General features: G+C 36.8%; 62 protein-coding genes and 1 tRNA gene (1 of these 63 running past the window's edge). 8 read left to right on the top strand and 55 right to left on the bottom strand.

What is annotated here, in order from left to right; translation table 11 throughout:
- From KKD20_00475 to KKD20_00445, 7 genes are all read left to right on the top strand, one after another.
- Positions 1-1,014: the 3' portion of a phosphoribosylamine--glycine ligase gene (locus tag KKD20_00475; GenBank protein ID MBU4331586.1), read on the top strand. 276 nt of this gene lie to the left of the window's left edge; the window shows 1,014 of its 1,290 coding nt (coding positions 277-1,290); its start codon lies off the left edge, out of view; its stop codon occupies positions 1,012-1,014.
- 247 nt (positions 1,015-1,261) lie between these two features.
- Positions 1,262-1,540, top strand: coding sequence for a hypothetical protein (locus KKD20_00470; protein ID MBU4331585.1), 279 nt, complete (start codon positions 1,262-1,264; stop codon positions 1,538-1,540).
- 303 nt (positions 1,541-1,843) lie between these two features.
- Positions 1,844-1,915, top strand: a tRNA-Ser gene (locus KKD20_00465).
- A 323-nt stretch (positions 1,916-2,238) separates the two neighbouring features.
- A complete protein-coding gene (locus KKD20_00460) occupies positions 2,239-3,504 on the top strand; it encodes a peptidoglycan DD-metalloendopeptidase family protein (GenBank protein MBU4331584.1) in 1,266 nt (421 codons plus the stop codon).
- A gap of 113 nt (positions 3,505-3,617) precedes the next feature.
- A complete protein-coding gene (locus tag KKD20_00455; protein ID MBU4331583.1) occupies positions 3,618-4,166 on the top strand; it encodes a hypothetical protein in 549 nt (182 codons plus the stop codon).
- A gap of 56 nt (positions 4,167-4,222) precedes the next feature.
- Positions 4,223-5,248 (top strand): HD domain-containing protein, encoded by a 1,026-nt coding sequence (locus tag KKD20_00450; GenBank protein ID MBU4331582.1) that lies wholly within the window; start codon positions 4,223-4,225, stop codon positions 5,246-5,248.
- Between the two features lie 127 nt (positions 5,249-5,375).
- Positions 5,376-5,765: a hypothetical protein gene (locus KKD20_00445; GenBank protein MBU4331581.1), complete on the top strand. Its 390-nt coding sequence runs from the start codon at positions 5,376-5,378 to the stop codon at positions 5,763-5,765.
- A gap of 130 nt (positions 5,766-5,895) precedes the next feature.
- Here KKD20_00445 and KKD20_00440 read toward each other — a convergent pair whose 3' ends face one another.
- From KKD20_00440 to KKD20_00335, 22 genes are all read right to left on the bottom strand, one after another.
- Complete coding sequence (locus tag KKD20_00440; GenBank protein ID MBU4331580.1) at positions 5,896-6,861, bottom strand: tyrosine-type recombinase/integrase; 966 nt, start codon at positions 6,859-6,861, stop codon at positions 5,896-5,898.
- 345 nt (positions 6,862-7,206) lie between these two features.
- Positions 7,207-8,139, bottom strand: a complete 933-nt coding sequence (locus KKD20_00435) for an FtsQ-type POTRA domain-containing protein (GenBank protein MBU4331579.1) — start codon at positions 8,137-8,139, stop codon at positions 7,207-7,209.
- 578 nt (positions 8,140-8,717) lie between these two features.
- Positions 8,718-9,968 carry a serine--tRNA ligase gene (gene serS, locus KKD20_00430; protein MBU4331578.1) on the bottom strand — a complete coding sequence of 417 codons (1,251 nt, stop codon included), beginning with the start codon at positions 9,966-9,968 and terminating at the stop codon, positions 8,718-8,720.
- Between the two features lie 17 nt (positions 9,969-9,985).
- Positions 9,986-10,642, bottom strand: coding sequence for a nucleotidyl transferase AbiEii/AbiGii toxin family protein (locus KKD20_00425; protein ID MBU4331577.1), 657 nt, complete (start codon positions 10,640-10,642; stop codon positions 9,986-9,988).
- On the bottom strand, positions 10,624-10,827 hold the full coding sequence (locus tag KKD20_00420; GenBank protein MBU4331576.1) for a hypothetical protein: 204 nt from the start codon (positions 10,825-10,827) through the stop codon (positions 10,624-10,626). Before KKD20_00420 ends, KKD20_00425 begins: the two co-directional genes overlap by 19 nt.
- Positions 10,828-11,000: 173 nt before the next feature.
- A complete protein-coding gene (locus KKD20_00415; GenBank protein ID MBU4331575.1) occupies positions 11,001-12,233 on the bottom strand; it encodes an ABC transporter permease in 1,233 nt (410 codons plus the stop codon).
- Positions 12,230-12,925 (bottom strand): ABC transporter ATP-binding protein, encoded by a 696-nt coding sequence (locus KKD20_00410; GenBank protein MBU4331574.1) that lies wholly within the window; start codon positions 12,923-12,925, stop codon positions 12,230-12,232. The genes KKD20_00415 and KKD20_00410 overlap by 4 nt, the downstream gene beginning before the upstream one ends.
- 67 nt (positions 12,926-12,992) lie before the next feature.
- On the bottom strand, positions 12,993-13,352 hold the full coding sequence (locus KKD20_00405; GenBank protein MBU4331573.1) for a hypothetical protein: 360 nt from the start codon (positions 13,350-13,352) through the stop codon (positions 12,993-12,995).
- A gap of 80 nt (positions 13,353-13,432) precedes the next feature.
- A complete protein-coding gene (locus tag KKD20_00400) occupies positions 13,433-15,310 on the bottom strand; it encodes an efflux RND transporter periplasmic adaptor subunit (GenBank protein MBU4331572.1) in 1,878 nt (625 codons plus the stop codon).
- 579 nt (positions 15,311-15,889) lie between these two features.
- On the bottom strand, positions 15,890-16,474 hold the full coding sequence (locus tag KKD20_00395; GenBank protein MBU4331571.1) for an HD domain-containing protein: 585 nt from the start codon (positions 16,472-16,474) through the stop codon (positions 15,890-15,892).
- A complete protein-coding gene (locus KKD20_00390; GenBank protein MBU4331570.1) occupies positions 16,464-16,808 on the bottom strand; it encodes a hypothetical protein in 345 nt (114 codons plus the stop codon). The genes KKD20_00395 and KKD20_00390 overlap by 11 nt, the downstream gene beginning before the upstream one ends.
- Before the next feature lie 9 nt (positions 16,809-16,817).
- A complete protein-coding gene (locus KKD20_00385) occupies positions 16,818-17,072 on the bottom strand; it encodes a ribbon-helix-helix domain-containing protein (protein MBU4331569.1) in 255 nt (84 codons plus the stop codon).
- A gap of 73 nt (positions 17,073-17,145) precedes the next feature.
- Positions 17,146-17,916, bottom strand: coding sequence for a Fic family protein (locus tag KKD20_00380; GenBank protein MBU4331568.1), 771 nt, complete (start codon positions 17,914-17,916; stop codon positions 17,146-17,148).
- Between the two features lie 9 nt (positions 17,917-17,925).
- Positions 17,926-19,395, bottom strand: coding sequence for a lysine--tRNA ligase (gene lysS, locus KKD20_00375; protein MBU4331567.1), 1,470 nt, complete (start codon positions 19,393-19,395; stop codon positions 17,926-17,928).
- Positions 19,396-19,532: 137 nt separating this feature from the next.
- Positions 19,533-19,688 carry a hypothetical protein gene (locus KKD20_00370; protein MBU4331566.1) on the bottom strand — a complete coding sequence of 52 codons (156 nt, stop codon included), beginning with the start codon at positions 19,686-19,688 and terminating at the stop codon, positions 19,533-19,535.
- Between the two features lie 20 nt (positions 19,689-19,708).
- Positions 19,709-20,719, bottom strand: coding sequence for a hypothetical protein (locus tag KKD20_00365; GenBank protein ID MBU4331565.1), 1,011 nt, complete (start codon positions 20,717-20,719; stop codon positions 19,709-19,711).
- 164 nt (positions 20,720-20,883) lie between these two features.
- Positions 20,884-21,360, bottom strand: a complete 477-nt coding sequence (locus KKD20_00360; GenBank protein ID MBU4331564.1) for a hypothetical protein — start codon at positions 21,358-21,360, stop codon at positions 20,884-20,886.
- A 150-nt stretch (positions 21,361-21,510) separates the two neighbouring features.
- Complete coding sequence (gene greA, locus KKD20_00355; protein ID MBU4331563.1) at positions 21,511-21,981, bottom strand: transcription elongation factor GreA; 471 nt, start codon at positions 21,979-21,981, stop codon at positions 21,511-21,513.
- A gap of 285 nt (positions 21,982-22,266) precedes the next feature.
- A complete protein-coding gene (gene mrdA, locus KKD20_00350; protein MBU4331562.1) occupies positions 22,267-24,192 on the bottom strand; it encodes a penicillin-binding protein 2 in 1,926 nt (641 codons plus the stop codon).
- A 161-nt stretch (positions 24,193-24,353) separates the two neighbouring features.
- Positions 24,354-24,869 carry a hypothetical protein gene (locus KKD20_00345; protein ID MBU4331561.1) on the bottom strand — a complete coding sequence of 172 codons (516 nt, stop codon included), beginning with the start codon at positions 24,867-24,869 and terminating at the stop codon, positions 24,354-24,356.
- Positions 24,870-25,012: 143 nt separating this feature from the next.
- On the bottom strand, positions 25,013-25,831 hold the full coding sequence (gene mreC / locus KKD20_00340; GenBank protein MBU4331560.1) for a rod shape-determining protein MreC: 819 nt from the start codon (positions 25,829-25,831) through the stop codon (positions 25,013-25,015).
- A gap of 141 nt (positions 25,832-25,972) precedes the next feature.
- Positions 25,973-27,019 (bottom strand): rod shape-determining protein, encoded by a 1,047-nt coding sequence (locus tag KKD20_00335; protein ID MBU4331559.1) that lies wholly within the window; start codon positions 27,017-27,019, stop codon positions 25,973-25,975.
- 350 nt (positions 27,020-27,369) lie between these two features.
- On the opposite strand from KKD20_00335, the gene KKD20_00330 reads away from it, so the two are divergent.
- Positions 27,370-28,125 carry a hypothetical protein gene (locus KKD20_00330; protein MBU4331558.1) on the top strand — a complete coding sequence of 252 codons (756 nt, stop codon included), beginning with the start codon at positions 27,370-27,372 and terminating at the stop codon, positions 28,123-28,125.
- A 187-nt stretch (positions 28,126-28,312) separates the two neighbouring features.
- On the opposite strand, the gene KKD20_00325 is transcribed toward KKD20_00330, so the two are convergent.
- From KKD20_00325 to KKD20_00165, 33 genes are all read right to left on the bottom strand, one after another.
- The gene (locus KKD20_00325) at positions 28,313-28,480 is read right to left on the bottom strand and encodes a hypothetical protein (GenBank protein MBU4331557.1); all 168 of its coding nucleotides are present in this window, start codon (positions 28,478-28,480) and stop codon (positions 28,313-28,315) included.
- Positions 28,481-28,535: 55 nt separating this feature from the next.
- The gene (proS, locus tag KKD20_00320) at positions 28,536-29,753 is read right to left on the bottom strand and encodes a proline--tRNA ligase (GenBank protein MBU4331556.1); all 1,218 of its coding nucleotides are present in this window, start codon (positions 29,751-29,753) and stop codon (positions 28,536-28,538) included.
- 193 nt (positions 29,754-29,946) lie between these two features.
- Entirely contained in the window at positions 29,947-30,306 is a 360-nt protein-coding gene (locus KKD20_00315; protein ID MBU4331555.1) for a hypothetical protein, read from the bottom strand.
- A gap of 15 nt (positions 30,307-30,321) precedes the next feature.
- Positions 30,322-31,596 (bottom strand): RIP metalloprotease RseP, encoded by a 1,275-nt coding sequence (rseP, locus tag KKD20_00310; protein ID MBU4331554.1) that lies wholly within the window; start codon positions 31,594-31,596, stop codon positions 30,322-30,324.
- A gap of 155 nt (positions 31,597-31,751) precedes the next feature.
- Positions 31,752-32,306, bottom strand: a complete 555-nt coding sequence (gene frr / locus KKD20_00305) for a ribosome recycling factor (protein ID MBU4331553.1) — start codon at positions 32,304-32,306, stop codon at positions 31,752-31,754.
- A 159-nt stretch (positions 32,307-32,465) separates the two neighbouring features.
- Positions 32,466-32,861, bottom strand: coding sequence for a four helix bundle protein (locus KKD20_00300; GenBank protein MBU4331552.1), 396 nt, complete (start codon positions 32,859-32,861; stop codon positions 32,466-32,468).
- 108 nt (positions 32,862-32,969) lie between these two features.
- Positions 32,970-34,019 (bottom strand): hypothetical protein, encoded by a 1,050-nt coding sequence (locus tag KKD20_00295; GenBank protein MBU4331551.1) that lies wholly within the window; start codon positions 34,017-34,019, stop codon positions 32,970-32,972.
- The gene (locus KKD20_00290) at positions 34,016-35,020 is read right to left on the bottom strand and encodes a DNA polymerase III subunit (protein MBU4331550.1); all 1,005 of its coding nucleotides are present in this window, start codon (positions 35,018-35,020) and stop codon (positions 34,016-34,018) included. Before KKD20_00290 ends, KKD20_00295 begins: the two co-directional genes overlap by 4 nt.
- Positions 35,021-35,062: 42 nt before the next feature.
- Positions 35,063-36,070, bottom strand: a complete 1,008-nt coding sequence (locus KKD20_00285; protein MBU4331549.1) for a rod shape-determining protein — start codon at positions 36,068-36,070, stop codon at positions 35,063-35,065.
- A gap of 145 nt (positions 36,071-36,215) precedes the next feature.
- Entirely contained in the window at positions 36,216-37,496 is a 1,281-nt protein-coding gene (tig, locus tag KKD20_00280) for a trigger factor (protein MBU4331548.1), read from the bottom strand.
- A gap of 147 nt (positions 37,497-37,643) precedes the next feature.
- Positions 37,644-38,447 (bottom strand): glycosyltransferase family 2 protein, encoded by an 804-nt coding sequence (locus KKD20_00275; protein MBU4331547.1) that lies wholly within the window; start codon positions 38,445-38,447, stop codon positions 37,644-37,646.
- A gap of 102 nt (positions 38,448-38,549) precedes the next feature.
- Positions 38,550-39,536 carry a glycosyltransferase family 2 protein gene (locus KKD20_00270; protein MBU4331546.1) on the bottom strand — a complete coding sequence of 329 codons (987 nt, stop codon included), beginning with the start codon at positions 39,534-39,536 and terminating at the stop codon, positions 38,550-38,552.
- A gap of 159 nt (positions 39,537-39,695) precedes the next feature.
- On the bottom strand, positions 39,696-40,058 hold the full coding sequence (locus tag KKD20_00265; GenBank protein MBU4331545.1) for a hypothetical protein: 363 nt from the start codon (positions 40,056-40,058) through the stop codon (positions 39,696-39,698).
- Between the two features lie 39 nt (positions 40,059-40,097).
- Positions 40,098-41,684 carry an O-antigen ligase family protein gene (locus KKD20_00260; GenBank protein ID MBU4331544.1) on the bottom strand — a complete coding sequence of 529 codons (1,587 nt, stop codon included), beginning with the start codon at positions 41,682-41,684 and terminating at the stop codon, positions 40,098-40,100.
- Between the two features lie 67 nt (positions 41,685-41,751).
- Complete coding sequence (locus tag KKD20_00255) at positions 41,752-42,699, bottom strand: glycosyltransferase family 2 protein (GenBank protein MBU4331543.1); 948 nt, start codon at positions 42,697-42,699, stop codon at positions 41,752-41,754.
- A gap of 113 nt (positions 42,700-42,812) precedes the next feature.
- Positions 42,813-43,040, bottom strand: a complete 228-nt coding sequence (locus KKD20_00250) for a type II toxin-antitoxin system HicA family toxin (GenBank protein ID MBU4331542.1) — start codon at positions 43,038-43,040, stop codon at positions 42,813-42,815.
- A gap of 1 nt (position 43,041) precedes the next feature.
- Positions 43,042-43,287, bottom strand: a complete 246-nt coding sequence (locus tag KKD20_00245) for a type II toxin-antitoxin system HicB family antitoxin (protein ID MBU4331541.1) — start codon at positions 43,285-43,287, stop codon at positions 43,042-43,044.
- Complete coding sequence (locus KKD20_00240; GenBank protein ID MBU4331540.1) at positions 43,284-44,078, bottom strand: glycosyltransferase family 2 protein; 795 nt, start codon at positions 44,076-44,078, stop codon at positions 43,284-43,286. The genes KKD20_00245 and KKD20_00240 overlap by 4 nt, the downstream gene beginning before the upstream one ends.
- 575 nt (positions 44,079-44,653) lie before the next feature.
- Positions 44,654-44,974 (bottom strand): hypothetical protein, encoded by a 321-nt coding sequence (locus tag KKD20_00235; protein MBU4331539.1) that lies wholly within the window; start codon positions 44,972-44,974, stop codon positions 44,654-44,656.
- A gap of 48 nt (positions 44,975-45,022) precedes the next feature.
- Positions 45,023-46,114 (bottom strand): glycosyltransferase family 4 protein, encoded by a 1,092-nt coding sequence (locus KKD20_00230; GenBank protein ID MBU4331538.1) that lies wholly within the window; start codon positions 46,112-46,114, stop codon positions 45,023-45,025.
- A 45-nt stretch (positions 46,115-46,159) separates the two neighbouring features.
- Positions 46,160-47,605, bottom strand: a complete 1,446-nt coding sequence (locus KKD20_00225; GenBank protein ID MBU4331537.1) for a flippase — start codon at positions 47,603-47,605, stop codon at positions 46,160-46,162.
- Positions 47,606-47,705: 100 nt separating this feature from the next.
- Positions 47,706-48,146, bottom strand: a complete 441-nt coding sequence (rpsI, locus tag KKD20_00220) for a 30S ribosomal protein S9 (protein MBU4331536.1) — start codon at positions 48,144-48,146, stop codon at positions 47,706-47,708.
- Positions 48,147-48,334: 188 nt separating this feature from the next.
- A complete protein-coding gene (gene rplM, locus KKD20_00215) occupies positions 48,335-48,694 on the bottom strand; it encodes a 50S ribosomal protein L13 (GenBank protein ID MBU4331535.1) in 360 nt (119 codons plus the stop codon).
- A gap of 62 nt (positions 48,695-48,756) precedes the next feature.
- Positions 48,757-49,107, bottom strand: coding sequence for a 50S ribosomal protein L17 (rplQ, locus tag KKD20_00210; GenBank protein ID MBU4331534.1), 351 nt, complete (start codon positions 49,105-49,107; stop codon positions 48,757-48,759).
- A gap of 59 nt (positions 49,108-49,166) precedes the next feature.
- Positions 49,167-50,075 carry a DNA-directed RNA polymerase subunit alpha gene (locus KKD20_00205; GenBank protein ID MBU4331533.1) on the bottom strand — a complete coding sequence of 303 codons (909 nt, stop codon included), beginning with the start codon at positions 50,073-50,075 and terminating at the stop codon, positions 49,167-49,169.
- 152 nt (positions 50,076-50,227) lie between these two features.
- Entirely contained in the window at positions 50,228-50,863 is a 636-nt protein-coding gene (gene rpsD, locus KKD20_00200) for a 30S ribosomal protein S4 (GenBank protein MBU4331532.1), read from the bottom strand.
- Between the two features lie 231 nt (positions 50,864-51,094).
- A complete protein-coding gene (rpsK, locus tag KKD20_00195) occupies positions 51,095-51,619 on the bottom strand; it encodes a 30S ribosomal protein S11 (protein ID MBU4331531.1) in 525 nt (174 codons plus the stop codon).
- A 97-nt stretch (positions 51,620-51,716) separates the two neighbouring features.
- Positions 51,717-52,106: a 30S ribosomal protein S13 gene (rpsM, locus tag KKD20_00190; protein ID MBU4331530.1), complete on the bottom strand. Its 390-nt coding sequence runs from the start codon at positions 52,104-52,106 to the stop codon at positions 51,717-51,719.
- Between the two features lie 14 nt (positions 52,107-52,120).
- On the bottom strand, positions 52,121-52,234 hold the full coding sequence (gene rpmJ / locus KKD20_00185; GenBank protein MBU4331529.1) for a 50S ribosomal protein L36: 114 nt from the start codon (positions 52,232-52,234) through the stop codon (positions 52,121-52,123).
- 81 nt (positions 52,235-52,315) lie between these two features.
- Positions 52,316-52,534 carry a translation initiation factor IF-1 gene (gene infA / locus KKD20_00180; protein MBU4331528.1) on the bottom strand — a complete coding sequence of 73 codons (219 nt, stop codon included), beginning with the start codon at positions 52,532-52,534 and terminating at the stop codon, positions 52,316-52,318.
- Positions 52,535-52,773: 239 nt separating this feature from the next.
- Positions 52,774-53,814: an FAD-binding protein gene (locus KKD20_00175; GenBank protein ID MBU4331527.1), complete on the bottom strand. Its 1,041-nt coding sequence runs from the start codon at positions 53,812-53,814 to the stop codon at positions 52,774-52,776.
- Between the two features lie 55 nt (positions 53,815-53,869).
- Positions 53,870-56,548, bottom strand: coding sequence for a nucleotide sugar dehydrogenase (locus KKD20_00170; GenBank protein ID MBU4331526.1), 2,679 nt, complete (start codon positions 56,546-56,548; stop codon positions 53,870-53,872).
- A gap of 165 nt (positions 56,549-56,713) precedes the next feature.
- The gene (locus KKD20_00165) at positions 56,714-57,628 is read right to left on the bottom strand and encodes an NAD-dependent epimerase/dehydratase family protein (GenBank protein ID MBU4331525.1); all 915 of its coding nucleotides are present in this window, start codon (positions 57,626-57,628) and stop codon (positions 56,714-56,716) included.
- Between the last annotated feature and the right edge of the window lie 43 nt (positions 57,629-57,671).

Raw genomic sequence — 57,671 nt, 5'->3', positions numbered from 1 at the left:
CGTCTTGAGGATGAACGCGCCTTTGGTCAAGAAGAGCTAAAAAAACATGGCGTATCAGTAGCTCCTCATTGGAATTTCACTAATTTCGAAGAAGCAATTAAATTTGTTCGAGAAAATCCTACTAAATATGTTATCAAACCGAGCGGCGAGGCCCAAAACTTAAAAGGCCTGCTTTTTATCGGTGAAGAAGACGACGGCCGAGATGTTATCCAAGTTTTAAACGATTACAACAAAGCCTGGGCCAAAAAAATTCCCAATTTTCAGCTCCAAAAAAGATTAGTCGGTGTCGAAATTGCTGTCGGCGCCTTCTTTAACGGCCAAGAATTTATCTATCCAATTAATGTTAACTTTGAGCACAAAAAACTCTTTCCCGGCAACCTTGGTCCTTCTACTGGGGAAATGGGAACTGTTATGTTTTGGTCAACTCCTAACAAAATTTTTAACGCCACCCTAAAAAAATTTGAATCGGTTCTCGCTCAAGAAAAATATATCGGCTATATTGATATTAACTGCATTGTTAATGTTAATGGCATCTACCCATTGGAATGGACCGCCCGATTTGGTTACCCCACTATCAGCATCCAACAAGAAGGAATGGTTACGCCTATCAGCGAATTTCTTTTTGAACTTGCTTCCGGAAACAAACCCGTTTTAAAAGTTAAAAATGGTTTCCAAATCGGTATTCGTATTGTTGTACCACCGTTCCCTTTCCGCGATAAACAAACCTTTCTAGTTAAATCCAAAGATTCGGTCATCTTTTTTAAAAAACCTACCGAAGGAGTTCACATAGAAGATGTTAAAATGATTAATAATGAATGGCTGGTTACTGGAACATCAGGCGTCGTGCTGATAGTCTGCGGCACTGGTCAAACCATGAAACAAACCCAAGAACAAGCTTACAACCGAATTAAAAACATCAATATCCCCCACATGTATTATCGTGACGATATTGGTGAACGTTGGTTTAACGATAGCGATAAACTTCATAACTGGGGATATTTGAGAGAAAGCTAAATAAATCCCTTGATTCCAAGCGAGAAGAACAAAACTTAACCCGCTCCGAAACTTTTTGACCCCTGCGCGTGGCCGTTTCCGGTCAAAAAAACTCCCCGGATGTTTTTGAGATTATTAGGGCTTTAGGGAAAGAGAAAAGTGTTGAAAGGATAAAGTTTGCATATTCATTACTAACTAAATCCTAAAAAAATTTTAATCAATATAACAATTTAGTTTAATCCAAATTGTTATAAAAAGGGAAACTAATATGAGTGAAAAATTTAATCCAAAAACCGAAGAAATAAGTCAAGAAGGTGAAATATCGTTAGAGTTAAAGCAAAAATTAGAAAAATTAAAGGATGAGCTTTCCAAAACCTCGGCAAAAGGTCTACTTAATTTCTTAAAAAGTATCGCAAGAGGAGGTATTTATAGTGTGCCAGAAACTGGAGAACGGGCATATGACGGAAAGCTTAGTGAAAAAAAAGTGCAACAAGATGCAGAAAATTCTGTTATAGAAGCTATCGATGAATTGTTAAAGAGTAGATAGTCATAAAGCCTATATCCATAAATAAATTTTGAACGACCCGCTGACTCCACACCTCGCGGGCTCCATAGTTCTCCCAAAGGGAGACTGTGGAGCCATATTGCGTTAAATTGGCATGTGGATTCTCAATTTTTTAACGCAAATTTAGCAGTTTGCGCTTGTGGATAAATACGCTTGACATTTATATCACTTGTGCTATACTGCAATTAGATATGGCATACCCGCATCACGGATATTGCGCATGTGTCAACAAAAAGAATCCTTGCAAGAGGGTTCTTTTTGCTTTATACTGAAATTGGTGGGCCTGGGCCCGTGATGTAATGGTAACATGCCATACTTGACACATGTGCTATGCCTGTTCAAGTCCGGTCGGGTCCACCTCTGTGAAAATTGACTATAACAGATAATGACAATTTCACGACAAAAATTGCAAATTTATTCTTATTCTATTCTACCCAAATTTTGTGCCTCCAAACAGGGGTAGTACAAAACGACTACTGATAATGAACGAGTATGCTAAATCAATGAAAAATACTATGAATATGGCACAAAACGTCTCATACACAGATAAGTTATCCACATAGCTACCGCAAGTTCTTTCGTTCTACTTATCTATTTTACTAAAACAATAAACTATACTATAATAATATCAGAGAATGTCAAACTTTGGCAGTATTTTGTAATTTGAGTTAAGAAAACCCATGCATTCACAGAAACAAAAAAATAATTATTATTTCACAGTTATAATTCTGGCAGTTTTTTGTACTGTCTTTTTATTTTCGCCAGTTCTAGCCGCTTATGACCAGGACCCGGTTAGTATTTTAGAACAAGAAATCAACAAAAAGAAACAGTACATCAAAGAGCTGGAAACCGAGCGTGAGCTATACCAAGAAAGAATAACCCAGAAACAAAAAGAAGCTTTAAGCCTAAGCAATCAACTTAGTATCTTAGAGAGCCGAATTGAAAAAGCGAAATTAAATATTGAGCTCACCCAGTCTAAGATAGAAGAAGCGGATTTGCAAATTCGTAAGGTAGAAAAAGAGATTACTGATAAGGAAGAAAAAATCGAAACCAATAAAGTTAATCTCGGTGAATTTATTCGTACCATCTACAAATACGATCAAAAAGGGTATATAGAAATTATTTTGACTAATGATAACTTGTCTGATTTTTTTAATCACATTCAATATCTGGAGAGTGTGCAGAATGATGTCCAGATTACTTTGGGTGAAGTCCAAGAATTAAGAGAAAGGCTGGTAGTAGAGAAAAATAATTTAGGCGCTAAGAAGAAAAAGTTAGAAAATTTAAAAGAAGAGCTCTTGTCCGAGAAAAATGCCTTGGCCGAAGAAACTGGCATGAAAACCAATTTGCTGGCCCAGACAAAAAGTTCAGAAAGAAAATTTGAAAATTTGCTGGTTTTAGCGCGTCAGGAATTTGAACAAGCAAATGTTGAAATGAAAAATTTAGAGCAAAAGATTCGCGCGGCCCTGGAAGCCCAGGAGCAAGAGCAGGGGGGAACTGATTTAGATAACGATACGGCCACTTTGTCCTGGCCGGTTCCGTCGCGTCAAATCGTTGCTTATTTTCATGACCCGGACTATCCCTACCGCCTTTGGATTGGCGAACATTCAGGCGTTGATATTAGAACTTTGAGAGACGGCGTGCCCTCTAATGGCATTTCAGTTAGAGCGGCAGCTTCCGGCTATGTGGCGCGGGCTAAAAATGGCGGGGCTACAGGCTACAGTTATGTAATGATTATCCACAATAATGGCATTTCCACTGTTTACGGGCACCTTTCAAGAATTGATGTAAAAGAAGATAGTTATGTAAAGCGAGGCCAAGTGATGGGTCTTTCCGGCGGTATGCCCGGCACCCCAGGCGCCGGCAGATTTAGCAGCGGACCCCATCTGCATTTTGAAGTGAGATTGAATGGGATACCGGTGAATCCACTCAATTATCTCCCGTGATGTTAACATTTCCATTTGTCATCTATTAGGGTTAATACTTACTTAATAAAAATTACCACCTTATTAACAACTTTATCAGCCAATCATTAAGATGATAAATGAATATATTATAAATGAATGTGTATCTTCAGAAAAATTGTTTTAAACTGGTTATAATAATATCTCTAATCGGACTTTTTTTTATTTTAGGAGTTTTTTACTTTGATGCGCACCAAAAAATTACTCGTGACCAGAAACGCCTGCAAGATATCCGAGATATTCAAATTGCTATAGATAAATATTATGAAAAACACGGAAATTATCCTGATGCGGGCCAAGATGCCTGTTGTGACCGCTGGGATATTGGTTTTTGTAAAAAAGATGGCAATGATGGCTTTTTGTCGGTTCTTGTCAAAGAAGGTTTTCTAGACCAAGATAGGGGAGACCCCTTGTTTTTTGGCCATTGCCAAGGATATTTTTATCATCACTACAATTGTAATAACAATAGCCCATATTACCCCTGTTATGGTTGTGATAAACCGTTTTATGTTTTGGCTATTAGGAAGTTAGAAACTGAAAAAGTTAGGTGGACTAATCGGGCGATTAGTCCTACGGGATTCAAGTGCCCAACAAGAGACTGGGGCCAGGAATTTGATTATGTGGTCGGTAAATTTGAAGAATAATTATTTAATTCCTTTATTTAAAGTTGGCGTTGAGTAAAGGGGAAAGGAAAAATTATATGCCTATGGGACTAGAAAGTTCAATGTCAGAGGAGCAATTAAAAGAAATGGGGATAAAACCAGAAGAAATAACCGTTGAAAAATCCGAAGAGAAAAAAATAGAAAAAGAATTAACTCCTATTGATAAAGAGTATAAAGCCGCTCAAGAAAGATTTTCTGGATTGATTAATTTGGTCAATGAACGTTACGAAAATCCTAATTCAACAATAGCTGAAAGTCCAGAGCAACTTAAATCTTTTGAAGAACATAATAAGCAAATATTGAATTTTTGCGTTGAAAGAGGAGTAAAAAAGGGCCTAGGTGAAAAACAACTCGCAACGCTTGAGGCAGCAGCGATTTTACACGATTTAGCTAAATCAGGTAAACCGCCAGAAGAATCAGCAAACATTCAAAATTATATGCTGGCGGCTCACGGCGAAATTGCCGCCAATGAAGTAAAGAGTATTTTTGAGCAACAACCAGAGATGCTGACCAAAATTTTAGGAGAAAATTATAGCGAAGAAGACGTCGAAAAGACAATATCGACTATTGAGGAAGCGATTAGATGCCATATGGGACCACATCCCGGTTTTATGACGAGGATATTAGAAAATGTAAATAAAGAGCTCCAAAAAAAAGGAGAAATGGAAATCAAACATCCTTATCCGGAAGAAGGAAACATTGTAGCAGAAACACTTTTAGCGGCTGATATGGGCTCGTTAGCTGATCGCAAAGGAAGAGAAAAAGTATTAACAATTCGTTTGAATGTTCCATTTTTCAGAAAGCAAGACGAACACTTAAGTGGGGAATGTCAAGAATTTGATATTGATTTAAGTCCTGGTGAAGCTGCGCTTTTGAGCGGTTTTGACAGCGCTGAACAAGCCAGGGATATGCTTGAAGATGAAGATGACCGGGAATGGGTAAATGAACTAATAGAAGAATCGAAAAAAGGACAGTATACCTATTCTGAAGAAAAAATAAATTATCATGACGCAATTACTAAAAGAGAACAATTTGAAACAGCTAAAAGATTAAGTAAAGTATGAGCCGCCTAATCAACTTTCGCCAAAAATCTGATTATGCAATAGGGGGTGAAAAAAAATAATAAATTCGCATATTCGCGCCTGCCTGCCGGCAAGGCAGGTAATTGGCATCATTCGCATTATTATTCGTATGTTAAACCCAAAACACGAACAACTCATCTCTCACCTTTTCATCCGCGCGTGTATTATTTTAAAATACCCAAACTTAAAATTCCGCCCAATGCAAGGACGGAATGGGGGAGTCAAGTCTGCTAAAAATCTCGTCCTCGGGCACACTAATCTCAAAAATAAAACCATTACCGTTGATATTTATACTCCAAAACACCGCAAACCAAAAAGCTATAACTCAATTCTGCGGGTGATAGCGCACGAAATAGCCCATCATCAGAAACTCCCATATCGTCAGCGCTACAAAGGCCATTTGATTATTCGCAAACACTACCCGGCGTTTTATAAGCAGGTTAACAAAAATATTGAGAAGTTTAAGAAGGATGGGGTGTTGGGGGAGCACTTTAATTAAAAATCCAAATTATTTCAAAGTTTAAATTATGCCAAATGAAGCTCAAAGCTCAAATGTCAAATTTCATTTTTTGGGTTTGTTGTTTGGATTTGATTTGGAATAATTTGTAATTTGGATTTTGGAATTATTTTTATTTATTTCCGCTATGAAACTTGTCATACAAATCCCGTAATCTTTTGTTAGTTACATGAGTGTAAACCTGCGTAGTGACAATATTTTTATGGCCTAAAAACTCTTGGACTGCTCTAATGTCCGCTCCGCGAGTTAATAAATCAGTAGCAAAACTATGGCGCAAAGTATGGGGCGTAGCGCTAATCGGTAAGCCAGCCATTTTAGTGTATTTGGCCACAATTCGCGCTACTGAACGGGGAGTCAATCGATGAGACTTGGTTTCTTTATCAGGCGAATGATAATGAATAAAAAGCGCTTTGTCATTATCAATCCGCTTTTGTAAATATTTATTTAGCCAATATAATGCCCGTTGCGAAAAATAAACCGTACGGGTACGGCCGCCCTTGCCAGTGATGCTTAATTCATAAGATTTGGCATTCTTTTTTATCCAAGAAAGATTAAATTGATCTTGATTTAAGCTCGTGAGCTCGGATACTCGCAAACCAGTGCTGAACAAAACTTCCATGATTGTCCGGTCACGCAGGCCGGTTTTTGTTTTGATGTCCGTAACCGAGAGAAGCTTTTCTATTTGTTCAACTGTCAAAAATTTGATTGCCTTATCCGAGTCTCGTAGCTTTGGCAATTTAATCTTATCAGATGGCAGGGATTCAATGTCTTTATCCGCAAAATAAGCCAACAAAACCCTTAGAACTACCAGGTAATAGTTCTGGGTCCGCCGGGATAGGGAAGAGCTGGTCCGAGGATCAATGTATCTAGATAAATAAACTCGATAATCCCAAATATGTTTATCAGTTAGTTCGTGAGGTTTAAGGTTTTGTAATTTTTTATTTTTTAACCAATTTAAAAATTTATCTAAAAATCTTTTATAATTTTCAATAGATTTTTGAGTTAATCCTTTTTCAACTTCACAAAATTCTAAAAAATCCAGTATATGTTTTATGATTGGTTTGGATGATTTCTGCATGAGATATTTGCTTGCAGCCCGAAGCCCACCAAAGCTTTAGCGAAGGTGGGGCGAAGGGCTGTGGATAACTTTAAATGACTGTTAAGGTATATTATGAGACATTATGTCTTATTCTCAATATAGCATGCGGTATTCTCCCCTGTCAAATTTTTAGGTATAACTTTTGCTTTCTGCAAAAATTTATTACTCATATAATCCTCTGTTGGTCTGGGTCCCCGCTTTCGCTAAAGCTTCAGCGGGCAGGTCGCCCGCCGAAGCCAGTCCTATCAAAATTAAACTATATTTTTATTATTATTTTTATTATAGTGAAAGCTATGGATTTGTACTATGGCGAAGGCGGGTCAACTATTTCATCTTATAATAAATTTTTTCTCCAAAACGCAAGTCAACATATTCAAGGTTCTCTTGCTCCCCTTTTATTTTTTTCATTAATATTGTATTTAAGTTATTCATTTGTTCCGCTAGAGATTTGTCATAATTAAAATAAATTTGATACCCCGCGTGGGTATTAACTATCACTTTTTTTTCGTAAATTTCTAGAGTATTAACTTCCATATCATGAATACCTGTCTCCCTTATTTTTTGACTAAACCCGATAAAAAGCTCTAAAACAAAGCGAATCATGGTAACCGGTAAATTGGTTTGGCTAATAGTTATTGTCGGTAGCCCTTGTTTGTTTATAGGGGTTGTGGTGGTCGCCGGGGTGGGGGTCTCCCCCACCTGCTCATTTTTTTGGGGGGACAATCTGTAAAAAAGTAATGGCAGCCTAGGATCAAGTTCGGCCCCGCCTACTCTATGGACAACCAGGCCGTCATAGTTGACATAATAACACTTCTCCCTGGTTTCTAAGCAAAAGTTGAGCCCGGCAAGTTTTTCTCGTATACTAATATTTAAATCATGGGGAAATTTTTTCTTGATTTCCGAATAGGCTAAAATAAAGTTATCATTCAATACTTCGCTAAGCCCATCAGTATTAACAGTGAAAAAGGTATTTTTAGGAACAATGAAATATTTTTTTGAGTCTAAAAGCACATTTACGACGCTTACAATCTCCTCTCTGGAGACACCTTGATTACCAGTGATAGTAATATTTTTGATTTTAAAAGTTGAGGAATATAAAACAAAATACACCAGCCAGAGCAGTGTACCAAAGATAATAATCGCATAAACAGTGTTTAAAAATTTTCTGAATTTTGTTGCCCGCTTTTGTTTTTTAACTCGAGCCGGGTCAACATGAACGCCGTGATAGTCTCGCCTTCTCCGTTTTAAGAAAGACATATATTAATTTGACAAAAATTTTAAAATGAATTAAGATAAAACCACGTCATTTCGCTATATTCTCAACTAACATTAGGACTTAACATTCAGTCAAGGAGGACTTAACCATGGCATACACCATCTTTTGCACTCTTTTCATATTAGGAATAATTATAATCTCAATTCGTTTGGTTCGTATGTTGATTGAAGTAAAAACAAGAGCAAAACACCCCATGGGGTTATTCTTAGCAGTACCTGGAATGATTGTAATGATGGTAGAGATAATTCTGGCAATGCTTACTACGTTGGAGATAAGTTGGGCAAAATATGCAGTTCATTCCCCATTGTACATTGTCACCTTTCTGCTCTCTACTTCATTGTTCTTTATAGGTTGCGGGGGTCTGCAAGCAAAGTCATCGAGAAAAGCAACTACCAGCACTTCGCAATAGAAGGAATCAGTGTTATTCCCCTAGTAAGGACTAATTCAGATTATGGATTCAGTCCTTTTTTATTTTACAATCTTAAAAACAACAAATTATAATGAATTACTATTGTATTACGCGAAGTCGAGCGTAGCGAGACGAGCTTATTACTACGAGTTACTCAATCATCTCTTTCCCCACATACTCCCGCAAAACGTCCGGCACCCGCACTCCCCCAGCTTCAGTTTGATAATTTTCCAAAATCGCCAAAAGAGGCCTTTCGGAGAACGCGGTGCCATTTAAAGTATGAACAAATTGATTTTTATTATTTTCGTCTTTATAGCGAATATTCAAACGCCGGGCTTGCCAATCAGTACAGTTAGAGGTGGAGTGAGTTTCGCGGTATTCGCTTGAACCCGGAAACCAAGCTTCAATATCCCACTTTTTAGCCGCCGGGTCGCCCAAATCGCCGCTGCAAATGTCCATTACTCGATATGGGAGTTTAAGCGCCTGCATTAAATTTTCTTCCATTCGCAATAATAATTTATGCTCATCTTCTGATTGTTCGGGTTTGCAGAAAACAAACATTTCCACTTTATTAAACTGATGAACACGCAAAATACCCTTGGTGTCCTTGCCATAACTCCCGGCTTCTCGGCGGAAACAAGTGGAAAAACCCGCATAATGCAAAGGTAATTTTTTACTGTCTAGTATCTCATCCATGTGCATGGCTCCAAGTGATTGCTCGCTAGTGCCGATTAAGTATAAATCATCTTGGGTTTTATAAACCTCTTCAGCTCCCCTATCAAGATAGCCCATGCCGCGCATTGCATTATCATTAAGCATTACTGGCGGCAAGACTAGCCTAAATCCGGCTTTAGTTAGGATATCAAACGCAAATCTAATCAAAGCAAATTCTAACAAAACTAAATCCCCTTTTATATAGCCAAAGCGCGAGCCAGCCACTTTAGCAGCCCTTTTTGTATCAATTATGTCCAATTCTTCAGCAATCTCCACATAATCTTTAGGGTCAAATTCAAATTTAGGAATATCACCTTCATGCCGCGCTACTTGGTTGTCTTGTTCTCCCCGGCCCACTTTAACATTAGGCGCTGGTAAATTGGGAATCTGACGCATTAAGTCTGTAAAATCTTTTTCTATTATCCCCAGCTTGTTGTTTACATCTTTGACTTGGTCGGCAATTTTTTTCATTTCGGCTAATTTTTGCTTTTTAACGTCATTTTTTAGCTTAATAATCTCTTTATTAGCATTATTCTGTTCGGCGCGCAGGGCTTCTATTTTTTGCAAAATATCCCGTTTTGTTTTGTCTAATGATAAAAGACGGTCAATATCAACGGTTAACTGCTTTTTAGCAATGCCTTTTTTAACTTCTTCGGGATTTTCGCGAATAAAATTGATGTCTAACATATAATTCGTTATTAAAATCAAACTAAAAACATTTTAGCTTCTTTTTTGTTAAACTTTTGAAAATAATTTTTTAAATCTATTATGTCAACTTTTTTTATCATTTGGGGGATTATCCTTAAATCTTTGACTTTGTTGAACCGACTAACTAAAGCTATCGGGTCTATTTCAATACCGAACTTTTTTTGAGCTGCGGTTCTTAAATTTTCCAGCCGAAAGTCATTTTTCATAAAATACAAATCAAAAAAATCTTTAGGCTCAAATCTATCCATTATAGACATAATTTTATTGGCTCCCATATCTAAGAGGCTATCAACAAATACGCCATTGATTTTTTTAAGCTTTTTTAGATTTTTGAATGGATATAAGGTGAACTCTATTTTTAAAATACCTTTTTTAGTTAATTTGAATTGATAAATTCGCCGATCATACAATTGATTATACTCAACTTTGCTAGCATTAAGCTTAATTTTAACATCTTTGATGGATTTATCAATTATTGAATTTGGTATTTTCTTTGAAGTAAAAAAATCTAGATCTTCGGACTTGCGATGTTGGTAATAAAATAAAGCCAAAGCTGTGCCCCCGGTTAAATAAAAATCTTGGGCCAGCAATTTATTTTTTTTAAAATACTCTAAGAATTGCTCCTGTTCTTTTGTTATGATTTTTTCGGCCATAAAATTGTTTTTAAAAATGTTCGTTTGTCGGGATCAATCTTTATTTGATTCCAATATTTTTTTAGTTCGATTTTTTTAATTTTTTCGCCATTTAAACCATAATTAATCAACCGTTCTAGTTTCCATTTGATATAGACCGGGTCTTTTTTGTTAACATTTTTTAAATTATAATCCCAATTATACATAATGTCTATATTGTAGCTAATATATTTATAAAATGCAAATAAAAAAAGCCTCATTTGTTCACAAATTTAGTGATGCTGATATTCGATATATTAGCCAATATATATAATTAAAATACTAAAAATTTGTTTACAGCATTCATAGACTGGCATACATTCGTAGATTTGAATTATAACTACTCATACCTCAAAGCCTCAATAGGACTCTTTTGCGAGGCCTGACGAGCGGGATAGAGTCCAAAAATCAAGCCAACCGTAGCAGCCACCCCAATGCCTAAAACTACAGCTGATATCGGAAAAGCAAATGACCAACCGCTAGCTACAGTTTTATTTAAAACAAACGCTACCAGAAAAGAAAATGTAGCCCCAAAAGTAATGCCAACAATGCCACCGATAATCGTGAGAATCATTGACTCAAGCAAAAATTGAACCATAATGTCCTTTTCGGTCGCGCCAAGAGCTTTGCGCAAGCCAATTTCTCGCGTTCGTTCAGTTACAGACACCAACATGATATTCATAATACCAATTCCGCCGACAATCAAAGAAATAGCCGCGACTGAACCTAATAATGCTGTTAAAATTGAAGTCACCATGCCAATACTTTCCATGGCGTCTGCCTGGGTCATGACATAAAAATCATCTTTATCAGGATCTGTAATGCCATGCAGCTCTCTTAATGTAAACTCAATTTCCCGAACTAAATGCGGCACTATCTCCTCGCTTTCAGCCTGAACCGTAATACCATCATTAAAATGACTAATACCTAATAAATATTTTTGAGCAGTTGAATAAGGCACTAACACCATATCATCTAAATTAAAACCCATCATCTGTCCTTTGGGCTCCAGCACACCTATTATACGAAAGGTTTTACCCTTAATTTTAATTTTTTCTCCTATAGCTTCAGCAAAACCAAAAACATCATCTTTAATTTCTGAACCAATTACAACCACGCTCGCATTTTGCCTAATGTCATCTTCAGTAAAAAATGATCCTTGTTCTACTGACAGACCTAAAATCTCCATTATTAAATCAGCTGAACCATAAACAGTAGCTCTTTTGCTCTCATTGCCATAAGTTATAGTAGTCATGTCATAAACTCCTGGGGCAACCTTCTCTACTCCGGGAATCTTTTTCAAAGCATCAACATCCCGTTGTTTTAAAGAATCAGTAAACATTTGAGCAATATCAGAAACGCCCTGGGGCGCTCGGCCAGCTTGAACACTTACTATCTGCGAACCAAAACCGCGCATCTGGTCTAAGATTAAATTCTCGGCTCCCTGTCCCACTGCCATAATAACAATAATCGCGGTAATACCAATTACAATGCCCAAAATCGTCAAGACCGAACGTGATTTATGCGCCTTTAACCCCCCGACAGCTGTTTTTATGGTGTATATAGATTTCATAAATTATGATTAACTTTTGTATCACTGGCAATTTTACCATCAACAAGTTTGATAATTCGTTTAGTGCCTTGAGCAATATCCAACTCGTGAGTGATTAAAATAATCGTATGACCTAGTTTTTCATTAAATGTCTTTAAAATATCCATAATCTTTATTCCAGTAGCTGTGTCAAGATTTCCAGTTGGTTCATCAGCAAAAATAACTGGTGGATTATTGACAAAAGCGCGGGCAATAGCAACGCGCTGCTGCTCCCCGCCAGATAGTTGAGATGATAAGTGGCTAATGCGGTGGGAGAGGCCCACGGTTTTTATTAATTTTAAGGCCATATCATTCCATTCATTTTCTGGCACATCTGAATATAAGAGTGGTAATTTTACATTGTCTATGACCGTTGTTCTTGCAAGCAGATTAAAAGATTGAAAAACAAAACCCATTTTTTTATTCCGAGCGTGAGCAATTTCGGATTTAGAGTAATCATCGAAAGTTTTGCCCTCAAAACGATATTCACCTGCTGAATGACGGGACAGGAATCCCAAAATATGAAGCAAGGTAGATTTACCAGAGCCCGAAGGGCCCATAATAGCCACAAAATCTCCTGGTTCAATAGAAAAAGAAACTCCTTTAAGAACAGGAGTAGCGATACCATCAGTATAATAGGTTTTTTCTAAATTTTTGGCTTCTATGAGAGACATGTTATAAAATTCACCTAATTCACCTAATTTCTAATTTCTAATAAAATTCTAAATGCTTAATTCAAAATTATTTTTTGATTTTTTTCTCATTCTGTTTTATGCGTTCGACTATAAAAATTAATCCACTGCTTATGGCTAAATAAAATATAAAATTAAAAGAAATACTCCAGAAAAGCGGATCAAAGCCGGAATCTATTTTTAACTTCCAACCTCGACTCAAAAGCTCAAAATCATTAAGGGAGTAAACTTTTTTCGCTTCTTCAAAATCCTCAGTTACCTTAGATATTGATATTATTTGATAAGGGAATCCACGATGTCTCATGCCAGCAAACATACAACATACTTCATTTCTCACATAGAAAAGTGACAAACAAAATAAAACTATTGTCAAAATTAAGATTAAAATAATTTTTTTATTTCTGGTCATACTTTTTTTTCTCTTTGTTTGACATTTTTGAATTAAGAATTTTATTAGAAATTAGGTGAATTAAAAATTAGAAATTTCGTTTACTCTTCTTCCATAAAAGTAATTACTTTATAACCCTCGCTAACTCCGCTCAAAATTTCTATCCGACCATCAGAACCGCGAATGCCGGTTTTTACCTCTACTTCTGTAATCGTATCATCATCTCTAACTATTTGAACCATTTTTCCGCCATTTCTGGAAATCACAGCCCGTCCGGGAATAGCAATAACATTCTCTCTTTTATTAGTTAAAATATCAACATTAGCAGTCATGCCGGATTTTATCCGTTCATCATCATCCGCAAATTGTAATATCGTTTTATAAGTAGCCATGCCTTCAATCATAGTTTCCGCAGGATTAATCCGAATTACTTTAGCCTTAAAAATAATATTATTAGTATAGGCATCAAGAGTAACTTTTGCCAAATCATTGACTTTAACTTTAGCAGTATCTGCTTCTGGTATTAAAGCCTCAATTTCAAATTGTTTTTCCGAGATAAGGGAAATAATGTTGGCGGAAGCCGAGACAATTTCGCCAACTTTAGCATCTTGTTTTGTTACGATTCCATCCATAGGTGCTCGAATGGTTGTTTTTTCTTTTTGGGCTTGATAGTTTTGTAAATTTGCTTCAGCTTGTTTTATTCTAGCTCTTTGGGCGGATGTGTTTGCTTGAGCTTGTTTTATAATTGCCCGTTGAACCGCAATTTGTTCCGCTGTGGAACCAGCTTTCTTAAGTGAGAGTTCATCTTGAGCGCTGGCTAAAGTATTTTGAGCCGTAGTAATACCTGCTTGGGCTGTGGAGACATTACTTTGGTTTGCGGCTTCTTGCAAGGATAGGGCTGCTTTGGTTGTATTAAGTTGAGACTGAGCCGTATCAATATTAGTTTGATTCGTTTGGTTTTGGGTTGTAATAGCGTTTTGTTGAACATTAATATTGGAAAGAACAGTATTAACATTGGTGCGAGCCGTGTAAGTGTTTGTTTGATAAGTAGTGAGTGTTGTTTGAGATAAATCAGCGGCGCTGCTAAGAGCGGTGTCTAACCGAGAAAAAAAATCTTTTATAATAATTAAATAATCTTTTACCCTTGCAAGAGCTTCGTCTAGGTCAATATAATCAGAGGTAAGATTATACACTAAGGCATTAAGTTCATTAAGTGCGTTTTCAACCACTGGCTTTTGTGATTCCGCATCAGACTTTGCTTGTGAATTAGTTGTAGCAAAAGATAATTTATTAGAACCAGCAGTGAAGATTCCACTTGTTCTATTTTTAACAGCATCATCAGCTTTAGCATAAGCATCATCAAGAATATCTCCTGCTTTGCTGTAAAGGTCGGCTAAATCACTTCCAGATTTACTCGTAATGTTGGCCAAGTTTATCTCGGCATCAGTTTTTGTTTGCTGGGCCTTGGCTAGTTCGGTTTCAGCTTTGTTTAAAGTGTTTTTAAGGTTTTCTTGGGCGTCGGCCAATGCTTTTTGTGCATTTATAACTTTTGTTTCTGATAATTGAATTTCTTCGGGCCTTGTTCCTTTGATTAGTTCGAGTAATTTTGTTTGCTGGGCTTCCAAAGTTGCTTGATATTGAATAAGTTCAGCTTGAGAGCTATCCACCCCGGCTTGAGCTTGTGCCAGCTGGGCATTGGCATCAGTATTATCTATTTCAATTAAGATTTGACTCGTGGTTACTTTATCACCTATTTGTACATAAATATTGGCTATTTTTCCGGTATTTTCAAAGGCCAGGTCAACGCTTTCGGCTGGCTTTATCCGACCGGTAATATTAACCTCTTGGACAAGTTCACCTCTTTCAGTAATAATATAATCAAAATTAATTTTTTCTCCACGTTTAAAATAACGGTAACCCCCAAGAGATACACCAATAATAACTATAATTCCTAAAATAATAAATATAGCCTTTTTCATTTTAAATCTTTTTAAATTTTATTTTATCTACCAAATGTTTCCGTTTTAATCCCTATCTTAATTTTAACTAAAAATATTATATTAAGCAATAAAAAAAGCGCTGTCTTTGTTTGACAACGCTTTTTGTGGTATCCTTATTTCTCTGTGGGTACCATTTTCTAACTAATATCCTGGGGGTGGCCTGTTTTTATAAAGCATTAATAAAAGCAACAACGCGCAACATATAATCAACATAATCCTAGCTTCCATTTTTTTATCCTCCATAAAAAGGGTGATGCCTCCCGGTAAAACAACAGTGGAATTAATCATTTTTTACTCTTGCTTTGTAAATTTTTTATCTCTCTCCAGGCGCCGATTTTAGCCGCTAGCCAAATTGCAAACCCAGCCAAGGGGAACAAAGCCAAAACCCAGATATCTTTCATGATTTATCCTCCGTATCAAACTAGTGGGTGCGGATTTTGTGGAGCACTTTTGCCAAGAGCGAACTAATCACCAGAAGACTCAATGCCCCCATTACAACAGCAGGCAAAATGCCTAATGTCATTTCCCGTCCATATGAAATTATTATAATGAACATTTTTATAGCCCAAGTTCATCTGATATCCCCTGCATGGCTTCCAACCCAATCTTACAGAATTCTTTCAAAGATAATCCCAACTCCTCACATCTGGCAATAATCTCCCGATTAGCGCCACGGGCAAAATGTTTTTCTTTAAATCTATTTAAAATATTTTCAACTGTCACATCAGCTAATTTACGAGAGGGTAAAACCAGTGTAGCAGCCACAATCAAACCTGTCAAGGGGTCAACCGAGTGGATGGCTTTTTCAATTTTAGTCCCCCGCTCCCCGCCCAAAGCCTCATTATGCGCTAAAACGGCATTCAAGATTTCCTCATCTGTCAGTCCATTTTCTTTTAAAATTTCTATTGATCTTGGCCCATGCTTAGTCGGCTCATTGCGATAATCTACCTCTTCCATATCAATATCATGCACCAAACCCGCTAAACCCCATTTTTCTTCGTTTACCCCGTCGGATGACTTGGAGTCTTCGCCAAAATGACGTGCCAATGCTCGCATAATAGCTTCGGTCGCCAGCATGTGTTTAACGCTGTTATCGGTCTTCACGTACTTATGAACTAATTGTAACGCTTCATCACGAGTCATGGTATAATTCTAGTTCAAATAATATTATTTGTAAATGCTCTTTTAGTTCTTTCTTGCTGATATCTTCACGATCCCCTTTAAAATATAAAATAACCGGCACAATAGCACTGGTCATTTCTACCACCAAAATAACTAACCGCAATGATTTATTCTTACCTCTGGGGATATCTTTCGATTTAAGCCGTAATTTATAGATACGATTACCAAGATAAACATGCTGTCTTTTATCAAAACCCCTTAACTTTTCAATAACATCATTCTTAATATGACGATACTTTTTAGCATAACGCTTCAACTGTCCGTGGAAATGAGGTAAAACTATTATCTCATACATAAAAAGAAATTATATATCTGCTAGTTGTTCCTCCACAGGAGGAATTTTTTTATTGTGAAATTTTTTTATAACTTCTCGAGTAATGGCATCGCTTAGATATTTAATGCGTTCGTCTTCGGATATAGCTGAATCATCTACAACATCAATAAAATAAATTGCCGCATAACGAAAAAATTCGGCTTTACTGCTGAAACCCTTTTCCCTTATAGTTTGCCCAACCCTCTTTTCAAGGGTAGTTGGAATAGAAAAATTTACAATAGCCATAATATATGGATTAAATATCGATTATATATATAATACCAAACGCAAAATTTTTGTCAAATTCAGCTCCTAAGAATCAAATCCCATAATCCTCCAATCTCTCAATCATCAACCCTTTCAACAACTCAACTAAACCACTAATATCCAAACTCTCATATCCCTTAATCATGGCCTCAACATACTCTTTGCGCATTTTAGCTGGAACCGAAAACAAAGGATAATTATTTTGTAACAAAATAAAATTCATCAGCAGTCGCGCTGTTCTTTTATTGCCATCGTAAAATGGTTGAATTAAAGCAATCACAAAATGGATTATAATTGCTTTTAAAAAAATATCTTTTTCTAAATTAGCAAAATCAATCAAAAAAATTTTAATCAAATTATCAATTTCTAATTTTGTTTTCGGCGGCACATAATCAGTACCGCCGATTTTGACTCGGCCATCCCGATACTGCCCTGGTTTTACCACCGTGTCTTTCCCAACTCTAAAATGAATATCTTTTATCAAAGTTTCTGTTATATCCTTTGAATTTGAAAAAGCTTGATTCAAGGTAAATTCCCAGGCCTCTTTTTGATTGATAATCTCGTTGGTCTCTTTTATAGAATGTCCACCGATTGTTACTCCAGAAAGCAAAGTTTCGGTCTCCGCATAAGTATAAGTATTGCCTTCTAAGGCCGTAGTATTATAAACAAAATCCACTTTTTCTGAAAATGCTAATTTTTTCTGCTCATCTCTGTTAAATTTTTCATCAAATTTTTTTTGTAAATCCAAAATTTGCTGACTTATTTTTTTGTCAACTTTATACTTTAAATCTTTTAGTTTGAAATTTTTGCGTTGGATGGACATAGTCAAAGCTTATCCTCTATATTTTGGCCTTAATGTCGGAAATAATATCACCTCTTTGATATTATGCGAATTTGTCAAAATTTGCGTCAGCCGGTCAATGCCAATCCCATATCCAGCGCAAGGCGGCATACCGTGTTCCATGGCTTCTACATAATCTTTATCAAATTCCTGGGCTTCTTCATCACCAGCCATTTTTAACTTTTGCTGGGCCTTAAATTGAACCGCTTGTTCAAGGGGGTCATTAAGCTCGGTAAAAGCATTGCACATTTCCAAACCGCCAGGCACAACTAACTGTAAACGTTGGACATAATTTGGATTATCTTCTTTTTGTTTAGCTAGGGGCGATAATTCAATTGGATGATCAATTATAAATGTTGGTTTGTGAATATTTTTACGCACGTATTCTTTATAAATTTCGTCCAAAATCTTTCCCCGCCCATCTTGTTTTTTAATCTCAACATTAAGTTCTTTAGCTTTCTTGGCCAACTTGGTTTTATCCTGATATTCTTCAATATCAAATTTAGCATATTTTTTGATTCCCTCGCGAAAACTTAAGCGATCATAAGGAGGCGTAAAGTCGATTTTCGCTTTTTCAAATTCCAAGGTCATTTTTTTGCCGTTGACTTTGTTCATCAACTCTACAAACATTTCTTCGGTCAGCTCTATCAAATCTTCATAATCAGCATAAGCCCAGTAAAATTCAATCTGGGTGAATTCCGGATTATGCTGCCAATCAATGCCTTCGTTGCGGAAACAGCGCGCCACTTCATAAATTTTTTCAAACCCACCGACAATCAGCCGTTTAAGATACAGCTCGGGCGCGATGCGTAAATACATATCAATGTCTAGAGCATTGTGATGAGTGACAAAAGGCTTAGCAGTAGCTCCGCCAGCCATTGGTTGAAGCACAGGTGTTTCTACTTCTAGGAATCCTTTATTTTCTAAAAAATTTCTTAAGGTTTTTAAAATTAAACTGCGTTTTTCAAAAATGTTTCTCACTTTGGGATTAGCTATTAAATCAAGATGGCGTTTGCGATACCTAATTTCCACATCGCTTAAGCCATGCCATTTTTCTGGCAACGGCAAAATCGCTTTACTTAAAATCTCAAAGTTTTGGACCATTAGGGTTTTTTCGCCGTTTTTGGTTTTAAACAGTTCGCCGCTGCATGCTATAAAGTCGCCCACATCCAACAGATTAACCAAACTGTATTTATCCTCGCCTAATTCATCCTTTTTAAAATATACCTGAAATTTATCAGATTCATCTTCAATATTCGCAAAAGTAGAACCCCCATGGCCTCGGAGAGCTCTAATTCTGCCCGCTATGCTCACTTTTGTCTTGTTTGCGCCTAAATCATCAAAATCCAAATTTAACTCGCTAATTTGGTGAGTTTTGCGGGTTTGGCTGGGATAAGGATTAATCCCCTGCTTTTTAATTTTTTCCAGCCGCTTGAGGCGCATTTGATGTTCACCAGCCATAGCCTTAGCAGAGGCGGACTCGTCAGTTATTATATTTTTTGTTCCTTTCATATTCTAATTATAATCCGTATCCCATTTATTGTCAAAAAAACAAGCGCTCTCACGCCCGTTTTTTTGTAATAATCCGTTACAATCTGCTAAAAGAGTATCCAAGCCGCCAGCTTTCTTTTGAAGTCAATCTTGTATTCAGTTATCTTGGTTGGCTGATAAAGAAGATGATTGTGTTGATGCGCCTCAAGACATTTCTTCATAGCTTCCTCTACCCTTTTCTGAAATTCTTGCTTTTCCATCATTCCCTCCTGTTGTTTGGTGTTTAAAGTTTAATTAGTTTTTCTTTTAACAATTTATTGTATCTCTGTTTTTCCTCTGGTGTCAATGTAATCAACCCGGTCTTGCAAGCATCTTGGAAAAAATTAGAAAGAGGTAATCCTAATGTTATTTCTTTTTGACCACTTATGATCTTAATTTTATCTCCCTGGGGATAACTTCTGCTATGTCTATCCATAATTACCCAGGACAAATTATGCTCGAATTCACCTTCGACAAACGCTTCTTTTGGAATCCCTCCTTTAATAAGCCATTCTTTTACTATTTCTATGCCCTTCATCAATTCCTCTTCACTTTCGTATCTAGGATTTTCAGGAATTTGTCTAAGTGGTTGATGCGCAAATATCTCCTGCCGAGATATATATACTTTTTGTGGTATATTATCTTTATTTATAATAATGCGTTTAACTATGTCAGAGATTAGCTCACCGCTCTTTTCCAATGATTCTGCTTTTTCGTGAAACTCATCGGAGTAATTTTTTCCAAAAAGTGTTTCGCCAATTAGGGGTGGCTCAAAAAAATCTAAATATTCATAATGTCTACTGCAATTCTTTAAAACTTTCATAGCCTTTTCTTTAGCCGCTTCTTCGTTTGGATCAGGAAAATGGCGCATTTCATCTTCGATGCCGGAAAATGCGTATTTAACTGTTTCATCAGTAACTATTTCTGTGCCAGCAATCTCTTTACTATTTGTTAGTATCCAGTTAAGAATTTTTATTTGATCAGTTCCAGCCGGAAAACTTTGTATTTTTACTTCCCGGTCTAGTGATCCAAATGTTTCTGCAATTTTTGGAACTAACTTTTCAAATACATTATTATTACGATAGATAAGAAAAACTGGTGGAAGTTTCTTGGTTTCTTTTGCTTCTGGCGTTTTCCCTTCTTCCGCTTCCTCATAATCTTTTGCTTCTTTGTGTTCTACCTTTTCCTTCATTTCAGAAGCTTCCTCCAAGGCCTCATCTTCGGTATAACGAAGTTGTTCTGGCGATTTTGGCATAGTTTTATTCCTTTCTAAATTGATAAATTTATCAAAATTTTTTAATACCCCGTCCGCTTGCGGCGAGGAAATTTATTTTTATTTGGAAAAGTCAGCCTTCTTTTCCATAACTATTTTTATTCTATCAATCTCTAATAAAAAAGTCAATATGGATAATCAAAAATCTATTCTTCTTCCGGCTTTTTAAAATAATGTTTGTAATGTTCCGGGTCTTGTAAGAACTCAGCTGATTTAGTAATATCTTGTTTTTGAAAACCCAAATCAGCCCCAGCCATCAATAGTTCAACATTATTAGCAAAATCAGAACTATGGGCCACGATTTTTGGTTGCTTAACCCCATCTATACTTCTAATTTCTTTAATAAAATTTACTCCTTTGCTTAATTCTCCTTGATCTTTTTCTAATTCACCGTCAACAAAAACCATTTCTGGCAATCTTTCTTTTGACTCTTTTCTCTTTTTGATTTCTTCCAAAGCAGATTGGCCGGTTTCAAAGTGCTTAAAATCATAACCTAAATTCTTAGTCTTCATTTGCCAAAATCTTAAAACACCCTTTATTATTTCTTTTTCGTCATCAATAATCCAAATTTCTTTTGAAAGGGTTGGTTCTTTTTCTGGGCTAAAACCAGTTTCTTTTTCCATATTTAAATTCTAACATATCTTTTTAAAAAAGAAAAGGCGCAGGCGCCAAAAAATAACAAAAAAACAAGCGCTCTCACGCCCGTTTTTTTGTAGATGATTATATCTTACAAAACCCTAATGCCTGATGACTCATTCCTAATGACTGGCTAATCAACTAATCGCAATAATCTTATATTTTATCACTCCTTTTGGCACTTCAACTTCCACCTCATCGCCCGCTTTTTTACCAAGAAAAGCTTTACCTAGGGGTGATTCATTGGAAATTTTGCCATTTGGGGGGTCGGCTTCCTGGGAACCAGTAATCTCAAAATTTTTTTCCGAGTCAGAAACTTTAACTTTTATTTTTGAACCCACATTGATTATTGCGGAGTGATTTTTATGATTACTCTCAATCAAAACCGCTCTTCGCAAAATGTCTTCAATTTTTAGAATTCTCCCCTCGGTCCAGCCCTGTTCATCTTTAGCATCAGCGTATTCAGCATTCTCACTCAAGTCGCCAAGTTCTTTAGCCTCTCGAATTCGATTAGCAATCTCCCGTCTTTTAGTAGTTTTCAAATAGTCAAGTTCTTTTTTTAATTCTTTTAATTTTTCTTTGGTAATATAAGTTTGATCTTCAATCATGCTTTTTAATTTTTACCCCGTGCCATTGATTCAAAATAATACTGGTTAGGGTAGATTAAAATTATTTATTATGAATATGAAAAATTTTTAAAATCACCCGGAGCTAGTCGAAAGGGTGAGCTTGATTATTGGAGATTCAGTTACAATTTTAACGATACACTGTTTTTATGAATGGGTCAAGGGGGGTGTGGATAACTGCGAGCACGATACACGATTCACGCATCACAACTCAATATGCGAATTTTTGTATCATGTTACGTGTATCGTGTGTCGTGGAAATGTATGTCATTGTCCAAAATAATATTGTAAAATCTCCTTAGCAATCGGCACCGCTACCCGACTGCCCTCTCCCCCATTCTCTATTAAAATTGTGATGGCTATTTCGGGATTTTCATAAGGCGCAAAACCAGTAAACCAGGCATGCGGGTCTTTCTCGCCGCCCACTTGAGCTGTGCCGGTTTTACCGGCAACTGCTATTGGCAGGTCAGCCAAAGATTGGGATGAACCATAGACAACTGCCCCCCGCATTCCTTGTCTTACAATTTCTAAATTCTTTTTTTGAGCAATATTTGTTCGCAAGATTTCATTTTGGACAGCACTCGCCGTCTCATTGTCTGCATGAAGGAGATTTTTAAGTAAATGCGGCCTATAAAGAGTCCCATCATTAGCAATCACGGCAGTAAAATTAGCTACCTGAATCGGAGTGACTAAAATATCGCCTTGGCCGATTGCGAGATGATAGGTGTCACCAATATACCAGGGTTCTTCCCGGGTATCCATTTTCCATTGTTTCGTCGGTAAAAATCCTGACCCCTCACCCGGTAAATCGATTTTTGTATCCCGACCAAAACCAAACAGCGAGCTCCAATAATTAATTTTTTCTAATCCCAGGCCTTTAAATTCTTCATGCCCGCCGCCGATATAGTAAAAAAAAGTGTTAACTGATTCAGCAATCGCCTGGGTAACATTAATGCGGCCATGACCCCCGGCCTTCCAATCAGGAAAAAACCACTCGCTTAACCAGATGCCTCCAGTGCTTATAAAGGTAGTATTTTCATTAATAATCTCTTCCTCTAGAGCCGCGGCTGCTAAGACTGGTTTGATAGTAGAGCCTGGAGGATATTCGCCAGCAATGGCCCGATTAAATAATGGTTCTGATTCATCATTAATTAATTTTTCATAATTTTCTCTAGAAATACCCCTGGCAAATAAATTATTGTCATAACTGGGCACGGAAACCAGGGCTAAAATTTCACCAGAATTGACTTCAGTAACTATTACCACTCCCTTAGTCTTTTTGATTTGGCGCAGCTGTTTTTGGAGAATTTCCGAGATTTTTTTCTGTAGATCCAAGTCTATTGATAAAACAAGACTTTGCCCGTCTTTTGGAGGTGAAAAAGAAACAATTTTTTCTTCTTTGCCTAAAAAATCAACTTCAATCCGCTTTTTTCCATCCTGACCCCGCAAATAAAACTCATAATTATATTCAATGCCTGTTTTGCCAATATAATCGTTAAGAAGATAACCCTTATTTTTTCTTTCTTGATATTCTTCAGGCGATAATTTACCTGTATATCCCAGGATGTGCGATAAACCATAATCAGAATCGGAGAATAAATACTCCCTTCGACTTCTTGTCTCTAAAAACACCCCGGGGATCATAGAGGTTTCGATTTCTAATAAAAGGGTTTTACTATGGCTAATATTTTCAGCTACTAAAAGTGGCTCGTATGAATAAGGAGAAACATCTCCAAGTAAAGTTCTTAAATATAGGGTTGGTGACTCCAAAATATCGGAAATAGTATTTAGAATTTTTGTTAACTCATCTTCTTCTCTTGGCAAGTCACCGGGTATAAAAAACAAAGAAAAATTAGGCACATTTCTTACCAATATTTTTCCTTGCCTGTCATAAATTATTCCCCGGACCGCTTTTATTGGTTTAATGCGAATTCGGTTGCCTTCGGCTACAGTTCGATAATAATTACCTTCAATAATCTGCAGATAAAAAACTCGCAGCACCAGGACCGAGAGCGCTAACATCACAATTATAAAAAACATTCTTAACCGCGGCCAGGAAATTGAAATCCTTAACGAATCAAACGTTCCTTTTTCCGTAGAATAAAAATTACCCTCGTCTGACCCAGCAGTATACTGATTAAGACGAGCGTCTTTAACATTGTCTTGGTGCTGTATGATGAAGGGGTCGTCCATTTTCGGGTTATTGGTTTATGGTCTTAGCAGTAAGTTTAGTCTTTAGTCTTAAGTTGTTAGATAATCCATGACTAATAATTTTTAACCAAACCTACAGCTAGGACCCCAAACCTAAGACTTTACTAGACACTCAGCCCTTCAGAAGATTTTTTAAAAGGAGTTTATTTTAATACCGCTCCTTCGGGTCTTTTTTTGATCCTCTTCCTTAACCAGAAAATCCCCACCATCAGTGTTGTATTAAGTAATATCTGCCAAAACATATCTTGGCTGTATAAAGTGTGAAATTGTATTTGAAAATCTGTAATTTTTAATAAATAGAAAATATGAACTAACAATATCAAGGAAAGGTTATAAATAACTATGCCAATAATTCCCAGAGCAATGACCGCATATAATGATCCACTGGTAAAGGTATTCCTGGCTAGAATAAAAATAATTGTAACCGCGACAAACAAGCTTAATGTTATGCTTGAGAAAGGCAAGACTGAACAAGTATCCAAAATTAATCCTCCAAGAAATACCCAAAATAAAGCTTTTTTGTAATCAGATAAAGCGATTATTAAGGCAATTACTAAAACTAGCCTGATTTGATTTAAAGGATAAAGAAGACTTAATACGCTTAACTCAAAAATTATAGCTATGATTATAAAAATTAGTTGTCCAAAACCTTTTGCCATAATAGAAATTAAGAAATAAAGAAACTAAGAAATATAGGAAAAGGATATCAGCTACCAACAAACAAATCCTTTATTTCTCTATTTCTTAATTTCTATATTTCTTTTCTGTTGATTTTGTTAATTATTATCGAACAATACAAACCTTAATTGGGAATTAATACGGTGACCAGGTTCAGATTATCAAAAGAAACAAGGGGTTTAATTTTTGCCTTTTGAAAAAAGTCGCCCGGAACAGATTCAATCGTTTCTGCTTCACCAATAATTAATCCCTTGGGAATCATATTTTCTAAACCAGAAGTTATAACCGTATCACCCGGAATAATTTCAGTGCCCTGGGGTATTAGATCCATGTTTAATGATAATCCTCGCTCACCTTTGACTAATCCGTATAATGCCTTTCTGCTTTGGATTTCTGCGGCAACCGCGCTTCGGTTATCAGGTAGAAGGACAACCCATGATTTATAAGTGCTGACTTTGATAATTTTTCCAACTAAAAAGCCTTCGGGTCGAGTGAAAGAACTTTCATCATTGCGAGTAATAATTACTGGGCAGCCCTTTTTAATGCCTTGAGCAGAGCCTTGATTAAGTATTACTATCTTTTGATCAAGTTCCGGTTCTCTGGCAATGATATGAGCTAAAACATAAGCATACCCCCTAATTTCCAAAAAATTCAATTCTTGCCTAAGTCTTTTATTCTCCTCTTCCAAAAGTTTTAAAGCCACGCCATCAATAATATGCTCTTCAAGTTCGGCTTTCAATCTGGTATTCTCTTCTTTAAAATCAATACCCGTGAATATGTTTTTAAAACCTAAAGCAATATTGTATACAAATTCTTGGGGTTTACCCACGGATTTCGCAAGTAAAGCCTCAAAAGGCTTAAGCCAGCCAATAGAATGAAAAAAAATCAGTAGGACAGCTACTGTAGTGATGGAAATTACGGTTTTTGATAAAAGTTTGTTCATGCTGAATAGTTTTGATAATGAGAATATCAAGGAATTCATTATTTACTATTCTGTTTTTTAATTTTTTTCCTAGTGTTTCGCTATGAAAAGATTGTGGTGAATAATGAATAGTAAATAATAAATAATGAATAGTAAATGCGATTAAGTGATTTCTCCAGCTGAAGGCAACAAAACATCTTTAAGAGTATTCATGTCTTCTATAATAATTCCTAAACCGCGAACCACCGCAGTTAGGGGGTCATCAGTAATGTGGATAGGCACTTGGACTTCTCTATAAATCAAATCTTGAAGTCCTTTAAGTAAAGCCCCGCCGCCTGATAAAACTATGCCTCGGCTATAAATATCCGCTACTAATTCTGGCGGGGTAGATTCTATAGTATCGCGGATATTAACAGCCAAGATTTTAGCCGAACGTTGCATCGCTTCTCGCACCTCTTCATCAGTAATAGTCTCTTCTTTAGGCAGACCAGAAACCAAATCCCGACCCCGCATAATTGTTTTTAAAGATTTTTCCAGGGGAAAAACCGAGCCAATTTTTATTTTTATCTCTTCAGCCGTGGTTTCGCCAATTAGTAAATTATATTTTTCGCGGGCATATTCTATAATATCTTCAGTTAGTTCATTTCCGGCAATTGGTAAAGATTTCCAGGTGACGATACCTGCCAAGGAAATTACAGCAATTTCTGTAGTGCCGCCGCCAATATCAACAATCATATTACCGCATGATTCTTGAATTGGAAGGCGAGCGCCGATTGCCGCGGCCATTGGCTCTTCCACTAAAAAAACCTCTCTGGCGCCAGCTTGCATCGCCGCGTCTTCAACTGCTTTACGCTCTACTTCAGTTATTTCCAAGGGAATCCCAATAATTACTCGGGGTCGGGTATAAAAAGAAAATTTATCCTGATGAACCTTGGCAATAAAATGTTTTAACATCCTTTCAGCAATTTCAAAATCAGAAATCACCCCATCGGATAGTGGTCTTGAAGTAATAATATGGGGCGGGGTTTTGCCTAACATTTTCCTGGCGTTTTCGCCCACGGCTAAAATCTGGTCAGCGCGGGTATTGATAGCCACGATACTGGGCTCGTTAATAACAATTCCTTTATCACGGACATAGACTAAAGTATTGGCAGTGCCCAAATCTATACCCATATCGCGGGAAAAACGGCCGAGGAGGTTGTTGAACATATTTTGTTAAGTAATCGAGCAATAAAGTAATAAAGTAAATTAGTAATCATTTTACGCTAATTTTAGCCAAAAATATCCTTAATTACCTAAAATTTTTGTTTCGCCCATTGACAAGTTTAAAAATATATGCTATGATGAAGTAATTAAATGCGAAGTATGAACTTTGAAAATTAGTATCCGAATTTTCCGATGGATAATTTTGTAGGGAGGACGCAAAGTTAATATTGGGTTCTAGGCTTTTGTCTATTAATCCAGTATATACTCTTCCTACAGAATTGTCCATCGGAAGCCTTTGAAAAAACTTGCCATTGGCATATTTTTTTTTCTACCCACTTCAAAAGGAGGCCAAAATGAAGCGGACAATCTGTTTGTTGGTTATTCTTACAGTTATTTTTCCAAGTTATATACTTCGCGCTGCTCCCCTACCTAGCGCTCTGAAAAATCTCGCGGTTGAAATGGTTGGTTTCCAAAATTTCACAGTTATGGAGGCAGACTATCAGGAAATCACTGTAAAACAAGAGGAATTATCACCGGAGCATACTATTTTTCGTAATCCCTTATTGCTTTCTTGGAAATCAATCGATAAGGGAAAGCGCTACTGTTTTCGATCCCTTGTTCTTAAAGGGACAAATGAAGGTAATTTTTCGCAACAAGAGTCCGTCATTAAACAGGCTTTAGTAATTTCTTTGCTGCTCTTGCCAGTTGATGTTTCTCAACATGATGCGAGCAAAAATATTCGGAAATTTCTTATGCATAGTGGGCTATGGCGGGATCTCTTTATTGCCGTGAATGGCAACTTTTATTATTACCAACCAACAGTAAGAAATTATCTTTCTCAGATTGATGAGGGGATAGCGCTGATCATTAAAAAAAATCGTCCTGTTGGACCAGGTGGTACTTGGGGAGGATGGTTGATTTCTTGGGAACCTGACGGTAAAAAACAGCAAGACGAAAACGAAACATGGGTTAGCCTTGAAAAAACTAACATTAAGGTTCTGGGAATTAGCATCCTTAATACCGGGGAAGTCCTTTGTTGCGAGGGGGAAAAATGGTTCTTCGTCCCAAAAGGGACAACAAAAACCCACCCTATGAGTTGGCACAAGTGAGGTGTGCTTGCTCAGCAAAAAATAAGCCCTGTCTTGTGATGTTTCAATGGACAGGGCTTTTTCTATCTCCTGATGTCAGAAAAATAACCTCTTGCCATTTTTTTTGAAAATCGACAAAAGAGCATCGACAACAAAAAGGAACAAATAACATACATGGCTTGGGAGAATTAAATATTTTTCATGACTATTATTCAACATTTTTCTCACCCCCAATGAAAAGTTTATCTTTTCGCTCGTTGAAAATTTGGGTAACTATTTTCAGGAGAAATCGTATTCCAGAACTAATTTTATTGACAACAAGAGCCATAAAACTCGGATGGTCTGCAAAAAAATCTTTTCTTTTTCTTTTAGCCATAGCTATCCTCTCATTTAATTAAAGAGCAACCAGATTTATCTTTCTTTTATTAAAATTATTTCTGTAATTTTGATGTGACTTCATCAACACCAAGTATTTTCGTTTTTTTACTGCCTCGCTCTTTCCACTCTACATTTTCACCGGTTTTTTTGCTAACCACCAACCTTATCGGAATCCCAATCAAATCTGCTTCGACGAATTTTTCGCCCGCGCTTACTTCTTCTCTGTCGTCAAACAGGACATCAATGTTCTGTTTTTTTAGTTTATTATAAATATCTTTGGCTTTTTCCAAATCCAGTCCAATCAAATGCGCCCGGAAAGGAGCAACATTTTTTGGCCAGATAATCCCCTTTTCATCGTGGCTGGCTTCCACAATTGTGGCTAAGAGGCGGCCTAAGCCAATGCCATAGCAACCCATGTGAATTGGTTTTTCTTTGCCGTCTTTATCAATAAACTTAGCGCCCATTTTTTTGGAGTACATAGTACCGAGCTTAAAAATATGACCGGCTTCAATGCATTTTTTTTCATCTAATACAGCATCACACTTAGGACAGACTTCAGCTTTAACAACCTCAACATTGCCGGCATAACCGCATTTAGGACAAAGTTTGATACTATCTTCTCCGTCTTTGGCTAAAACCATAAATTCCTGGGATTCTTCACCGCCAATAGAGCCGGAAGAAGCTTCAACAGCCACAGCTTCAACGCCACACCGTTGATACACATTTTTATAGGACTGAAGCATAACTTTATAATATTTGTCCAAATCTTTTTCATCAGCATGAAAACTGTACAAATCTTTCATCATAAATTCCCGGACCCGCAGGAGACCGCCCGTGGAACGCATTTCATTGCGGAATTTGTTTTGGATTTGATAAAGATAAAGAGGTAAATCCTTATATGAATTAACGCGTTCGCGGACAAGTTTGGTGATAACTTCTTCGTGCGTGGGGCCGAGGCAAAGCTCCTTTTTGTGACGGTCTTGGATTATAAAAAGAGGCGGGTCAATAGTCTCCCAGCGGCCAGTTTCTTGCCACAAGGTCTTTGGTTGTAAGGTGGGCATGCTGATTTCCTGGCCTTCGGCTTTATTCATCTCTTCTCTGATTATATTCTCAATCTTTTTATAAACGCGAAAGGCTAGGGGCAAAAGCGAATAAATCCCGGCGGCTACTTGGTCAATAAATCCCGCTTGAACTAAAAATTTATGGCTGGCAATTTCTGCATCTTTGGGTGGTTCTTTGGTTGTTTTGTAGAATAATTGAGATTGAAGCATTGTTTTGATTTTAAGAATTACTAATTGTATCTTACTTTATTTTTGATTTTTTGGCAAATGGCGTCGCTTTACTGGTCGCTCGTCACTAGCAACTAGGGTTAATTTTTCGAAGTTTTTGGAAATAAAAAAACTGGTTCAATAAAACAGTCATAGGGTTTAAAACCCCTAGTGGCTAGTAACCAGTTGCTATTGACTATTTACCAAACAATTTTGTAAAAAATCCTTTCTTGGGCTTTTCCGCCGTTTCGTGAATAACCTGATTTACCAATGATTCTATCCGCTCCGCCTCCCGCTCCACCAAGTCCCCGTCATACTCACCGCTATGCGCAGTCTGACCTTTGTAGGAGGCATGTTTTTGATCAAGATGAAGATTTAATTCTAACTCGCCCTCACTTTCCTTATTCATATAAATATGAAATCGTGGATAATAATCCCGGTCCAGCCTTTTAGTATATGAAGTTTTGCCAGTGTTAGGATCTCGAAAAACTGCGTATCCGCATTGGCGGAGGAGGTTGTAAGAATTTTGGGTTGGGTCTGCAATTCTAATTATCATAATGACTAAAAATGTTTAAGAAACAACATCATCAAAATATCCAAAAATTTTCCCCATAAGCTTACCGCCAAATCGCACTACATCCCGGTAAGTCACCAAAACCACTAAAACCATTAAAACACCAAAACCAATATTATGAATCACAGCTTCAATTCTTTGATTATTGGGTTTACGCCTGACAGCTTCTATGCCCAAGGCGACCACCCGACCGCCATCCAGAGCCGGGAAAGGGAAAAAATTAATAATGCCCAAATTTATAGAGAGTAAAGCCGCGAATTGTAAAATATAAATAAATCCAAGTCTAACAACTTGCCCCGTAACCACGGCAATACCAACAGGCCCCGCGATATCAATGGTTACCTTATGCATCACAATCAGATCTTTAAATAAATGATAAAATGACAGCACAATTAACTTCATTAAATAAAGCGTGGTAATAATGCCCTGCCAGATAGCTTGAAAAAATGGATAAGAGACTGTGCCGGTCTTGGCCAGCACTACTCCAATGGCTTTTTTGCTTTGTCCGCCCTCAATTTCCATTACCTCAGAGGTAACTGTTTGTTCTATTTCCTCACCAGCTCGTTTAACCGTAACGATAATCTCCCCATCATCATCTTCTTGAATATATTTTTGGACATCTTCAATTTCTTTAAATTTTTGGTTATCAATACTTACAACAATATCACCAACTTCAAGACCAACCTGCTTGGCCGGAGAATCTTTTTGGATGGAAAGAAGTTGAATTTTTTCGTCTTTGACGCTCGCATATTTTGGAGTTATTTCATCTATAACTTGGGGAATGCCAATAATAAAACCAATAGATAATAAAAGAGTAGCGAATATAAAATTCATCGTAACCCCGCTGGATAGTATTATAGCGCGTTTCCAAAGTTTTTGATGAGCAAAGCTATCCTCGTCCTTGGCCTCCTCGCCTTGCTCGCCTTTTATTTTGACAAAACCACCGAGAGGAATCCAGTTTAAAGAATAGATTGTATTTTTATATTCTTTTTCATTGCCACGGGCATCTTTATTTTTACGCTTGACTATTTTCCATTGTTTGAAAAAACCCAACACTCCTGACCCTTCGGCTCGCTTCGCCCCTTCGGCCTCAAGCTCAGGGCCGAGAGGTCGCTCAGGGTCTTTGACAAAGCCAATCATTCGCGGCGGGAACCCTAAACCAAATTCATCACACTTAACTCCAAAACGCCGAGCCACAAAAAAATGCCCTAGCTCGTGGACTAGGACCAGGAGGCCTAAGATTATTAGGAAGGTGATGATGGTTACTAACATTTTACGAGTGGAATTTAACTATAAAACACTTTCATTGCTTCATTGTTCAATTGCTCGATTGTTATAACAAAACAATTGAACAATGGAGCAATTGAGCAATGGAATTATTGCAAGTCGATTCAGGTTATGTTTTTAGAAATTACAATCTCAAGATTTCACACAGTCATAATCTCTACCTCCTTCTTCTTCCCTAACTCCCCAATTTTATCCACATATCCCCGAGTAACCTCATTAAGCTCTTCCTGGAGCCGGTATTTGTCATCCTCGCCAATTTCTTTGTTTTTTTCTATAGCGACAATTTCCTCCCTAGTTTTGTCGCGAATGCCCCGGATAGTGATTCTTGCTCGTTCTAATTTCTCGTGCAAAACCTTGATAATTTCTTTGCGCCGCTCTTCTGTGAGTTGCGGTAAAGTCAGACGGATAATATTTTCTTGAATAACCACGCTAAATCCCAAATCACTTTGGGTTAAAGCTTTTTCTATGGGTTTGAGGTTAGTCTTATCCCAAGGCTGGACCGCTAACTCACTGGGCCCCGTGGAATTAATGCTGGCCAACTGAACCAAGGGCATTTTTGACTCATAAACTTCTATTATAAGGTTCTCCACCATTGATGGAGCTGCTCGGCCAATACGCAAACCATTCACCTCTTGGGTTAGGTGGCTAATCGCGGATTCAAATTCTTGTTTGGATTTATTTATAATTTGGTTCATATAATTTTATAAGGGATAAGAAGGCATAAGGAGGCGGGTAAGGCTATGGGGCAAGAAGATTAAGAAGGTTTGTTCTTTTCATCATTTTGCTTATTTTCTAATAATTTTATAAGGGATAAGAAGGCATAAGGAGGCGGGTAAGGCTATGGGGCAAGAAGATTAAGAAGGTTTGTTCTTTTCATCATTTTGCTTATTTTCTAATGACTGAATTAAACGGTCAAGTAAATACATGGTTTTAATAGCTCTGTCTTCAAATTCATCGTATAGATTTTTATCTATATGACCCTTTCGTAAAACTCGTCTTACTCTTTCTTGAAGCTCTGCGTTTGACCTTTTGCTATATCTAAGGAATCTCATGTACTCACCCAATGAGCCACTATAATAACCTTCTACAAAATTAGAACCCATAGAATCCGACGCGTTATCGATCTGACTTTTCATTTTAAATTCATGCCGAGGTATTCTTTTTAAAATTTTCTGCACAATAAAGTCAAGTTGATCAATACTTTGCCATACAATCATTTTTTTATGACTTTGTAATCTTTTGTTTTTCATAAAAATTTAGGGAAATAAGAAGGCATAAGAAGGCGGTATCGCCTTATAGCCCTCTTGCCTGATAGCCATGTCCGCCCCATCAAGCCTTCTTATCCCTTTTAAGTATCTTTATTGAACCGATGCAGTCTTTGTCCCTAGATAAATAACATTGGAGTGCTCGGGATCGGTCAAAAGAAAGGTTGGCGGGCTCTTTGTGGGTAATGATTTTGTTTCCCACTTTTCGCCTCCGTCTGCTGTTTTGTATAACGTATTGGCAGTAGCATATATCATTTCTTCCAAATTCTTTGGGTTAAATGTAAAAGCGTGAATTCTCACCGCGCCTGGTGGAGTCAACAAGCTAATATCGTGCCAAGTTTCTCCTCCATCATCAGTTTTCAGGATACCATATTTAGAAACATAGAAAAAGGAATCCCATTTATTAGGATTAAATACAAAATGATACAATTCCCCTGTTCCCGGGTACTGGCTTAGGCTGTCAATCTTATTCCAGGTTATACCTTTATCTTTACTTTTGTATATACCCTGGTTCGCAATAATATACATTATATTCTGATCTTGGGGATTGATGATTAATTCCTGGATAAAGATTTCTAGACGTTTAATAACTGTCCAAGAGTCGCCATGATTATTGCTTTTGAATAACTCCCCCTTGGAGGTTGTAAAATAAACTTCTTGGGGATTTTTAGGATTAATAGCAATACTGGTTAAAATATTACCCCGTGTTTCCAAATAAACCTTTGACCACTCATCACAACACTGCTCGAGCCGATAAACGATATCATTGACCACAACGAAAATGTAACCCCTGTTTTGCGGGTCAATATCTAAATCATTTATAACACCCTTATCCATTAACTGCGGAATCCAGGTTTCTCCATTGTTATAGCTAACATAAAACCCTTCTCCTTCCGGCAAAAGATACAAACTTTTAGTGGTTTTCGGAAAAAATGATAATTTTCTCACGTTAACGTCATTGATTGTTTGTTGAGCCGCGCCTATTTGGCTAACCATGACTTTATGGTCCCAGGTAAGAGCGGCATCAAAGGTTTTAAAGACACCGCCAGGATATGAGGGGGGTGGTTTTTTTCCGCCTAAAGTGCAGGCGGAAGTTATTAGCAGTGCCAATATAACTAACGCAAAAGGCAAAACTTTTTTCATATGTTTAGAACCAAATTGTTAAGAGCTAATTTTGGGCTAACATTTAGGCCTAAAAGCTCTTGGGTTTTTAATATGTTTTTTAATATATTTTTTAACTTTGTAGAAGAATAATTTGTGCTGATGTCTTTTAACTTATCCCCTAAATTTACATTAGTGATTGATGCGGGCGAAGTCTTTAACAACAGTAAGTCGCGCACCACTAATTTCCAGACAAATAAAGTATTTTGTAATAATTCTATTTTGTTTAAAAATTTGTAATCGCCAGGAATCAGGCGGTCAATACTGGTCATCCGTTGATTCATATCACTATTTAAGATACCCAGGAAATCATTAATACTTTTTTGATAATTTTCTAAAAGGCCAGGATTTTGTAAAAAATTGATTGCTAATCCAGGCTTGCCTAGGCTTATTTGGGCTAACATTTCTGCTTGCCCGGGCTCAATACCTAAATTGTGAGTTAAATAATCTATTATCTGGGAGCTTGGCGCTGGTAAAAATCGTAATAGTTGACTGCGGGAAAGGATTGTTTTCGGCAGGACATTAATACTGTTAGTGATCAAAATAATAATTGTCCTCGGGGTTGGTTCCTCTAAAGTTTTGAGCAAGCTGTCCCAAGCCTCTCTTGATAGAACTTCCGCCTCATTAATTAAGGCGATTTTAAAAGAGCCAGCAAAAGAGCGCATACTTAATTTTCTCTGAAGGACCCTAACCTGCTCAATACTGATATTTTTTTTATCCTCTTCTTTCTTAAGAAAATAAACATCCGGATGAATACCCTTTTGTACTTGCTGACACATTGAGCATTGGCCGCAAGGTAATTTTTTATCATTTTCACATTGTAAAATCTGGATAAATTTAGTCGCCAAAGAATGCTTACCCAGTCCGCCGGTTCCATAAAACAAATAGGCATGGCTTAAATTTTGAAATTTAATGCTTTTTTCCAGGAAATTTAAAATACGTTTATGGCCAATGATGCTCCAGTTGAAATCTACATCTTTCATGTTTTAATTTTAACATAATTAAAAAAGATAAGCAAAAGAAATCTATTTCGCTGCCAATATCGACCTCTTATAGCTTTCTAAATTATCCAGAGCAATACCCGTACCCCGGGCTACGCAAAGCAGGGGCTCATCAGCAACATAAGCCGGTACGCCAGTGGCTTGGGAAAATAATTTATCAATATTCCTAAGCATGCTGCTGCCGCCAGCCAGGACCATGCCTTTATCCATAACATCAGCTGAAAGTTCTGGGGGGGTCTTGTGCAAAACCGATTTTAAAGCCGAGATAATCTCTTCTAATTCATCTTGGATAGCCGCAGTAACATCATCAGAGGTTATCGTAATGGTCCTGGGTAAACCATTAATCATATCACGACCACGGATATCAGTGCTCAATTTTTTTTCTAAATACAGGGCCGAACCAATTTCAATTTTAATTCGTTCAGCAGTCCGCTCCCCAATTGCCAAATTATACTTTTTTCTAATATAATTAGAGATTGCTATATCAAACTTATTACCAGCTACCCGAACTGAAGTAGATGCCACAATACCGCCTAAAGAAATAACTGCCATCTCGCTGGTCCCGCCGCCCATATCAATTATCATGTGGCCGGAAGCGGAACCAATCGGGATATTGGCGCCAATAGCTGCGGCAATGGGTTCTTTAATAATATAGGCCGCTTTAGCGCCTGCGGTCATAGTAGCGTCAATAACTGCTCGTTTCTCTGTTGAAGTAATCCCGGCGGGTACCGAAACCATAACCTCTGGCCGGAATAAACGAAAACCGCCAATCGCCTTGCCAATAAAATAACGTAGCATGGCTTCGGTAGTTTTATAATCAGCAATCACGCCATCTTTCAAGGGCTTTAAGGCAATAATGGTGTCCGGTGTCCGGCCAAGCATTTCCTTGGCCTCACTCCCGACCGCTAAAACCTTTTTGTCTATTTTAGAAATAGCCACCACACTGGGTTCATTAACAACAATGCCTCGTTTTGGGAGAAAAACTAGGGTATTGGCAGTGCCTAAGTCAATTCCGATTTTTTTTATGAACACGTTTTACAAAATAAAAAATGAAATATAAAAAATAAAAAACACAAACTTAAAAATATAAAAACACAGATAGTGAAAAAATATAACTTATAACTAATAACCAGTCTAGCTTATAACTCTTTTTAGATTATCAGGTTTAGAGGAAATGTCAATCGCGGACTATCGTGTTATTCAACCATTCAATCACCTTCCGATTCAACATCATTTCCCTTAAATAAACCCAATAATTATCACTCTTCATTTTCTCCACCATCTCCGGCATAGAAGCATAAGCTTTGGCTTGCCGTTCAACCTCCTCATCAACTCTTTTTTCATCAACTTTAATCTTATTATCAATAATCAATTTACGAAACAACAGATTTAATTTTACTTTTTTCTCTGCCTCTTTCTCGAAACCATTTTTTACTTCTTCTTCGGTTTTTTTGAGGTGTGAAAGATAATCTTCAAACTTGCCTCCGCCATGTTCTATTTGAAATTTCGTTTCTTTTAACATTTGTTCTTGCTCATTTTTTACTAATGATTCCGGAATAAAGGTAATTGATGCCGCTTGAACAATTTTATCCAACATTTCTAATTCTTGGCGTTCGTTTTCTTTTTGCTCGACTTCCAAATAAAGATTTTCTTGCATTTGTTTTTTTAAATCAATGATTGAATTTTTTCCTAAGCTTTTAGCAAAATCATCGTCAAGATGGGGTAACTCTTGTTTATATACGCCCCGCACCTTGACTTTGAACCTCGCCTTTTTGCCGGCCAGTTCAGGAACATAATTTTTAGGAAAAGTTAATTCAAATTCTTTGTCTTGGTCAGCGGTTGCGCCAATCAGTTTATCTTCAAACCCAGGGATCATTAGGCCCTCACCAAGTATCACGCTCTGTTTTTCTGCTTTGCCGCCCTTAATCAATTTGCCGTCAACATATACCTCATAATCAACTTCTAATTTATCACCTTTTTGGGCTGGTCGTTTTTCTAGGACTTCTTTAGCCCGCGTCTTTCTTAGTTCTTCCAAAGATTTATTAATATCTTCCTCGTTAACTTTTACTTCATGTTTCTCAATTTTAATCTTAGAGAAGTCAGGCAAGGTTACGGTTGGCAGTAATGTAAAAACCGCCTTAAAGCTAAACTCGTTTCCGGGCGCTAGTTTTTCTAAATCAACTTTTGGCTGGCCCATGATATCCAAGTTTTCTTTAATAATGATTTCGTTAAGATATTTAGCCACTAATTCACTAGCTGTTTCTTCAAAAATTTTCATCTCACCCACATACTTTTTGACAACCTCGTACGGCGCTTTACCCGGCCGAAAGCCGTCAATTTTGATCTCTTTTGAGAGTTTGTTAGCTGTTTTTTTAGTAGCTTCTTGAAGCTCTACTACTGGAACAGTAACTTTAACTTCAAGTTCTTGGTTGGTTTTATTGATGATGTCGTAGGTCATAAAAAAACTAGTTACTGGTTAGATTGGTTATAAGTTATTAATTCGGTGTTGTGTCAGTTTGTCATATTAAATATATTGAAGTATGTCTGTGAATGGTCCATATTAAAATTTTATTCGTGATTAGTGAAATTCGCGTATAGATTAGTGTTAATTAGTGTATTTTCTCCACTTACAAAAATATTTCATCTGCGAAATTAAATGCGCTCGGACTGGTTTTGAAAATAAATTTTGTAAATTTATTTTTTTAGCAGAAAGCCGTTCCGGATAATGAACCATTTCTGCTTCTGGCAGACACCATACTTCCCAACTATTGTTCCAAAACCGCCGGCATAAATCAGTATCTTCAAAAAACAAGAAGAATCGTTCATCAAAAAGTCCGATAGAATCAAGCGCTAGCTTACGAATTAACAGGCAAGCTCCGAGCGCCCAATCAATCTTTCGCGCGGACTTTCTATCCCAATCAAACATTAAAAAGTCTTCTAATCTTTTTTTGCCCCAAGCGGTTTTACCTAACAGAGTACGGCGGTAAAGCGGCCGCCAAAAATCTGGGAATCGGAATTGCGCGTATTGCACGCTTCTGTCTGGATTAAGTAATTTTGGCGCCAGAATACCAACCCTAGAGCTTTCTTTCATGAACTTAATCATTTTCTCAATAGCGCCTTCAAGCAATGTAATATCAGGATTAAGAATTAAAATATATTCACCTTGCGCTTGTCTAATACCCAAATTATTACCCGCACCCATGCCAAGATTTTTATCTGATTGAATAGTCTTAATTCTGGAGTTATTGAATTGCTTTTTAATCATTTTTAGGCACCCATCACGAGAATCATTGTCAACAACAATAATTTCGTAATCAAAAACTAAACATAGGGACAATATCCCTTTGACACACTGCTTGACTAGTCCCCGTTGCTTGTAATTTAAAATGATTATTGATAATTCCACCATTTATTATTTACTATTTATTATTTACTATTCAAAATTATACTGATATACTAACCTTCGGTCCTCCACAAAAAGAATAGTAAATAGTAAATGATAAATAGTAAATTAGGTAATCCACCCCCTTATCTCTTTATCGCTCACCTGCTTCCCTTTCATAATAAATCTCCTCTTATCCAAAGTCTCGCCTAACTGACTAAAAAATTTGAATAAACCAGGAAATGTTGACTGCTCGAAAAGCAAAACATAAACCAACTTTTTCAGCTCATAAAAAAATATAAAAGGAAAGTAAAAAACCAGGTTGGCAAAAGTCAAATTTTTGAGGAGTGATAGTAAGTGATTTTTGTAGGATAATTGATTTATTAACTTTGAGCGTGTTTTGCGGTCATCACCTTTGCTTACACCCCGAAAATGATAAGCGTGAGCTTGGGGATTATACCGAGATATATACCCAGCCAGACGGAATCGCCAATCTAAGTCAACGTCTTCTTTATAGGAAAAGAAATTTTCATCAAAATATTCTTCTTTATATTTAATGTCTTCAAGAGCTGACTTACGAAGAAGCATTAAGGCACCAGAAATTCCAAAAATTTCTTCCGGTTTGCTGTACTGGTCTTCATCTTTTTCATTTTCACCCCGCTCTACAACGTGGTGACTTTTTAAAACCCGCAAACCGCAAGAGTCTATTATATCAGTTTTTATGGGTTTTGGCAATTCTTCAGAGTCCCATTTAGCTTTAAGCAATTTTCCGCCCACACTAGCAATATTTTTATCAGATTCTATTGTCTTCATCGCATTTTTTAAAAAATCATTTTTCAAAATTATATCAGTATTGCATAGCAAAACATACTCGCCTTTTGCCAAATGAATGCCCTGATTATTAGCGCGGCAAAAACCAAGATTTTTAAAATTCTTTAAACAGGTCGCCATGGGATACTCTTGTTTGATATATTCAACTGTACCATCAGTTGAGCCATTGTCAACAATAATAATTGAAAAATCCTTGAATGTTTGTTCAAAGATTGATTCCAGGCAGTATGGCAAAAATTTGCGGCTGTTCCAGGTGATGATGACGATTGTGATGAGGGGGGACATTTTTTGAGAATTGATTTAGTATAATAATACGATAATAGTCCATATAGTACACTCTATAATCAAACTTAGGGGAACACAAAATGAGACGAAGATTAGAAGAAGAAACCATGTTTTGCGTTTGTTCTTATAGACCAGATAATTTGAGTCATGATGCGGGTATCATATTACCGAAAGGCACGCCTTACAACCTGCTACACCAGGGGTGGAAAGGAGTGAATCCGGGGATAGATATATGAAAAGATGGGGTTTATTTACGTTCATGAAAGGGGCTGGCAACTTCCGAAAAATTTCACGGAAGATGTGGAGGGCATCAAAGGAATTTTTAAAACTCATCACTGGGATGAATTTATCAATAAAGCAAGTATTATCACGGATTGATCTCATTTTATAAATAATGAGCATGGAACCATTCGCGCGAATGGTTCCTTTTTCTTTTTGCAAAAATTTAACGGTATGATGGTTCATTATGTCAAATTGCATAACTATACTATGACCGTCCAAACGGTCAAATTTTTTCGGCATGACAGTTCAAACCGTCAAACCGTAAAATTTATCAGTGGACTATTCGCCCGAATAGTCCACCTTACTTTTCAATGATGTAAATATCGCCCCGCACAACAAAATATACCCGATCCCCAAGGGATGATTTAAATAAGGACTAAAGATATTAATAACTAGTAAAACAGCCATCCCCGCCAATAATCCTAAACACACTCCCTTATTCAAACCATTATTCTCAATTCCCTTAAACTTTTTCAGTCCTTGTTTCATAATCATCAAAATAAATAATAAATATACAGCCAGTCCGATAATCCCTATTTTTAACCAAATGTCCAAATATCCCCATTCAAAAGCATAAGTTGTATACCAACCCTCTGGATTAAGCTCGGTTCTAATCCGCGGGTCATTGCTTTGGTAAGTCACCGTGGCGCCAAAACCAGCACCCAAAATTGGATGTTTTAAATTTTCTTGCAGAAGCGGTTTTAGCAAATTTATTCGGCTTGAACCAGCGGCTTCAATAGTGGAAACCCGCTTTTCAACCAAGCTAGCAAAAGAAGCATTGTTGCTTGTTTTTGGCGGGAGTTTCATGATTCCAAAAATTATTCCTGACGAAATGATCAGAAAAACCAAAAATGCTCCAACTGTTTTAAGAATCATTGGCCAAGAAAATTTTTCCTTCAATATTAAATATAAAAAGAGTAGGCCCAAACCAGCAATCCAGCCCACCCAAAAACTTCGCGCAAAACTGATGATTATAGAAGTAAAAAGTAATAAAGTAATAAAGCCACCCAGAGGCTGGTCAGCCTTTGGCTGATAATAAAGTAATAAATTTCTTTTATTAGTCCTAACATTATAAATTAACAAACCAACAAGTAACATCGCGCCAATAATTATAAAAATCTGCGACTGGAAAAACACTCGATAAAAATTACCAGCCATCAAAGTTATCTCCCCCACTCCGGAATCCCGAAGCCATTTGTAAAATGGAGTGATATTAAAAAACTGATGACCAAATAGATAAAATACCACTATTGTCTTCACGGCTATCCAGGTAATGGCTGCGATGAAAATCTGGATAATGTTATTTATAACTTTTTGAGACCTAATAATATCTAAAAATGGTATGAACAAGGCAAAGTAGACCCAAGCGTTAAAGTCAAAAAAGACATCGTTGAATGGACTAGTTCGTAGTAATCCATTGGCTAATCCGATTACTATAAAAGTAATAAGTAATAAGTAATAAGTTCCGCCAGAGGCGGACCAGCCTTTGGCTGGAATAATTCTTTTATTGAAAATATGGAATTTTGTCAGTTTAAATCCGTGATCTGTGGCTATCCGTATGAAATCCGTGGCTATCAGTGTCTTACTTAACCAGACCGCCATAAACACCAAAAAAAGAGCGATTCGAATTGAAACGAGAACACCGCCCACTTCATAAAAAAATAAATAACCTTTGGAGCCAATAAAAAGCTCGGCTAACAGCAGGTATAACCCATACTCTATTTTCCAAAGACAGATTATGAAAAATAAACCCACCAAAATCCAAAAGGCAAAAGGCATGAATTGGAGAACCAAAAAAGCGAGCAATGAAAAAAGCTCTGCTAAAATAACAAAAAGTAATGTTTTCTTAAAAAATTGTCCAAACATAAAATAATTGAGTAAAAAAGTAATAAAGTAATCTGGTACATAATAAATTCTCGACCTTATTACCTGATTACTCGATTACTTTATTACTTTTTTTAGCAAATATTTGAATTATCACCGACAACCCTAAACTTATTGGCTGTAGCAACATCAACCCCAACCATTGCCACCAGGGTTTATGCTTCTTGAAATAGTATAGCAAGCTTCGATTAAACATTCGTTGTTTTTTAAAACTCAACACTTGCTTAAAACTTTGAGCGCCATGATGGATTATCTCGGCTTCCGGTGTATAGCAAACTTGCCAGCCAGCATCTTTAACCCGTTTACAAAAATCAACTTCTTCAAACCAAATAAAGAAATTTTCATCAAGCATTCCAATTTTTTCAATCACCTCGCGCCGAATCATAAAAAAAGCGCCCATGACTTGGTCGCACGGGTAGGTATGGGTCCCTTGACCCATACCTCGATAATCAAAATCCTTGGCAAAATATTTTTTTATTGGTCCGGCATTGGGAAACAAATGATGCAATTTTAACATTATCATCGCCTGCGACCAAAATGTTGGGAATCTTCGCACTGATGGCTGCAGACTCTCATCAGAATTCAATAATTTACACCCCGCCACTCCGCACTTTTTATGCTCACGCATAAACTCAACCATCTTTTCCAAGGCGCCATTAATTACCTCGGCATCTGGATTTAATAATAAAATAAATTCGCCTTGAGCTCTTTTTATCGCCTGATTATTCGCCTTAGTAAAGCCCAAATTCTTCTTATTCTTAATAATTTTCAAATTCAAGTCCTTTATTTCTTTATTTTCAGCCAAAGGCTGACCAGCCTCTGGCTGGCTTAGTTTCTCAATTTCTTCGATGCTTCCATCTTTAGACGCATTATCAACCACAAAAATTTCAAGCTTCAAATCACCTTGATTATTATAAATAGAGCCAAGGCACTTTTTAAGCAATTCCTTGACATTCCAAGAAACAATAATTATAGATAAATCAACTTTTTCATTCATAACCCTATTTTAGCGGATTTTTAGGAAAAAGAAAAGCCGCCTATTCGGAATGACTAATAGGCGGCTTTTCTTTTCCCTATCTTATTCTCACCTCCCAGAAAAAAGGGGGAAATCTATTTTAGTTTTCTAAACTCCTCCACTGATATTCCCAATTGATTTAATGTATCTTTTAAAAATCCTCTCTTAAGATCTCTTGGATGAATCGCAATTATAACTATTTCTTTTGTCTGGGGATGGCGCATCACTAAATGGCTCCCTGTTTGACGGCGTTTTATAAATCCTAACTTTAGTAGGGCTTTTATAAGCTCTTTGGGTTTTACTGAAGGGAGTTTTGAACTCATATCAAATTTGTACAGGCACAGCTATTCTGGTCTCAATCAATTCCTCTTCTTCCTTGGGTATTCTATCGCCATCCTCTTTTAAAACTGTGAGATAGGATTTAATAGCATCTTTAATCATTTTCTTTGCTTCTTCAAAAGTTTCACCTTGGGTTCGGCAACCAGGGAGCATGGGTACTCTAACAATATAGCCACCCTCTTGTGCCGGCTCAAAAATAGCTGTGTATTTATAAATTTTAGTTTCTTTCATAATCCATGTTTTTTAAAAATGATACCCTTAGCTTTATTATACGCATCCACTCTTTTTTTGTCAAGCCATGAAAGGTGATTATAAATAAATCTCGGTATCCACGAACTTATGGTATTTTTTTTGGTTGAGGTGGTAAATAAAACTTCCGGAATCCAGATACCCGGATGACCACTTTCCAACATTGTCAGCCAAAGATCCCAATCCTGGAATCTTTTGAGTGATTTGTCCCAACCAGAGACAGGAAAGGCTTCACGGCGAATTAAAGAACAAGTGTGGATATAAGGCATTTGTTTGAGTTTTTCTGCGTCAAATTTCCAGAGTTTAAATTTTTTCCAGCCCCATCTGAATGACGAATAAGCATAAGCCGCTTCTGGATATTTTTGCAAAGTTTGGTACATTTTCTGGATGCAACTTGGTTTTAAATAAACATCAGCATCAACAAAAAGTAAATATTCGCCTTTTGATTCTTTAAATCCCCTGTTCCTGGCGGCTGGCGCGCCTTGGTTTTGTTGGTGGATAACTTTCACCGGGTGGGTCGGGTCCCTTGACCCGACCTCTCGCGATGGGTCAAGGGACCCATCGCTACCCAATTTATATTCTTTCAAAACCTCCATTGTCTCATCCGTTGATCCGTCATTAACCACAATCACCTCTAAATTTTTATAAGTCTGACCCTGAACCACTTGCTTTGCTTGGGTACAGGGTAAATTAAAAATACATTCCAAACATTTTGGCAAAGTTTGGGCGCTGTTATAGGTTGGGATGATGATGGAGATTATGGGAGTTGACATAAATTGAATTGCCATGTAATATTTATTTAGGGAATGTTTTAAATAAACAACAAATAACAAAACATTCAAACTATCAAAGGGGGAACAGCTATGTGGTTATTATACTCTATCATAGCCACTGTGATACTTGTTCTTTGGGTTGCCATTTCTATAGGGGGAACCCTTTATCAAGAATCTATGGGGTATTATCCCAATGCAGATGACAGGAAGACCAAATTAGCCTTTGCGTTTCTGGGCCCTTTCTGGTTTAAACGGTCATGTCGCGATACTTTAATGCATAAAATACAATCCACTTGATAATACCCGCTATTATTTTGTCCCAATTTACTTTCACGGATTGGGATTTTTTTATTTTTAGCAATGAACTATTCAGGTGATTAGTTCAGTAGTTTTTTAAAATAATTATAGTATGACAGTCCAAACTATCAAACCAAAATTAACATAGCTTTATAGTATGACCGTTTGGACGGTCATATTATAGTTTATTGGGAATTTTTAATACCCCGTCCGCTTGCCTTCGGCTATGAGCTCAGGCCGAATGGCGGCGGGGTAATTCATTATAGTTTAAAATTCTTTCACTTCTTTTTAGACTTTTTCAACCTCTTAACTACTAATTTATAACCTTCTCCTTCTTGAAGCCAGTGACTAACCTTGGTAACTGTATCTTTACCCATCTTTAATTCTTGGGCTACTTTGTCAAAGGTTTTGCCTTGATAAAGTTTTTCGGCGGCTATCAAGCGACGTGAGAGCATGGTAATTTCTGTAAGTTCTAGGAGTTCGGCAAAGAATTTTTCCACTTCCTTTTTGGTTTTTAGGCTAGCCACTGCTTTATAGAATTCATTCAGTACGATTTTTTGATGTTTTCCTTGGAGTTTTCGAATGTTGTAATAAGGCATAGGAACTTTTGGATTTTAATATTTAGTATAGTATGACCGTCCAAACGGTCATACCGTATTTTCATAAAGTATTTCTTTTATTTTTTCCATTTTTTTATCCCAATCAAAATTTTTATCCGGCTCATATTTTTTATTTTCTTTGAGAACTTTTACAATATTCTGACTCAAATCTTCTACATCTTCCGACTTAATCAACACTCCCCCATCTTCAACCGCCTCTTTCACTCCCCCAACATCACTCGCCACAATTGGCAAACTAAATGCCCGGGCTTCCAGAAAAACAATGCCGAATCCTTCTGCTCTTGATGGACCAGCGTAAACATCGGCTGACCCGTAATATTTTGAAAGTTCTTTTTTATTTTTAATTTCACCGGCAAAAATAACTTTGTCTGCGATATTTTGTTTGACAGCCAAATTTTTTAGATTCTCCTTTTCTTGGCCGTCTCCAACAATAACATAAATTGCATTAGGGATTTGTTTTAAAATTTTTGGCAAGGCCTTGATTACTAAATCAAATCCTTTAACTTTGTGAAGGCGGCCGACTGAGAGGATTATTTTTTTATCGTTCACTTGAAGGTGAGATTCGCGAATCTCACCTTCATCGACAGCTTTGAAATCATATTTTTCTAAATCCAACCATGGGTGCACAACCTCAATTTTATTATTTTCAACGCCTAGCCCAACAACCCCGTTCTTCAAAAATTGACTGGTAGTGATAATTAATTTTGCTTTACTTAGGTTGAACTTCATCAGCCACCTGCCAAACCAAGATTTTGAATAAGAAGTAAAATCAGAACCCTGGATATAAATTAAATATGGCAGCTTCACAATTCTGGCCAACAAAATATAATGAGCATAATGGCCAAAATGAATGACTTTGATATTTTCTTTTTGAATAATTAGTTTGACAATTTTTATTAGCGGCCGCCATGTAGGTTTCAATTTACCAGCAAAAAAATTAGTGCGATGGATTTTAAACTTTTGCTGTTTATCAAACTTAACCTGCGCGCTCCCCGCCTTGTCATCGGCTAAAACAACCACTTTATCTACTGGCAGTCGTTTATATATATTATAGAGATATTCTTCGCCGCCGCCAATTTTGGGCGGAAAATAATATGTAATTAGTAAAATTTTCTTCATAATTTATATTTTATCTCTGGAACCATTCGTGCGAATGGCTCCATGCTAAATTTTATCCATTTTCTTAAATTTCGCCAAACGGAGCATCTCTTTAATGTCACTTTTTGATACGGTGGCGCTAACCATAATCATCCCAATATACACCAACCCCGCAATTGCAATATTAAAAACCACATGAACCTGATCTTTAACAAGATAAGCTAAACCACCCATTACAGCACTCGCTAATACAATTTTAATAAATGACCATCCCAAATATTTTTTGTCATAATGAATAATCCCGGAAACATAGGCCAAGCCCAACGTAAAAAGAAGGACTTGGCTGCATAAAGCGGCAATACTAGCGCCGACAAAAGAAAGGCGGGGTATCAGTATTAAATTTAAAACAATATTAATAACCATAACAATTCCAATGTTGCGAGTATTGGTTTTCTGCCGGTCGCAAGCATTGAGAAGCGCGCCAATAGGAAAAGTTAAAAATGAAAAAAAAGCGCTGATAATTAAAATTTTCAAAGCGAGAATAGAAGGTTCGTATTGATTGCTGTACACTTTGACAATAATTTGATCGGCCAATGCAATAGTGCGAAATGTTATTGGCAATACCGTGACCATTAAATAGAAAAAGGATTTTTCAAAAGTATTTTTAAGCAGCTCGCGAGACTTAAGCCAATAATGCGAAAAAGCCGGATAAACACTGGCGCCAAAAGCCATGGGCAAGACTTGCAATGAAAATACGAGCTTATACGGTACGCTGTAAAATCCCATGGCAGCATCGCCGGCCAGTTTAGTTAAAAGTACAGAATCAATATGAGAATAAACTTTTATAAAAACGCCAGCAATAAAAAATGGTGCAGCTAAACGTAATAAATTTTTAATCACGGCTTTTTCAAAAAGAATGCCGATTTTTACTTTAAAAACGTTGACAATTCTTGAAATCGTGTAAGTAAAATTTCCCAAACTACCACCCAAAATTGCAATTGCTAAACCATAAATTGGCCAGTGAAAAAGAAGCACGCAAGCCCCGATTCCAATTTCCACGGTTTGATAAATTACAGTGCCAATGCTTTCGTATTTTAAATTCTGATGACCGCGCATAGTGGCATGCATGGTTTGCGTTAAACCATCGAAAAACATTATCACGCCAGTGATCATCACCAAATTTTTAGTAATCTGCGGATACCCCAAAACATACACTAAGAAAATCGCCAAGCCATAGACCACGATGCCCAATAAAATCTTAAAGCTAAAAATATTGTCAAAATATTCATTAGTTTTTTCTGGATATTTGGCAATTTCTCTGGTCAAAACTTGATTGAGACCCAAATCGATTAAAATTGAGAGAAGCATAACAAAAAATACAGAAAACGTATATTTTCCGAGCAAATCCACGCCAAAATGCCTGGCAATCAAAGCAAAATAAACAAAAGCCGTGGCTTTTTGAAAGACATAGGCGGCAGTTAAATAAGTTGTGTTGCGGGCGATCTTACTCATAGATTATTTTATTATCAGTCCCTAGTTACTAACATTATACCACACAAAAACCCCGCTTGGCACGGGGTAATTATATATCAGTAAATTAATTAATCCAAGATTACCGCTTCGCCCACTGCGGCGCCCTTCGCGCTCCTTTAAGTCCGGGTTTTTTCCTTTCCTTTTTCCGCGGATCTCTTGTTAAAAAACCATCTTTTTTCAAAGAAGTATGATATTCATTATTATATTTATCTAAAGATTTAGCGATTGCGCTTCTAACTGCTTCAGCCTGGCCGCGGGTACCCCCGCCTTTGACACGAATCGTGAGGTCTATCTTACCATCTTCACCTACCAATTTTAATGGGGCCTCAACAATTTGCTGAAATTCAAAATAAGGAAAATATTCTTTATAATCCTTTTCATTAACCGTAATCCTTCCTTTACCTTTCGGATAAAGACGGCTAGTCGCTTTTGAACTTTTGCGACCAGAAACAGCATAAAAATATTTTCCTTTATTGGTGGGTTTATCTTCAGTTTTTTCTTTTTTAGCGGTCGGATACATAATTATAAAGTAATTCAAAAATCCAAATTTAAAATATCAAATCAATGACAAATGATTTAATGTCAATTTTTTTAGTTTGGATTTTAGATTTTGTTATTGATTTGATATTTGACATTTTGAATTTGGATTTTTATTAGGTGAATTAGAAATTAGGTGAATTAGGTGAATTTATAAGATAAATCATCGCCTCATTTAATAACCAATCTCTTCATCATCCCGTCCCGCAGCTTATTCGCTGGCAACATGTTTTTCACGGCTTTCTGTAATACTAAGCCGGGATTTTCAGCAAAGACTGCTTTAACTGATCTGCGTTTTAGATGACCTGGGTATGTAGAGTGGCTAAAATATTCTTTTTGTTCTAATTTTTTACCAGTAAATTTCATTTTACCAACATTTTCAATAATCACAAAATCACCTTGATCTAGATAAGGCACAAAATTAGATTTATTTTTCCCGCGCAGAATTATGGCAATCCCGCTGGCTAACCTGCCCGGTGCTTTACCTGTCGCGTCAATAGTATGTTTTTTTCGCTCTATAGATTTGACCATTCTCAATTAGGTTAATTTATTGCGATAAACAAAGTTTTTAAAAAATTATCAATTATCTCCAATCATACAAATTCAATCTGTGCCATCTGCGCGCCATCACCCTTTCGTGGTTCCAGTTTTACAATCCGCGTATATCCGCCTTTTCTGTCTTTATATTTCGGACCGTATACCTCCAAAGTTTTTTTCACTGCGTTCTCGGTCTTTAATTTAGAGATAAGCGTCCGCCGGGCTACCAATGTATTTTTTTTAGCACTGGTAAGTAGTCGTTCCACATACGGGCGTAGTTCTTTAGCTTTGGCTTCCGTAGTCTTAATTTTTTCATACAAAATCAAACTATCAGCTAGATTTTTCATCAAAGCTGTCCTCGGTCCAGTCTTCCTCCCCAATTTCCGTCCCTTCTTTTGGTGTCTCATAAAAAATAAATCAATTAACTAATAATCGATCCCTGCCTGACGGCAGGCAGGTAACTAGTCTAACTTATAACTTTTTCAACTTTCTTCGGTCTTCCCCGCTTCTTCTTTGGCTCGCCTTGACTTGGCGAGGCAGGTTTCTCTTCCTGGTTTTCTTCTTGTTTTTCCTCTTTCGCCTCCTCATCTTCTCCGGCTGTTTCGCTATCCTCTACTTTTTCCTCTTTGGGGACATCGACCTCTTCACTGATCCCCTGTTCGTCTTCCTTTTTTTCTTCAACTTTTCCATCGCTAGCTACAAAACTAAATTGCTCAACTAAAATCTTCCCTGCCTCCAATACCGCCCCTTCGGGAGTAATCGTACCATCGGTCTCAATGTCTAAAATCAACTTGTCATAATTAGTTCTTTCGCCCACACGGACATTTTCTTTCCTAAAACCGACTTTTTCTATCGGACTATAAAAAGCATCAATTTGAATAACGCCTATTTCTGGCTTCACGTCTCTCTTCTCATCAACAGGAACGTACCCCCGTCCCGGCTCAACCCAAATCTTCATTTCTAATTTGACATTTTTATCGGTTAAATGACAAATCACCAAGTTTTGATTAATTATCTCTACATCAGAATTCTTACTGATATCACAGGCTTTTACCGGTTTCTCTCCCTTAACGTTTAAATTAAGTTCTACCGGCTCCTCATTGAAAACTCGCAGATGAAGTTGCTTTAAATTTAACATTATGTCCACCACATCTTCTTTTACTCCAGGAATCGTTGAGAACTCGTGCGGGGCACCCTTAACTTTGAAAGCGGTAACTGCCGCACCCGGTAAAGAAGAAAGTAAAACCCTTCTTAGGGCATTGCCAATAGTGGTTCCATAACCAGGGTAACAAGGACCAATTGTCACGATAGCGTGATTTTTGTTTTCCTTGTCTTCTTCCACATTAATATTTTTTGGTAAAGGAATTTTTTGCATAGTTTTATTTTAAAAATTTATTAAGTGAATATTTCATTTTTCATGTGCTTTTGTAAAACCTTTGTGTGTTTTAATTTTTAAATAATTATAAAGACGATAACACGCGGAAAATGAAAACAAATACACACAAAAAATTGACGAACAGAAAAGAATTATCTAGAGTAATACTCAATAATTAATCGAATATCCAGGTTGTGCGGCAAATCAGCCGCATCTGGCGCAGTTAATACTTTAATTTCTAAAATTTTTGGATCCAAACTTATCCAGTTTGGTAAAGATTCGTTCTCTTTCTTAGTTTTAGCGCCCTCCTCCTTAAACTGTTTAACAAGGATGCTGGAGTCTTTAACAGTAACCACTTCACCGACCCTAAGAATATAAGATGGAATATCAACCTTTTTGCCATTAACCTTAATCAAACCATGAGATATTGCCTGTCGAGCTGCATCTCGGGATTTTACTATGCCGGTCCTATATAAAACACTATCCAGCCTTTGTTCCAGCAGGCCCAACAAATTATTGCCAGCGTCGCCGCTTAGGTTCATGGCTTTTTTCACATAATTCGCAAATTGGGTTTCCATTAATCTATACATTTTTTTGGCTTTTTGTTTCTCGCGCAGCTGCAAACCATATTCCGAAACTCTTATTCTTCGTTTAGGGCCATGGACACCCGGTGGATACTTTCGCTTAACTAATGCGCATTTTGTCGAATTACAACGCTCGCCCTTTAAAAAGAGCTTTTCGCCAATTCGTCTGCATTGTTTACATTTTGGATCTAGGTTACGTGCCATGATATTTTTATTATCACAATTTGTGAGCTTAAATTTGATAGAAATCAGTTGACAGAAAGCCGAAGTCGGTTTCAGAAATTAGAAATCAGAGAACAGTCCTGAAATTCATGATTTAAGTCTTACTATCGACCCCCAAAACTGACTTCAGCTTTCTGTTTTCGGTAACTGTTCTCTGATTTCTGACAACGATTTTCTCACTCGTATTTATTTAAAAAAACAAAATTTATAAAATTATACCCTCCTAACCTTCGGCGGCCGACATCCATTATGAGGTGTTGGAGTAACATCTTTTATTGATAGTACCGCCAACCCATTCGCATTTAAAGCCCTAACAGCCGCCTCCCGACCGGCACCAACGCCCTTAACAAAGACATAGACCTCTTTAAGACCTCGTTCTTTAATCGCTTTTTCGGCTGCTGTTTTAACTATTATCCCGGCCGCATAGGGAGTTGCCTTTTTAGGACCTTTAAAACCGCACTTCCCGGCGCTAGCCCAACTAATCACATTACCATTTTGATCGGCAATTGTTATTATTGTATTATTATAACTTGCTTGGACATAAACATGACCACTTTTAATCATCTTGATAACTTTCCTTTTTTTACTCTTGCCCTTTTTGCCTTTTTCAATTTTAACCTGGCCCTCTTTTTTTTCAGGGACAATGAGCCCATCTTCCTTGTTTTCATTAACTTCTAAGTTATCCAATGACTGATTCTTATTCTCAATTTTTAATTCTGTTTTTTTATCTTCTGCCATGAAATTTAATTATTGATTTATTTAGCTTAATTAAGCCCACCCTTTTACTTTTCTGCCTAAGTGATCGGACTATTACAAAGAATTGTATTTATGTCTTTTATGTCTTCTCTAGCGCTCGTTTTCGCCCGCTGGTCGCTGTCCGTCTGACATTACCTCTAACGGTCCGGGTGTTGGTTTTTGTCCGTTGTCCACGAACTGGTAAATGTCTAGCATGTCTTATTCCCCGATAAGAACCGATTTCTTTCAAACGTTTAATATTGGTTAAAATTTCTCTTTTTAATTCTCCCTCCACACGGTGATTCTTTTCAAGGATATCCCTAAGCTTGTTCGCATCAGTTTCATTTAAATCTTTTACCCGGGTATCAGGGTTAATTTTTAATTGACTTAAAATATTATTTGATAAACTCCGGCCAACACCAAAAATATAGGTTAAACCTATTTCTATCCTTTTGTCATTGGGTAAATTAACTCCAGCTATTCTTGCCATATTTTTAATATTTTTTAGCCTTGTCGTTGTTTATGCTTTGGGTTACGACAAATAACATAGAGACGTTTTTTACGGCGCACTATTTTGCATTCCTTACATATTTTTTTAACGGATGATCTAACTTTCATATAAATAACACGATTCGCGATACACATAACATGATACACTAATATTTTGCCTCATGTCATGTGTATCGTGCCTCGTGAAAATTAAAACCTATAGGTTATTCTCCCCCTGTCTAAATCATACGGGCTCATTTCAACTTTAACTTTATCACCGGGTAAAAGACGAATCCTATGAATCCGCATTCTGCCCGAAAGATAAGCTAATATCTCTCGACCGTCTTCAAGCTCTACCTTAAAGCTAGCTGAAGGTAAAAGTTCTGTAACCGTGCCTTCGGTTTCTATAAATTCTTTATTTTTGGCCATAAAATAAATACTAAAATACCTGCCGTTCAAATATGGGTTTTTAAAAAACCATTAACGACTTTGAAATAGGGTTTATTTTTGGATAATCTGTTAATTCTATACTTTACTAATATTACCTGATATTAGTTTTATTGTCAAGAAAAAACTCACAAAAATACCAAACTCACAAAATACTACAAATTCACCACTTACTACAAAACTATTGAATATTTATGTTTTTTGTTCTTTTGCGGTACAAATCAAAACCCCAAATACATCACCTCTTCCTGCAATTGAATACCCAATTCATTTCTGACCTTCTGTTTAATTATCGCAATAAGTATAACAATCTGTTCAGCGGTTGCTTTACCTAAGTTAACAATAAAATTGGCGTGCTTTTCGGAAATCTGTGCGCCTCCGACTATTTTACCTTTCAGTCCTGCTTCCTCAATTAGCCAGCCTGCGGGAATATAATTGTTTTTAATAAACTCTGGGTGTTCTTTTTGCAAAATTCTCTCCAATTTTTCATTTAACTTTTCACCTTTAAGAATTTCATATTTTTTAAATATTGACCCGGCTGAAGGCTTCCCGGGAATTTTCTGGCTTCGCTGACTCAACTGTTCTTTGATTTTTTGTTTTATATCCTTTTTATCGCCCTTTTTTAATTTCAGCTCTGCCTCTAAAACTATCCATTCAGGATGCTTTTTAAAAATACTCTCCCGGTAACCAAATTCACATTGTTTGTTATTTATTCCTTTTATTAATTTATTAAATTTATTATTAGAGTTAATTTGAGCAATATTTGAGATATTCGAGTTTTGACTTTTTTTAATATCCAAAGCTCGGCTATTTAAATACTTAACTTTTGTCACATAATCCTTCATCTCTTGTCCAAAGCAACCCGCATTCATAGTTATAGCCCCGCCCACTGTTCCCGGGACATCCATCGCCCACTCTACGCCAGTTAATCCATTCTCCATCGCAAACTGTGACAACTTTTTCAAATCTAATCCAGCGTCTACTAGCAACCTTGCGTCATCTAACTTCCGATGTCCGACATTCGACATTTTTATAATAAGACCATTATATCCCTGATCACTCACTAAAATATTACTGCCTTTTCCAATCACTGCATAATCTAATCCATCATCCTTTGCTAACCCAACCGCTTCCACCAATTCCTCACCCGACTTGGCTTCCAAAAAATACTTAGCCGGTCCGCCAATTCTAAAAGTCGTATAATTTTTCATCAATTCGTTTTTTTTCAATCTTGTTTTAAATTTCTTTTCTAAACTATTCATAAAAGGATTAGTGATTGGTGCAATTCGTGTACAGATTAGTGCGAATTAGTAATATTCATTTACCTACTCCACAATACTCAAACCCCAGCCCCTCCGTTTCTGCCCTCTCTAATAAATTCCTGCCATCTACAATTTTCGGACATTTCATCAATTTTTTAATCCTTTTCCAATTTAAATCTATAAATTCCGGCCATTCGGTAGCTATTAACAGCGCGTCAGCACCAGTCACTGCTTTGTAGGGATTAGTAAAATATTTAATTTTTCGGTCCAAGACTTTTTTAGCGTTTTCTATGGCAATCGGGTCATATGCTTGAATTTTTATTTTTGATTTTTGCAGTATTTTAATAATATCAATAGCGGCTGACTCGCGCACATCATCGGTGTTATTTTTAAACGCTAACCCTAAAACCGCCACTGTTTTGCCTTTTAGTTTTCTACCAAGCATTCGCTTTACTTTATTAGCCACCAATTCCCGCTGTTGCTGATTAACCCGAATCACACTCTTAAGCAACTTAAAATCATAACCATCTTGAAACGCAATATTATGCAAGGCCTTAACGTCTTTGGGGAAACAATTATGGACTATTAAACCATGGCTGGTTATAAAAGTTTGAGTATCTTTAACCTCAAGTGAATATACATCAACCTCTTTATATTCTTTCTTCAATTCTTTAATCTCAACAGCACAGAAATCAGAATTAACTCGCTTAAATCCAACTGATTTAATGTCCTTGCAATTACTTAATACCTGATTAATCTTCCTTTGCGTTTTTTTGTCTTTAAAATTACTCAGGGCTTCTATCTGTTTTTTAGTAGAAACCCTAAAAAAATGAGCATAATCACTTGATTTTTTCGAAATCGAAGTCTTATAACTCGGGACAATGCCAATTGAATTAAAGAGCAAAATACACTTATGAGTTAAACTATAGCTTATTGATCCATAATCATAGACAACAGAATTAGTGCCTTTTGGGAAAGCAACATGTCCATCGCCCCTAAATAATCCTCGGAGGAACTCCGCCTTTTTATCTTTATCTAAGGAAAAAATCATATCAGGTACATCCGCGCTATATGAATCCTTTCCACAGCCTAAATGATTATTTAGTAAATAAGCCCAAATAATTGAAGAAAAATAAAAAGATTTAGTTGGGATGTCTTTTCTACCCCGCAAGCCAAATTTAAGTGAATATTTATTAAAGATATTTGTTAAATCATTAATGTATTCTTTTTCATTTGAATTAAAATGTATATTTATTCTCGCTCGTGTTCCTCTCAAATTTTTCTCATAATGAATATTCCCCTCACTGATGTAATAACCCAAGAGTCGACAAAAGTCATTATCAATTTTAATAACCGCTGGGCAATAAGTTGTCTTGCCCCTTGAAGTAAAAAGAACCAGATCTTTTCTTGAAATTTTATCTTTTGTTTTCATTTCAGTCTTTAGAAATTCTTCGAGATTCATACAATTTGAGCGCAAGATGTCCCTGAGTCTGGAAGCTTTAAATGAACTTAATCTTTCTTTTACATCTAAAAACTGTTTACCAACTGGCCTAACTCTTACTTTTTTATAATCAAATTTATCCTTTGGCAAAATAGATATAACATCAATTACAGACCCTTTTGTAATATAAGGCATGGATGTAAAACAAGGTAGTCTATCAGTCAACAACAAATCTTTTGCCAACTTCAATTTAAACCTACTATCTTCATAAGAAATGAAAGGATGATCTTCAGTACAAGAGAGCATCTTATTCATTCGTGATTTTATGAACACTATATCGCCCTTATATTTTCTTTTAGTTATATTGATAATCGGTCTGAACAAAACCTTTCTCTTATTAATGTCAAAACTCAACACATCTGACTTTATATATTTTTGATTAAATAGATCTTTGATTTTGATCGATTTAATTTGATTTCCTTTTTTTATAATAATAATCTCATTTTCAGTCAAACAACTACCGCCATAACCAAGCCCGGCTTTCATAAAACTATAGCCAATCCGCCTGTCCATGCCTACTCCCTCTGCCACCACATCAACATCAGCGTCCACATGTTCGCAGATATTGGCAATCTCGTTTATGTAGGAAATTTTTGTGGCTAAAAATGCATTGGCTGCGTATTTAACCATTTCGGCCGAAGCTATATCCATTATTAGTTTTGGAGCTTTTATTTTTTTATAAACTTGGCGCATTATTCTTTTGGCTTTAGGAGAATCAGCTCCGAGCACAATTCTGTCCGGCCCTAAAAAATCCTTGATACTTGAACCCTCGCGCTGGAATTCCGGATTAGAAACTATATCAAACTCGGTTTTTTTATAACTTTCTATAATTTTTCTAACCCGCCCAGCTGTTCCTACTGGCACCGTACTTTTATCTACAATGACAGCATAGTGATCAAGATGCCGACCAATCTCATGCGCCACTTGCCAAACATATTTCATCTCACAAGACCCATCTGGTTTAGATGGAGTGCCAACGGCAATAAAAATAACTTCCGCGCTTTTTAGAGCATCGGGAAGAGAAGTCGTAAAATGCAAACGGCCTTGATACAAATTCGCCCGAAGCAATTCTTCAAGACCGGGTTCATAAATAGGCGAAAAACCTTTTTTAAGTTTAGTAATCTTTTTCCTGTCTTTATCAACACAAGTCACCGAATGATCAAGTTTAGCTAAACAAGCGCCAACGACTGTGCCAACGTAACCAGAGCCGATTATAACGATGTTCTTCTTCATAAATTGATTTATTGATTTATTAAATTTATTGCGCTTCGCTTTTATTAATTATTTATTAACCACCGTTTATTAACTCTATTAACTCTATTAACCCTATTAACCACATTCGTGATTAGTGAAATTTGCCCGCCTAGCCGTCGAGGCTGGTGTACAGATTAGTGTAAATTAGTGATTTCTAAACCAATCCACGGTCCTCCCAATCCCCTCATCAATCCCAACCTCCGGCTGCCACCCAAACGCTTTCTTCGCTAACGACCAATCTAAACAGCTTCGCCTTTGCTCGCCTGGTTTTGCTGGACCATATTTTGGTTTGGTTTTGACGCCAGCTGTCTTCGCTATTTTATCAAAAATTTTATTTATGTTTGTTTCTTTTGAAGTGGCGATATTATATTTTCCTGTTTTTGCTTTTATAGCCAAAACATTTGCGCGCGCTATATCTTCCACAAAAACATAATCTCTGGTATTTTTTCCATCACCGTAAATTGTTGCTTGCTCTCCAGCCAAAATCCTGTCTGCAAAAATCGCTACTACTCCGGCTTCGCCTTTTGAATTTTGCCTGGGGCCATAAACATTGGCATATCGCAAGGCAACATATTCAAGACCGTATTGAAGATTGTAATAATCCAAATATTTCTCACTCGTTAATTTGCCTATTCCATAGGGCGAGGCCGGCTGTTCCAAATGACCCTCTTGTGTTGGAATGGCTTTGGTGTCTCCATAGATAGCGCCGCCAGAAGAAGCAAAAATAAATTTCTTGACCCTTGCTTCTCGCGTTGCTTCAAGCAAATTTATAATTCCTAAAATATTCACCTCGGCGTCCCAAATAGGATCAGCCACTGATTTTCGGACATCAATCTGCGCGGCGTGATGGCTGATTATATCTGGTTTTTCTTTTTTGATGATTGCTTTCACTTTTGGACTTGCAATATCAACTTTATAAAATTTTGATTTGGAATTGAGATTTTTTTTATTTCCAGCACATAAATTATCAACCACAACTACTTTGTGGCCGGCTTTTATATACCCGTCTTGAATGTGGGAACCGATAAATCCGGCGCCGCCGGTGATTAGGATTTTCATAAGTTATAGATGCTAAAATTTATTTCCTTAAAATACCGTAAGA

This window comes from Patescibacteria group bacterium, assembly GCA_018896645.1.
GTDB lineage: Bacteria > Patescibacteriota > Patescibacteriia > UBA2591 > JABMQE01 > JAHIMF01.
This window is presented reverse-complemented; position numbering and strand designations above follow the sequence as displayed.

Coding starts and splice junctions, on each gene's coding strand:
- KKD20_00330 (MBU4331558.1), top strand. CDS start 27,370: ATGAAGCGGACAATCTGTTTGTTGGTTATTCTTACAGTTATTTTTCCA.
- KKD20_00275 (MBU4331547.1), bottom strand. CDS start 38,447: ATGGTGGAATTATCAATAATCATTTTAAATTACAAGCAACGGGGACTA.
- mreC (MBU4331560.1), bottom strand. CDS start 25,831: ATGAACAAACTTTTATCAAAAACCGTAATTTCCATCACTACAGTAGCT.
- mrdA (MBU4331562.1), bottom strand. CDS start 24,192: ATGGACGACCCCTTCATCATACAGCACCAAGACAATGTTAAAGACGCT.
- KKD20_00335 (MBU4331559.1), bottom strand. CDS start 27,019: ATGTTCAACAACCTCCTCGGCCGTTTTTCCCGCGATATGGGTATAGAT.
- KKD20_00420 (MBU4331576.1), bottom strand. CDS start 10,827: ATGTATAATTGGGATTATAATTTAAAAAATGTTAACAAAAAAGACCCG.
- infA (MBU4331528.1), bottom strand. CDS start 52,534: ATGGCCAAAAATAAAGAATTTATAGAAACCGAAGGCACGGTTACAGAA.
- KKD20_00410 (MBU4331574.1), bottom strand. CDS start 12,925: ATGTCTCTCATAGAAGCCAAAAATTTAGAAAAAACCTATTATACTGAT.
- KKD20_00250 (MBU4331542.1), bottom strand. CDS start 43,040: ATGAGTTCAAAACTCCCTTCAGTAAAACCCAAAGAGCTTATAAAAGCC.
- KKD20_00225 (MBU4331537.1), bottom strand. CDS start 47,605: ATGAGTAAGATCGCCCGCAACACAACTTATTTAACTGCCGCCTATGTC.
- KKD20_00460 (MBU4331584.1), top strand. CDS start 2,239: ATGCATTCACAGAAACAAAAAAATAATTATTATTTCACAGTTATAATT.
- lysS (MBU4331567.1), bottom strand. CDS start 19,395: ATGGCTGGTGAACATCAAATGCGCCTCAAGCGGCTGGAAAAAATTAAA.
- KKD20_00385 (MBU4331569.1), bottom strand. CDS start 17,072: ATGGCTATTGTAAATTTTTCTATTCCAACTACCCTTGAAAAGAGGGTT.
- KKD20_00165 (MBU4331525.1), bottom strand. CDS start 57,628: ATGAAAATCCTAATCACCGGCGGCGCCGGATTTATCGGTTCCCACATT.
- KKD20_00345 (MBU4331561.1), bottom strand. CDS start 24,869: ATGGCAAAAGGTTTTGGACAACTAATTTTTATAATCATAGCTATAATT.
- rplM (MBU4331535.1), bottom strand. CDS start 48,694: ATGGTCAAATCTATAGAGCGAAAAAAACATACTATTGACGCGACAGGT.
- KKD20_00400 (MBU4331572.1), bottom strand. CDS start 15,310: ATGAAAAAGGCTATATTTATTATTTTAGGAATTATAGTTATTATTGGT.
- KKD20_00295 (MBU4331551.1), bottom strand. CDS start 34,019: ATGAAAAAAGTTTTGCCTTTTGCGTTAGTTATATTGGCACTGCTAATA.
- KKD20_00300 (MBU4331552.1), bottom strand. CDS start 32,861: ATGAAAAACAAAAGATTACAAAGTCATAAAAAAATGATTGTATGGCAA.
- KKD20_00380 (MBU4331568.1), bottom strand. CDS start 17,916: ATGTCCATCCAACGCAAAAATTTCAAACTAAAAGATTTAAAGTATAAA.
- rpsK (MBU4331531.1), bottom strand. CDS start 51,619: ATGGCAGAAGATAAAAAAACAGAATTAAAAATTGAGAATAAGAATCAG.
- KKD20_00370 (MBU4331566.1), bottom strand. CDS start 19,688: ATGATGGAAAAGCAAGAATTTCAGAAAAGGGTAGAGGAAGCTATGAAG.
- KKD20_00255 (MBU4331543.1), bottom strand. CDS start 42,699: ATGAATGAAAAAGTTGATTTATCTATAATTATTGTTTCTTGGAATGTC.
- KKD20_00450 (MBU4331582.1), top strand. CDS start 4,223: ATGCCTATGGGACTAGAAAGTTCAATGTCAGAGGAGCAATTAAAAGAA.
- KKD20_00390 (MBU4331570.1), bottom strand. CDS start 16,808: ATGTATGAGATAATAGTTTTACCTCATTTCCACGGACAGTTGAAGCGT.
- KKD20_00230 (MBU4331538.1), bottom strand. CDS start 46,114: ATGAAGAAAATTTTACTAATTACATATTATTTTCCGCCCAAAATTGGC.
- KKD20_00205 (MBU4331533.1), bottom strand. CDS start 50,075: ATGCAAAAAATTCCTTTACCAAAAAATATTAATGTGGAAGAAGACAAG.
- KKD20_00445 (MBU4331581.1), top strand. CDS start 5,376: ATGTTAAACCCAAAACACGAACAACTCATCTCTCACCTTTTCATCCGC.
- KKD20_00235 (MBU4331539.1), bottom strand. CDS start 44,974: ATGCCTTATTACAACATTCGAAAACTCCAAGGAAAACATCAAAAAATC.
- KKD20_00405 (MBU4331573.1), bottom strand. CDS start 13,352: ATGACCAGAAATAAAAAAATTATTTTAATCTTAATTTTGACAATAGTT.
- KKD20_00325 (MBU4331557.1), bottom strand. CDS start 28,480: ATGGCTAAAAGAAAAAGAAAAGATTTTTTTGCAGACCATCCGAGTTTT.
- KKD20_00395 (MBU4331571.1), bottom strand. CDS start 16,474: ATGACTCGTGATGAAGCGTTACAATTAGTTCATAAGTACGTGAAGACC.
- tig (MBU4331548.1), bottom strand. CDS start 37,496: ATGACCTACGACATCATCAATAAAACCAACCAAGAACTTGAAGTTAAA.
- KKD20_00315 (MBU4331555.1), bottom strand. CDS start 30,306: ATGATAATTAGAATTGCAGACCCAACCCAAAATTCTTACAACCTCCTC.
- KKD20_00265 (MBU4331545.1), bottom strand. CDS start 40,058: ATGCCGAAAAAATTTGACCGTTTGGACGGTCATAGTATAGTTATGCAA.
- proS (MBU4331556.1), bottom strand. CDS start 29,753: ATGCTTCAATCTCAATTATTCTACAAAACAACCAAAGAACCACCCAAA.
- KKD20_00455 (MBU4331583.1), top strand. CDS start 3,618: ATGAATGTGTATCTTCAGAAAAATTGTTTTAAACTGGTTATAATAATA.
- rpsD (MBU4331532.1), bottom strand. CDS start 50,863: ATGGCACGTAACCTAGATCCAAAATGTAAACAATGCAGACGAATTGGC.
- rpsI (MBU4331536.1), bottom strand. CDS start 48,146: ATGTATCCGACCGCTAAAAAAGAAAAAACTGAAGATAAACCCACCAAT.
- rplQ (MBU4331534.1), bottom strand. CDS start 49,107: ATGAGACACCAAAAGAAGGGACGGAAATTGGGGAGGAAGACTGGACCG.
- KKD20_00240 (MBU4331540.1), bottom strand. CDS start 44,078: ATGTCAACTCCCATAATCTCCATCATCATCCCAACCTATAACAGCGCC.
- KKD20_00260 (MBU4331544.1), bottom strand. CDS start 41,684: ATGTTTGGACAATTTTTTAAGAAAACATTACTTTTTGTTATTTTAGCA.
- rpsM (MBU4331530.1), bottom strand. CDS start 52,106: ATGGCAAGAATAGCTGGAGTTAATTTACCCAATGACAAAAGGATAGAA.
- frr (MBU4331553.1), bottom strand. CDS start 32,306: ATGAACCAAATTATAAATAAATCCAAACAAGAATTTGAATCCGCGATT.
- rpmJ (MBU4331529.1), bottom strand. CDS start 52,234: ATGAAAGTTAGATCATCCGTTAAAAAAATATGTAAGGAATGCAAAATA.
- KKD20_00415 (MBU4331575.1), bottom strand. CDS start 12,233: ATGAAATCTATATACACCATAAAAACAGCTGTCGGGGGGTTAAAGGCG.
- rseP (MBU4331554.1), bottom strand. CDS start 31,596: ATGTTAGTAACCATCATCACCTTCCTAATAATCTTAGGCCTCCTGGTC.
- KKD20_00435 (MBU4331579.1), bottom strand. CDS start 8,139: ATGTCTTTCTTAAAACGGAGAAGGCGAGACTATCACGGCGTTCATGTT.
- KKD20_00270 (MBU4331546.1), bottom strand. CDS start 39,536: ATGTCCCCCCTCATCACAATCGTCATCATCACCTGGAACAGCCGCAAA.
- serS (MBU4331578.1), bottom strand. CDS start 9,968: ATGTTAGACATCAATTTTATTCGCGAAAATCCCGAAGAAGTTAAAAAA.
- KKD20_00245 (MBU4331541.1), bottom strand. CDS start 43,287: ATGAAAGAAACTAAAATTTATAAATACACAGCTATTTTTGAGCCGGCA.
- KKD20_00175 (MBU4331527.1), bottom strand. CDS start 53,814: ATGAATAGTTTAGAAAAGAAATTTAAAACAAGATTGAAAAAAAACGAA.
- greA (MBU4331563.1), bottom strand. CDS start 21,981: ATGATTGAAGATCAAACTTATATTACCAAAGAAAAATTAAAAGAATTA.
- KKD20_00425 (MBU4331577.1), bottom strand. CDS start 10,642: ATGGCCGAAAAAATCATAACAAAAGAACAGGAGCAATTCTTAGAGTAT.
- KKD20_00365 (MBU4331565.1), bottom strand. CDS start 20,719: ATGCCAAAATCGCCAGAACAACTTCGTTATACCGAAGATGAGGCCTTG.
- KKD20_00170 (MBU4331526.1), bottom strand. CDS start 56,548: ATGAAGAAGAACATCGTTATAATCGGCTCTGGTTACGTTGGCACAGTC.
- KKD20_00360 (MBU4331564.1), bottom strand. CDS start 21,360: ATGGAAAAAGAAACTGGTTTTAGCCCAGAAAAAGAACCAACCCTTTCA.
- KKD20_00290 (MBU4331550.1), bottom strand. CDS start 35,020: ATGAAAGATGTAGATTTCAACTGGAGCATCATTGGCCATAAACGTATT.
- KKD20_00470 (MBU4331585.1), top strand. CDS start 1,262: ATGAGTGAAAAATTTAATCCAAAAACCGAAGAAATAAGTCAAGAAGGT.
- KKD20_00440 (MBU4331580.1), bottom strand. CDS start 6,861: ATGCAGAAATCATCCAAACCAATCATAAAACATATACTGGATTTTTTA.